The sequence below is a fragment of the Burkholderia sp. Bp8992 genome (assembly GCF_003853705.1).
Lineage (GTDB): Bacteria > Pseudomonadota > Gammaproteobacteria > Burkholderiales > Burkholderiaceae > Burkholderia.
In genome coordinates, this window is sequence record NZ_QTQI01000009.1 from 57,672 (window position 1) to 114,026 (window position 56,355).

The 56,355-nt window shown below is 69.4% G+C and carries 52 protein-coding genes, 1 pseudogene and 2 riboswitches (2 of these 55 running past the window's edge); of the genes and pseudogenes, 34 read left to right on the forward strand and 19 right to left on the reverse strand.

Going from position 1 to position 56,355, the window contains the following annotated elements; genetic code table 11:
- A protein-coding gene (locus tag DIE03_RS15310; RefSeq protein ID WP_124451674.1) for a TonB-dependent siderophore receptor crosses the window boundary here: on the reverse strand, window positions 1-920 show its start. 1,219 nt of this gene lie to the left of the window's left edge; the window shows 920 of its 2,139 coding nt (coding positions 1-920); its start codon is at window positions 918-920; its stop codon lies off the left edge, out of view.
- Window positions 921-1,071: 151 nt separating this feature from the next.
- A riboswitch (cobalamin riboswitch) is annotated at window positions 1,072-1,337 on the forward strand.
- Window positions 1,338-1,665: 328 nt separating this feature from the next.
- On the opposite strand from DIE03_RS15310, the gene cobW reads away from it, so the two are divergent.
- The 7 genes and pseudogenes from cobW to DIE03_RS15345 all read left to right on the forward strand — a co-directional run bounded on the left by cobW (window position 1,666) and on the right by DIE03_RS15345 (window position 9,855).
- The gene (cobW, locus tag DIE03_RS15315) at window positions 1,666-2,754 is read left to right on the forward strand and encodes a cobalamin biosynthesis protein CobW (RefSeq protein ID WP_124451676.1); all 1,089 of its coding nucleotides are present in this window, start codon (window positions 1,666-1,668) and stop codon (window positions 2,752-2,754) included.
- Between the two features lie 6 nt (window positions 2,755-2,760).
- Window positions 2,761-6,567 (forward strand): cobaltochelatase subunit CobN, encoded by a 3,807-nt coding sequence (gene cobN, locus DIE03_RS15320; RefSeq protein ID WP_124451678.1) that lies wholly within the window; start codon window positions 2,761-2,763, stop codon window positions 6,565-6,567.
- Complete coding sequence (locus tag DIE03_RS15325; protein WP_124451680.1) at window positions 6,564-7,640, forward strand: ATP-binding protein; 1,077 nt, start codon at window positions 6,564-6,566, stop codon at window positions 7,638-7,640. Before cobN ends, DIE03_RS15325 begins: the two co-directional genes overlap by 4 nt.
- Before the next feature lie 140 nt (window positions 7,641-7,780).
- On the forward strand, window positions 7,781-8,317 hold the full coding sequence (locus DIE03_RS15330; protein ID WP_124452004.1) for a VWA domain-containing protein: 537 nt from the start codon (window positions 7,781-7,783) through the stop codon (window positions 8,315-8,317).
- A gap of 62 nt (window positions 8,318-8,379) precedes the next feature.
- Window positions 8,380-8,832: a YaiI/YqxD family protein gene (locus tag DIE03_RS15335; protein WP_124451682.1), complete on the forward strand. Its 453-nt coding sequence runs from the start codon at window positions 8,380-8,382 to the stop codon at window positions 8,830-8,832.
- A gap of 94 nt (window positions 8,833-8,926) precedes the next feature.
- Window positions 8,927-9,499 carry a DUF1993 family protein gene (locus tag DIE03_RS15340; RefSeq protein WP_124451684.1) on the forward strand — a complete coding sequence of 191 codons (573 nt, stop codon included), beginning with the start codon at window positions 8,927-8,929 and terminating at the stop codon, window positions 9,497-9,499.
- A 31-nt stretch (window positions 9,500-9,530) separates the two neighbouring features.
- Window positions 9,531-9,855: pseudogene (locus tag DIE03_RS15345) on the forward strand (low molecular weight protein tyrosine phosphatase family protein).
- A 27-nt stretch (window positions 9,856-9,882) separates the two neighbouring features.
- Here DIE03_RS15345 and DIE03_RS15350 read toward each other — a convergent pair.
- Window positions 9,883-10,305 carry an NUDIX hydrolase gene (locus DIE03_RS15350; RefSeq protein ID WP_124451686.1) on the reverse strand — a complete coding sequence of 141 codons (423 nt, stop codon included), beginning with the start codon at window positions 10,303-10,305 and terminating at the stop codon, window positions 9,883-9,885.
- Window positions 10,306-10,455: 150 nt separating this feature from the next.
- Window positions 10,456-10,716 (reverse strand): hypothetical protein, encoded by a 261-nt coding sequence (locus DIE03_RS15355; RefSeq protein ID WP_124451688.1) that lies wholly within the window; start codon window positions 10,714-10,716, stop codon window positions 10,456-10,458.
- 277 nt (window positions 10,717-10,993) lie between these two features.
- On the opposite strand from DIE03_RS15355, the gene DIE03_RS15365 reads away from it, so the two are divergent.
- From DIE03_RS15365 to DIE03_RS15380, 4 genes are all read left to right on the forward strand, one after another.
- Entirely contained in the window at window positions 10,994-12,154 is a 1,161-nt protein-coding gene (locus tag DIE03_RS15365; protein WP_124451692.1) for a CaiB/BaiF CoA-transferase family protein, read from the forward strand.
- A gap of 102 nt (window positions 12,155-12,256) precedes the next feature.
- Window positions 12,257-13,558, forward strand: a complete 1,302-nt coding sequence (locus DIE03_RS15370) for a CitMHS family transporter (protein WP_124451694.1) — start codon at window positions 12,257-12,259, stop codon at window positions 13,556-13,558.
- A gap of 37 nt (window positions 13,559-13,595) precedes the next feature.
- Window positions 13,596-14,762, forward strand: a complete 1,167-nt coding sequence (locus tag DIE03_RS15375) for an acyl-CoA dehydrogenase family protein (protein WP_124451696.1) — start codon at window positions 13,596-13,598, stop codon at window positions 14,760-14,762.
- Window positions 14,763-14,822: 60 nt separating this feature from the next.
- A complete protein-coding gene (locus DIE03_RS15380; RefSeq protein WP_124451698.1) occupies window positions 14,823-15,566 on the forward strand; it encodes an IclR family transcriptional regulator in 744 nt (247 codons plus the stop codon).
- Window positions 15,567-15,642: 76 nt separating this feature from the next.
- Here DIE03_RS15380 and DIE03_RS15385 read toward each other — a convergent pair whose 3' ends face one another.
- Window positions 15,643-16,998 (reverse strand): chitinase, encoded by a 1,356-nt coding sequence (locus tag DIE03_RS15385; protein WP_124451700.1) that lies wholly within the window; start codon window positions 16,996-16,998, stop codon window positions 15,643-15,645.
- A 240-nt stretch (window positions 16,999-17,238) separates the two neighbouring features.
- A complete protein-coding gene (locus tag DIE03_RS15390; RefSeq protein ID WP_124451702.1) occupies window positions 17,239-18,141 on the reverse strand; it encodes a LysR substrate-binding domain-containing protein in 903 nt (300 codons plus the stop codon).
- A 94-nt stretch (window positions 18,142-18,235) separates the two neighbouring features.
- On the opposite strand from DIE03_RS15390, the gene DIE03_RS15395 reads away from it, so the two are divergent.
- Window positions 18,236-19,441, forward strand: coding sequence for an MFS transporter (locus tag DIE03_RS15395; RefSeq protein ID WP_124451704.1), 1,206 nt, complete (start codon window positions 18,236-18,238; stop codon window positions 19,439-19,441).
- 6 nt (window positions 19,442-19,447) lie between these two features.
- Here DIE03_RS15395 and cobJ read toward each other — a convergent pair whose 3' ends face one another.
- From cobJ to cobG, 4 genes are read right to left on the reverse strand one after another with little or no spacing between them, the layout of a single operon-like run.
- Window positions 19,448-21,157, reverse strand: a complete 1,710-nt coding sequence (gene cobJ / locus DIE03_RS15400; RefSeq protein WP_124451706.1) for a precorrin-3B C(17)-methyltransferase — start codon at window positions 21,155-21,157, stop codon at window positions 19,448-19,450.
- A complete protein-coding gene (locus DIE03_RS15405) occupies window positions 21,154-21,888 on the reverse strand; it encodes a precorrin-2 C(20)-methyltransferase (RefSeq protein ID WP_124451708.1) in 735 nt (244 codons plus the stop codon). Before DIE03_RS15405 ends, cobJ begins: the two co-directional genes overlap by 4 nt.
- Window positions 21,885-22,511: a precorrin-8X methylmutase gene (locus DIE03_RS15410; RefSeq protein ID WP_124451710.1), complete on the reverse strand. Its 627-nt coding sequence runs from the start codon at window positions 22,509-22,511 to the stop codon at window positions 21,885-21,887. The genes DIE03_RS15405 and DIE03_RS15410 overlap by 4 nt, the downstream gene beginning before the upstream one ends.
- Window positions 22,504-23,868, reverse strand: coding sequence for a precorrin-3B synthase (gene cobG / locus DIE03_RS15415; RefSeq protein ID WP_311767304.1), 1,365 nt, complete (start codon window positions 23,866-23,868; stop codon window positions 22,504-22,506). Before cobG ends, DIE03_RS15410 begins: the two co-directional genes overlap by 8 nt.
- A 106-nt stretch (window positions 23,869-23,974) precedes the next feature.
- Window positions 23,975-24,166, reverse strand: a riboswitch (cobalamin riboswitch).
- Window positions 24,167-24,368: 202 nt separating this feature from the next.
- Between cobG and cbiE the strand changes: the two genes are divergently transcribed.
- The 4 genes from cbiE to cobM are packed head-to-tail and all read left to right on the forward strand — an operon-like array spanning window position 24,369 to window position 28,237.
- Complete coding sequence (cbiE, locus tag DIE03_RS15420; RefSeq protein WP_124452006.1) at window positions 24,369-25,649, forward strand: precorrin-6y C5,15-methyltransferase (decarboxylating) subunit CbiE; 1,281 nt, start codon at window positions 24,369-24,371, stop codon at window positions 25,647-25,649.
- Window positions 25,649-26,737 (forward strand): cobalt-precorrin-5B (C(1))-methyltransferase, encoded by a 1,089-nt coding sequence (locus tag DIE03_RS15425; RefSeq protein WP_124451714.1) that lies wholly within the window; start codon window positions 25,649-25,651, stop codon window positions 26,735-26,737. Before cbiE ends, DIE03_RS15425 begins: the two co-directional genes overlap by 1 nt.
- Entirely contained in the window at window positions 26,734-27,465 is a 732-nt protein-coding gene (locus tag DIE03_RS15430) for a cobalt-precorrin-6A reductase (protein ID WP_124451716.1), read from the forward strand. The genes DIE03_RS15425 and DIE03_RS15430 overlap by 4 nt, the downstream gene beginning before the upstream one ends.
- A gap of 43 nt (window positions 27,466-27,508) precedes the next feature.
- On the forward strand, window positions 27,509-28,237 hold the full coding sequence (cobM, locus tag DIE03_RS15435) for a precorrin-4 C(11)-methyltransferase (RefSeq protein ID WP_124451718.1): 729 nt from the start codon (window positions 27,509-27,511) through the stop codon (window positions 28,235-28,237).
- On the opposite strand, the gene DIE03_RS15440 is transcribed toward cobM, so the two are convergent.
- A complete protein-coding gene (locus tag DIE03_RS15440) occupies window positions 28,238-29,158 on the reverse strand; it encodes a DMT family transporter (RefSeq protein ID WP_185658163.1) in 921 nt (306 codons plus the stop codon).
- A 117-nt stretch (window positions 29,159-29,275) separates the two neighbouring features.
- Here DIE03_RS15440 and DIE03_RS15445 point away from each other — a divergent pair, with 117 nt between their 5' ends.
- A complete protein-coding gene (locus DIE03_RS15445; RefSeq protein ID WP_185658164.1) occupies window positions 29,276-29,812 on the forward strand; it encodes a MarR family winged helix-turn-helix transcriptional regulator in 537 nt (178 codons plus the stop codon).
- Window positions 29,813-29,822: 10 nt separating this feature from the next.
- Here DIE03_RS15445 and DIE03_RS15450 read toward each other — a convergent pair whose 3' ends face one another.
- Window positions 29,823-31,001, reverse strand: coding sequence for an MFS transporter (locus DIE03_RS15450; protein ID WP_124451724.1), 1,179 nt, complete (start codon window positions 30,999-31,001; stop codon window positions 29,823-29,825).
- Window positions 31,002-31,129: 128 nt separating this feature from the next.
- Between DIE03_RS15450 and DIE03_RS15455 the strand changes: the two genes are divergently transcribed.
- Window positions 31,130-31,651: a MarR family winged helix-turn-helix transcriptional regulator gene (locus DIE03_RS15455; protein ID WP_124451726.1), complete on the forward strand. Its 522-nt coding sequence runs from the start codon at window positions 31,130-31,132 to the stop codon at window positions 31,649-31,651.
- Between the two features lie 192 nt (window positions 31,652-31,843).
- On the opposite strand, the gene DIE03_RS15460 is transcribed toward DIE03_RS15455, so the two are convergent.
- The 4 genes from DIE03_RS15460 to DIE03_RS15475 form a co-directional block, all read right to left on the reverse strand.
- Window positions 31,844-32,077: a hypothetical protein gene (locus tag DIE03_RS15460; RefSeq protein WP_124451731.1), complete on the reverse strand. Its 234-nt coding sequence runs from the start codon at window positions 32,075-32,077 to the stop codon at window positions 31,844-31,846.
- 317 nt (window positions 32,078-32,394) lie between these two features.
- Window positions 32,395-33,099, reverse strand: coding sequence for a glutathione binding-like protein (locus tag DIE03_RS15465; RefSeq protein ID WP_124451733.1), 705 nt, complete (start codon window positions 33,097-33,099; stop codon window positions 32,395-32,397).
- Between the two features lie 163 nt (window positions 33,100-33,262).
- Window positions 33,263-34,387 (reverse strand): porin, encoded by a 1,125-nt coding sequence (locus DIE03_RS15470; protein ID WP_124451735.1) that lies wholly within the window; start codon window positions 34,385-34,387, stop codon window positions 33,263-33,265.
- 230 nt (window positions 34,388-34,617) lie between these two features.
- Entirely contained in the window at window positions 34,618-37,311 is a 2,694-nt protein-coding gene (locus tag DIE03_RS15475) for a LuxR C-terminal-related transcriptional regulator (RefSeq protein ID WP_124451737.1), read from the reverse strand.
- A 243-nt stretch (window positions 37,312-37,554) separates the two neighbouring features.
- Here DIE03_RS15475 and DIE03_RS15480 point away from each other — a divergent pair, with 243 nt between their 5' ends.
- From DIE03_RS15480 to DIE03_RS15505, 6 genes are all read left to right on the forward strand, one after another.
- The gene (locus tag DIE03_RS15480) at window positions 37,555-38,487 is read left to right on the forward strand and encodes a universal stress protein (RefSeq protein WP_124451739.1); all 933 of its coding nucleotides are present in this window, start codon (window positions 37,555-37,557) and stop codon (window positions 38,485-38,487) included.
- An 18-nt stretch (window positions 38,488-38,505) separates the two neighbouring features.
- On the forward strand, window positions 38,506-39,486 hold the full coding sequence (locus DIE03_RS15485; protein ID WP_124451741.1) for a quinone oxidoreductase: 981 nt from the start codon (window positions 38,506-38,508) through the stop codon (window positions 39,484-39,486).
- 10 nt (window positions 39,487-39,496) lie between these two features.
- Entirely contained in the window at window positions 39,497-40,345 is an 849-nt protein-coding gene (locus DIE03_RS15490) for a TauD/TfdA family dioxygenase (protein ID WP_124451743.1), read from the forward strand.
- A 120-nt stretch (window positions 40,346-40,465) separates the two neighbouring features.
- On the forward strand, window positions 40,466-41,521 hold the full coding sequence (locus DIE03_RS15495) for a 3-keto-5-aminohexanoate cleavage protein (RefSeq protein WP_124451745.1): 1,056 nt from the start codon (window positions 40,466-40,468) through the stop codon (window positions 41,519-41,521).
- Between the two features lie 155 nt (window positions 41,522-41,676).
- Window positions 41,677-43,005, forward strand: a complete 1,329-nt coding sequence (locus tag DIE03_RS15500) for an MFS transporter (protein WP_124451747.1) — start codon at window positions 41,677-41,679, stop codon at window positions 43,003-43,005.
- A gap of 17 nt (window positions 43,006-43,022) precedes the next feature.
- The gene (locus DIE03_RS15505; RefSeq protein WP_124451749.1) at window positions 43,023-43,598 is read left to right on the forward strand and encodes an alpha/beta hydrolase; all 576 of its coding nucleotides are present in this window, start codon (window positions 43,023-43,025) and stop codon (window positions 43,596-43,598) included.
- A 117-nt stretch (window positions 43,599-43,715) separates the two neighbouring features.
- Here the strand turns inward: DIE03_RS15505 and DIE03_RS38285 are convergent, their stop codons facing one another.
- Complete coding sequence (locus DIE03_RS38285; protein ID WP_185658165.1) at window positions 43,716-43,859, reverse strand: hypothetical protein; 144 nt, start codon at window positions 43,857-43,859, stop codon at window positions 43,716-43,718.
- Window positions 43,860-43,906: 47 nt separating this feature from the next.
- Here DIE03_RS38285 and DIE03_RS15510 point away from each other — a divergent pair, with 47 nt between their 5' ends.
- From DIE03_RS15510 to DIE03_RS15535, 6 genes are all read left to right on the forward strand, one after another.
- A complete protein-coding gene (locus tag DIE03_RS15510) occupies window positions 43,907-45,073 on the forward strand; it encodes an ABC transporter substrate-binding protein (RefSeq protein ID WP_124451751.1) in 1,167 nt (388 codons plus the stop codon).
- Between the two features lie 49 nt (window positions 45,074-45,122).
- The gene (locus DIE03_RS15515; protein ID WP_124451753.1) at window positions 45,123-46,202 is read left to right on the forward strand and encodes an ABC transporter ATP-binding protein; all 1,080 of its coding nucleotides are present in this window, start codon (window positions 45,123-45,125) and stop codon (window positions 46,200-46,202) included.
- Entirely contained in the window at window positions 46,199-47,068 is an 870-nt protein-coding gene (locus tag DIE03_RS15520; protein WP_124451755.1) for an ABC transporter permease, read from the forward strand. The genes DIE03_RS15515 and DIE03_RS15520 overlap by 4 nt, the downstream gene beginning before the upstream one ends.
- Window positions 47,068-47,991: an ABC transporter permease gene (locus DIE03_RS15525; protein ID WP_124451757.1), complete on the forward strand. Its 924-nt coding sequence runs from the start codon at window positions 47,068-47,070 to the stop codon at window positions 47,989-47,991. The genes DIE03_RS15520 and DIE03_RS15525 overlap by 1 nt, the downstream gene beginning before the upstream one ends.
- A gap of 113 nt (window positions 47,992-48,104) precedes the next feature.
- Window positions 48,105-48,542 carry a hypothetical protein gene (locus tag DIE03_RS15530; protein ID WP_059234165.1) on the forward strand — a complete coding sequence of 146 codons (438 nt, stop codon included), beginning with the start codon at window positions 48,105-48,107 and terminating at the stop codon, window positions 48,540-48,542.
- Window positions 48,543-48,741: 199 nt separating this feature from the next.
- The gene (locus DIE03_RS15535; RefSeq protein WP_047900698.1) at window positions 48,742-48,954 is read left to right on the forward strand and encodes a hypothetical protein; all 213 of its coding nucleotides are present in this window, start codon (window positions 48,742-48,744) and stop codon (window positions 48,952-48,954) included.
- 247 nt (window positions 48,955-49,201) lie between these two features.
- On the opposite strand, the gene prfH is transcribed toward DIE03_RS15535, so the two are convergent.
- A complete protein-coding gene (prfH, locus tag DIE03_RS15540) occupies window positions 49,202-49,816 on the reverse strand; it encodes a peptide chain release factor H (RefSeq protein WP_124451759.1) in 615 nt (204 codons plus the stop codon).
- Window positions 49,810-50,958 (reverse strand): RNA ligase RtcB family protein, encoded by a 1,149-nt coding sequence (locus tag DIE03_RS15545; RefSeq protein WP_124451761.1) that lies wholly within the window; start codon window positions 50,956-50,958, stop codon window positions 49,810-49,812. The genes prfH and DIE03_RS15545 overlap by 7 nt, the downstream gene beginning before the upstream one ends.
- 733 nt (window positions 50,959-51,691) lie before the next feature.
- Here DIE03_RS15545 and DIE03_RS15555 point away from each other — a divergent pair.
- Together DIE03_RS15555 and DIE03_RS15560 are read left to right on the forward strand one after the other, a co-directional pair.
- Window positions 51,692-52,561, forward strand: coding sequence for an RNA ligase family protein (locus tag DIE03_RS15555; RefSeq protein WP_124451763.1), 870 nt, complete (start codon window positions 51,692-51,694; stop codon window positions 52,559-52,561).
- 41 nt (window positions 52,562-52,602) lie between these two features.
- Entirely contained in the window at window positions 52,603-53,736 is a 1,134-nt protein-coding gene (locus DIE03_RS15560) for an AAA family ATPase (protein ID WP_124451765.1), read from the forward strand.
- Window positions 53,737-53,873: 137 nt separating this feature from the next.
- Here DIE03_RS15560 and DIE03_RS15565 read toward each other — a convergent pair whose 3' ends face one another.
- Complete coding sequence (locus tag DIE03_RS15565; RefSeq protein WP_124451767.1) at window positions 53,874-54,512, reverse strand: 5-formyltetrahydrofolate cyclo-ligase; 639 nt, start codon at window positions 54,510-54,512, stop codon at window positions 53,874-53,876.
- A gap of 228 nt (window positions 54,513-54,740) precedes the next feature.
- Here DIE03_RS15565 and DIE03_RS15570 point away from each other — a divergent pair, with 228 nt between their 5' ends.
- Together DIE03_RS15570 and DIE03_RS15575 are read left to right on the forward strand one after the other, a co-directional pair.
- Window positions 54,741-55,667 (forward strand): LysR family transcriptional regulator, encoded by a 927-nt coding sequence (locus tag DIE03_RS15570; protein ID WP_124451769.1) that lies wholly within the window; start codon window positions 54,741-54,743, stop codon window positions 55,665-55,667.
- Between the two features lie 206 nt (window positions 55,668-55,873).
- On the forward strand, window positions 55,874-56,355 hold the 5' end (the start) of the coding sequence (locus DIE03_RS15575) for an MFS transporter (protein ID WP_124451771.1). Its footprint extends 775 nt past the window's final position; only the first 482 of its 1,257 coding nucleotides appear in the window; its start codon is at window positions 55,874-55,876; its stop codon lies beyond the right edge, outside the window.

Consider the following 56,355-nt stretch of genomic DNA (forward strand, 5'->3'; position numbering starts at 1 on the left):
AACGCGTGCGTGAAGACCGAGCGCCAGTTCATGTTCGCGTCGCGGATGGTGTCGCGGCCCGCCGCGCCGAAGAAGGTTGCGCGCCGCGCGGACGGCAGCGAGTACGCGACCGGCTTGCCGGCCGCGTCGAGCGCGGCGACCGGCGCCGGCATGCCGCGATCGGGCACGCGTCGGTACGCGTCGTATTCGAACTGCAGCAGCCAGCTGCGCCGCGCGCCCCGCCATTTGATCGACGGCGCGACGTACTGGCGCGTGCCGTCGACATGGTCGCGGAAGCTGCCCGCGTATTCGCGTCCGGCATTCAGCCGCACGCTCCATGCGCTCGACAGGGTCCGGTTGAGATCGACCGACGCACCGAGCCGCCCATAACTGCCGGTCGCCGCCGACAGATGTCCGAAGTTTTCCGGCAGCGGCTGCTTGGTGATCCGGTTGATGACGCCGCCGCCGCTGCCGCGCCCGTACAGCGCCGCCGCCGGCCCCTTCAGTACTTCGACGCGTTCGATGTTGCCGAGACTGCGCACGTATTGCGCGTCGTCGCGCATGCCGTCGAGCAGCAGGTCGCCCGCGGCGGAAAAGCCGCGAATGCGGAACGAATCGAAGCGCGTATCCGACGTATTGGACACACCCGGCACACCGGCCAGCGCGTCGGCCAGCGTGCGGCCGCCATAGGACAGCGTTTCCTCGACCGCGACGCTGTCGATCGTTTGCGGTACGTCGCGCGGATGGCTCGCGGTGCGGGTTGCCGTGCTCACGCTTTCGGCGCGCGGATCGTTTGGGTGACGGCGGCTGCGCACCTCGACCGCGGGCAGTTCGTCGTCGAATTCGGCCGCCGGGGCGGGGAAGGAGGCGACGCCGGCGATCGAGCACAGCGACAGGGCCAGCACAGGAAAGTGCCGCCCGGATATCTGTCGTTTCGACATGAAGATTTAAGGATGACTGAGTGATTGCCTCACATTGCCGTTGCGCAGTGGTTTCGTTGTTATCGGGTGAAGTTTATCTCGACTAGTTGAAAACGACAATCATTCGCGTTCGCCGCCGGCTGCTCGCCTTGACGCTCCCCGCACCGCCGCCTACACTCGCACGCGTTTTGGTGCTCGCGCGTGCCGCTCCGGCGCGCGCAGTTAAACGGGAAACAGGGAGCCTGCCTGCACCGCAGTCGAGCCAACCTGTGCTGCCCCCGCAACGGTAAGCGAACGTGTCGCGCGCAGCGCGATGCAGCGCCGCTTCGCCGCCTGCCGCGTGCAGGCGGACGACCGCCACTGGATGCCGCGCGCATCCGGGAAGGCGAAGCGGCGTGTTCGCCAGCCCGGATACCGGCCTAAACGTTGGGGTTCAGCGCCGCGGGGAGGCGGCGCATCGTCCACGGCCGCAGCAGGCCCGACGCCCGGTGTTTTCCGCTTCCTCCGCCGATCTGCCCCCGCGCGAACGCGCCCGGGCCGGCACGGCGAACGGCAGGCGGCGCGGGCAGGGCCGGCGGCAGCCGTGTTGGCATTCACGATGTCGACCGTTCGCAAGGAAGCGTCATGTCCGATTCGTTGTTCCGCCCGTCGTGCGGCTGTCCGCGCGGATCACGCGGCGATCTTCCTGCGCTTCGCCCCATGAATTGCCTCGCCGTCACCGACGCGACGATCCCGTCCTGATTCCTTCTTCGACACCAGACCTACCATGACCCTACGCAAGCTCCCCGTCACGATCGTCACGGGCTTTCTCGGCAGCGGCAAGACGACGCTGATGCGCCACATCCTGCAGCACGCCGAAGGCCGCCGCATCGCGGTGATCGTCAACGAATTCGGCGAACTCGGCATCGACGGCGAGCTCCTCAAGGGCTGCGGCATCGGCTGCGAGGATGCCGACGGCGCGCAGGGCGAAGCGGCGGGCCAGCTGTACGAACTCGCGAACGGCTGCCTGTGCTGCACCGTGCAGGAAGAGTTCTATCCGGTGATGGAAGCGCTCGTCGAGCGCCGTGCGGACATCGACCACGTGCTGATCGAGACGTCGGGTCTCGCGCTGCCGAAGCCGCTCGTGCAGGCGTTCAACTGGCCGACGATCCGCAACAGCTTCACGGTCGACGCGGTCGTGACCGTCGTCGACGGGCCGGCCGCCGCGAGCGGCCAGTTCGCGGAAAACCCGCAGGCCGTCGACGCGCAGCGCCGCGCCGATCCGAACCTCGACCACGAATCGCCGCTGCACGAACTGTTCGCCGACCAGCTGTCGTCCGCCGATCTCGTGATCGTGAACAAGGCCGATCTCGTCGGCGACGCGGAATTTGCGCAGATCGAAACCGCGATCCGCGACGAGATCCCGCCGCAGGTGAAGATCGTGCGCGCGACGCGCGGCGAACTCGATCTCGCGATGCTGCTGGGCCTCGAGTCGGCATCGGAAGAAACGATCCACCTGCGTCACGACCATCACGGCTCGGCCGACGACGGCGATCACGATCACCATCACGACGATTTCGACTCGGTGGTCGTGTCGGGCGACGCCGGCACGCGCGAAGCCACGATCGCCGCGCTGCAGCGGGTCGTCGAAGCGCACACGATCTACCGCGCGAAGGGCTTCGCCGCGCTGCCCGGCGCGCCGATGCGGCTCGTGATCCAGGGTGTCGGCCGCCGTTTCGACAGCTATTTCGACCGCCGCTGGCAGGACGGCGAAACGCGTGCGAGCCGCTTCGTGCTGATCGGCGAGGATCTCGACGCGGCCGCGCTGCAGCGCGCGTTCGACGCTGCGTGCACGGCCGAGCCGCAACAGGCGTAACGCACGATGCATCTGCTGCGCACCACGCCGGGCGGCTTCGTCGACGATACGCAGGGCGTCGTCCGGATCGACCAGCAGCCGGCCGACATCGTGATCCTGAGTTCGGCCGACACGACGCTGTCGCTGCTCGCGAGCGTCGTGCCGCAACTGCCGGCCGGTTTCCCGAGCGTGCGGCTCGCGAACGTCACGTTCCTGCGCCAGCCGGCGTCGGTCGATTTCTATGTCGACGACGTGCTGCGCCACGCGAAGACGGTCGTGATCGATCATCTCGGCGGCGAAGCGTACTGGCCGTACGGGATCGAGCAGGCCGTGTCGCTCGCGTCGAAACGCGGGCAGCGGCTCGCGATGTTCTCGGGCGACCTGCAGGAAGATCCGAACCTCGTCGCGAAGAGCACCGTCACGCCGGATCTGTGCCGGCTGTGGTGGCGCTATCTGCGCGAGGGCGGCGCGCACAACGCCGGCGCACTGTTGCGCAGCATTGCCTTCCACACGCTCGGGTTCGGCGACGAACCCGAGCCGCCGCGCCCGCTGCCGGCCGCCGCGCTGTATCACCCGGCGCACGACCGCGCGAGCGTCGACGACTGGCGGCCGCGCTGGACGCCCGGCGCGCCCGTCGTCGCGATCCTGTTCTATCGCGCGCACTGGCAGGCCGCGAACACGGCCGTGTTCGACGCGCTGGCCGACGCGCTGATCGACGCAGGGCTGAATCCGCTGCCGATCGCGGTGACGTCGCTGAAGGATGCGGTGAGCCGCGAGGTCATCACGCAGCTCTGCGACACGCACGGCGTCGCGCTCGTGCTGAACACGACCGCGTTCGCGGCCGGCGCCATCGACAGCCCCGAACATGACGTGCTTGCCGGCGACGCGCCGGTGCTGCAGGTGATCCTGTCCGGCGGCAATCGCGATGCGTGGGTGGCCGACAACCAGGGCCTGCATGCGCGCGATATCGCGATGCACATCGCGCTGCCCGAAGTCGACGGGCGCATCGTCACGCGCGCGGTGAGTTTCAAGGGGCTCGCGTATCGCTGCCCGCACACCGAGGTCGACGTCGTGCGCTACCAGCCGGACGCCGAGCGGATCGCGTTCGTCGCGGCGCTCGCGCGCGGCTGGTGCCGGCTGCGCACGCTCGACAACGCCGACAAGCGTGTCGCGCTGATTCTCGCGAACTATCCGCAAAGCGAAGGGCGGATCGGCAACGGCGTCGGGCTCGACACGCCGGCGTCGGCGTTGCGCGTGCTCGCGGCGCTGCGCGATGCGGGCTATACGGTGGCCGACCTGCCGCCCGACGGTGACGCGCTGATCGCGCAACTCACCGAAGGCGTGACCAACGACGCGGCCGTGCATGCGCTGCGCCCGGCGTTTCAGAGTTACGCGCTGGCCGACTACGTCGCGCGTTTCGCGCGGTTGCCGGCCGCCGTGCGCGACGCGCTGAACGAACGCTGGGGGCCGCCCGAAACCGACCCGACGCTGCGCCACGGACGCTTCACGATCGCCGGCTGGCGCGCGGGCAACGTATTCGTCGGCATCCAGCCGTCGCGCTCGCGCGGCGAGAACGACTACGCGAGCTACCACGACGCGGATCTCGTGCCGCCGCACGCGTATCTCGCGTTCTACTTCTGGCTGCGCGATGCCTATCGCGTCGACGCGGTCATCCATCTCGGCAAGCACGGCAATCTCGAATGGCTGCCGGGCAAGAGCGTCGCGCTGTCCGACGCATGCTGGCCCGACCTCACGCTCGGGCCGCTGCCGCACCTGTATCCGTTCATCGTCAACGATCCGGGCGAGGGCAGCCAGGCGAAGCGCCGCGCGCAGGCCGTGATCGTCGATCACCTGATGCCGCCGCTCACGCGCGCGGAAAACTACGGTCCGCTGCAGGACCTCGAGCGACAGGTCGACGAATACTACGAGGCGCTGATGGTCGATGCGCGGCGCGCGAAACTGCTGCGCAAGACGATCCTCGCGACGATCGCCGAGCATCGTCTGCATGACGAACTGAGCGTGTCGCCGCCGCGCGATGCGGGCGACGAGGATGCGCTGCTGACGCGCGTCGATGCATGGCTGTGCGAACTGAAGGAAGCGCAGATTCGCGACGGGCTGCACGTGTTCGGCCTGTCGCCGGCCGATCGCCAGCGCCGCGACACGCTGCTCGCGCTCGCGCGCTTTCCGGTCGGCGACGGCAAGGGCGCGCGGGCGGGGCTGATCGGCGCGCTGGCGCGCGATCTCGCGCTCGGCGACGACTTCGATCCGCTCGCGGCCGACTGGGCCGCGCCGTGGGGCGGCCCGCGCCCGGCGATCCTGCAGGCGCTCGATGCATCGCCATGGCGCCATGCGGGCGATACGCGCGAGCGGCTCGAACGGCTCGCGCAGCAATGGCTGGACGGGCTGTGCGCGCCCGACGGCAACACGGGCGCCGACGCGACGCCGCCCGGCGCATGGCCCCACACGCTCGCGGTGATCGGGCGCGTCCGCGCGACGCTGCTGCCGGCGCTCGACGCGTGCGGCGGCGAGGAAATGCGCCAGCTGCTGCGCGGGCTCGACGGCCGCTTCGTGCCGCCGGGGCCGAGCGGCTCGCCGTCGCGCGGCCGCCCCGACGTGCTGCCGACCGGCCGCAACTTCTACTCGGTCGATACACGTGCCGTGCCGACCCAGGCCGCATGGTCGCTCGGCCTGAAATCCGCGCAGCAACTGATCGAGCGCCATCTGCAAGATCACGGCGACTATCCGCGCGCGATCGGCCTGTCGGTATGGGGCACGGCGACGATGCGCACGGGCGGCGACGACATCGCGCAGGCATTCGCGCTGCTCGGCGTGCGGCCGAAATGGGCGCACGGCAGCCATCGCGTGACCGACTTCGAGATCCTGCCGATCGAGATCTTCGACCGGCCGCGCATCGACGTGACGCTGCGCGTGTCGGGCTTCTTCCGCGACGCGTTCCCGAACCTGATGCACCTGTTCGACGCGGCCGTGCAGGCCGTCGCCGCGCTCGACGAGCCCGAGGAACTGAACCCGATCCGTGCGCGCATCGAGCGCGAACGTGCGAAATGGGTCGCGCAGGGCGTGGCGCCCGACGAAGCGCGGCGCCGCGCCGGCTGGCGCGTGTTCGGCGCGCGGCCGGGCAGCTACGGCGCGGGCCTGCAGGACCTGATCGACCAGCGCCGCTGGCAGACCGACGCCGATCTGGCCGATGCCTACCGCCAATGGGGCGGCCATGCGTATGCGCAGAACAGCGCGGGCGACGCGGCGGCCGACGTATTCGGCGAGCGGCTCGCGACGATCGACGTCGTCGTGCAGAACCAGGACAGCCGCGAGCACGACATCCTCGATTCGAACGACTACTACCAGTTCCAGGGCGGGATGACGGCGGCCGTGCGGCACCTGTCCGGGCAGCAGCCGAGCATCTATCACGGCGACCATGCGAACCCGGTCGCGCCGAAGATGCGCACGCTGCGCGAGGAAATCGCACGCGTGATCCGCTCGCGCGTCGTCAACCCGAAATGGCTCGACGGCGTGAAGCGGCACGGCTACAAGGGCGCGGCCGAGATGGCGGCGACCGTCGACTACCTGTACGGCTATGACGCGACCGCGCGCGTGCTGTCCGACCACCAGTACGCGCTCGTCGCCGACGCGTACCTGTTCGACGACGCGACTCGCGCGTTCCTCGAACAGCACAACCCGAAGGCGCTGCACGGCATCTGCGAACGCTTCGTCGAGGCGATGCAGCGCGGCCTGTGGCAGCAGCCGGGCGACTATCGCGAGCGGATCGAGGCGGTCTGGCTCGCGAGCGAACAACTCCAGGAAGGGGGACGGCGATGACCGATCCGACGATGCACCGCGCCCGCGCGGTTTTTCCGTTTGCGGCGCTCGTCGCGCAGGACGCGCTGCAGCAGGCGCTGCTGCTCGCCGCGATCGACCCGTCGCTCGGCGGCGTGCTCGTGAGCGGGCCGCGCGGCACCGCGAAATCGACCGCCGCGCGCGGCCTGGCGGAACTGCTGCCTGAAGGGCAATTCGTCACGCTGCCGCTGTCGGCGAGCGACGAGCAGGTGACGGGCACGCTCGATCTCGCGCATGCGCTGGCCGAAAACGGCGTGCGCTTCCGGCCGGGCCTGCTCGCGCGTGCGCACCTCGGCGTGTTGTACGTCGACGAAGTGAACCTGCTCGCCGACGGCCTCGTCGATACGCTGCTGGACGTCGCCGCGAGTGGCGTGAATATCGTCGAGCGCGATGGCGTGTCGCACGCGCACGACGCGCGCTTCGTGCTCGTCGGCACGATGAATCCCGAGGAGGGCGAGTTGCGCCCGCAACTGCTCGACCGCTTCGGGCTGATGGTCGAACTGGAGAACTGTTTCGACGCCGCGCAGCGCGAGCGGATCGTGAAGGCACGGCTCGCGTTCGATCTCGACCCGGACGCATTTCGCGCGCGTCATGCTTCCGCGCAGCGTGAACTCGGCAACCGGATTCATGCCGCGCGTGCGCGGCTGGCGACGCTGGATTTCGACGATGCGGTTCATGCACGCGTCAGCGCGCTGTGCATCGCCGCGGCCGTCGACGGGCTGCGCGCCGATCTCGTGATACTGCGCGCCGCGCGCGCACTGGCTGCGCTCGAGCAGGCCGATGCGGTGACGGTGTCGCATGTCGAGCGCGTGGCGGAAGCGGTGCTGCGGCACCGGCGCCATGCCGGTACGCCGCCGTCGCACGGATCGTCGCAGCACGGTGGCGAGCGCGATGCTCATTCGCCGCCGGATGCACGCCGGCAGTCCGGCAACCGGCACGGCGAGACACAAGGCGATGCATCGGCATCCCAGGGCGACTGGGGCTACTTGCCGCCCGAGCCGGCCGGCCTGCGCGACGTCAAGAGCGTGGTGCCGCTGCCGCTAAAAAAACGCTGAGCCATCGAGCCGGCGCCGCCGCGAACGCCGTTCGCGGTCCTCGATGGCAGGCAGGCGCGGCCGCGCGCGTACCGGGTGCGGTACGCGCCGGCACGGCCGTCGCGTGGCCGGCGACGCTCGCCGCGAAACGTGTCGGCAAGCTGCATCACGATCATCTGCGCTTCCGGAAGCGCGCGGGCACGCCGCATGCGCTGCATTGCTTCGTGCTCGACTGTTCGGCGTCGATGCTGTCGCACGACCGGCTCGCGCTCGCGAAGGGGCTGATCGTCGCGTATTTCGACCAGGCCGCGCGCGACCGCGTCGAAACCGCGCTGATCTGCTTCGGCGGTCAGGGCGCCGCCCGGCGATTCGGCCCGGCCGTGCCGCGCTGGTGGAATGCGCGCTGGCTCGAACCCGTGGACGGCGGCGGCGGCACGCCGCTCGCTGACGGCATCGCGGCGGCCGCGCAACTGCTCGCGCGCGATGCGCGGCGCGCGCCCGGCAAGCAGCGCTGGCTGTGGGTGCTGTCCGACGGGCGCACCCGCGAGACGCCGGCCAAGCCCGCGGCGGCCGATCACGTCGTATTCGTCGACTTCGACGATGCGGCCGTGCGGATCGGGCAGGGCGCGCGGCTCGCCGCCGCATGGGGCGCGCAGTGGACAACGGCCGACGCGCTTCGCACGGATCTTGCGGGCTGATGGCCGGCCGGCGGTGCGTTATGATCGCCGCTTCTGCTTTCTGCCCACTGGAACAACCCGCCATGCAAGTACTGGTCGATGCCGACGCGTGTCCCGCCGTCATCAAGGACATGCTGTTTCGCGCCGCGCGTCGTGCCGAAATCTGCGTGACGCTGGTCGCGAACCAGTTCCTGCGCACGCCGCCGTCGCCGTTCATCAAGGCGATCCAGGTGCCGGCCGGCTTCGACGTGGCTGACGCACGCATCGTCGAACTGGCGGAAGCCGGCGACCTCGTGATCACGGCCGACATCCCGCTGGCCGCCGCCGTCCTCGACAAGGGCGCGCAGGCGCTCGACCCGCGCGGCAACTGGTTCAGCCGCGAGAACATCGAGGAACGCCTGTCGACGCGCGCGATGATGGACCAGTTGCGCAGCGCGGGCATCGACACGGGCGGGCCGGCGCCGTTCAGCGCGCGCGACGGCAAGGCGTTTGCGTCGCAACTCGACCGGTTCCTGGCGCGGCACGGCAAGCCGTAATCGACGGCGCGTTTGGGCGGCCAGGCCGAACCGGGGTGCGGTTTTCTGCCGACGCTGATATCGTGGCACGAACCCCCAACACAGGAGCGTACGCGTGTCACCGACCCAACTTCTCGTTCCCACCTATACGCAGATGCTGCGCGCGCAATCCGCATGGCTCGACAAGGCCGTCGCGCACCGGCAGGCCACGGGCGCCGAGCCCGACGCGGTGATGACGCTGAAGCTCGCGCCCGACATGTATCCGCTCGCCGCCCAGGTGCGGTTCTCGTGCTTCCAGGCGATGGAGCCCGTCTACCGGCTGCGCGGCGAAGCGCTGCCGGCGGCGCTGCTGGCATTGCGCGAGGCAGGATGGAACGCGGATGCGCAGCCCGGCTCGCCGGACGACGCGCAGGCGATCATCGCCGGCACGCTGGCCTTTCTCGGCGAACTCGCACCGGATGCGCTCGACGGCGGCACCGCGCGGCCGATCGCGCTCGAACTGCCGAACGGGATCGCGTTCGACATGACGGGTGAACAGTACGCACGCGACTGGGCACTGCCGCAGTTCTACTTCCACGCGATCGCCGCGTACGCGATCCTGCGCCATCACGGCGTCGAGCTCGGCAAGGCCGACTACGTGCCGCACATGCTCGCGTACGTGCGGCCCGGTACGATTCCGCAAGGTTGAGCGGGCCGTCATCGGGGCACCGCGACGCGATATGACACGGGCACTGTTCATCTGCAGCTGCAACCGGCTGCGCAGCCCGACGGCGGAAGCCGTGTTCGCCTCGTGGCCCGGCATCGAAACCGACTCCGCGGGCCTCGCGCCCGACGCGGATGCGCGGCTTTCCACCGAGCAGCTCGACTGGGCGGACATCGTGTTCGTGATGGAGCGCGCACCAGGCACGGCTGTCGACGCTGTTCGGTGCGCACCTGAAAGGCAAGAAGATCGTCTGCCTCGACATTCCCGACTGCTACGCGTTCATGCAGCCCGAACTCGTCGCGTTGCTCGAACGCAAGGCCGGCCCGTTCCTGCGCGAGTGACCGGCACCGGCTTGGGCGGCACCGCCGTCAACGAAGCGGGTCGTTCACGATCGCCGAAAAACAGTCGAGACGCAGCAGTTCGATGATCTTGCGCGTCGGCACGCTCGCATGGAGCGTATCGAGCCGGTCGACGGTGAACCACTTGCAGCGTGCGATCTCGTTGCTCGCGCGCGGCGTCAGGTGCGCGGGCACCTCCGCCACGAACACGTGATGGAGTTTGGTCAGTCCGCCGAACTGCACCGCATAGTCGAGCACGAGCCCCTCCAGCCGCGTTTCCTCGGCCAACTCCCGCTGCGCGGCTTCGAGCGGCGTCTCGCCGCGCCGGATCGTGCCGCCCGGCAGCGACCAGCGCGATGCCGTGCGGGCGACCAGCAGCACGCTGCGGCGCTGGCGGCACACGATCGTGGCGCGCTCCTTGGTGACGGCGAGGGTATCCGGCCCGGTGCTCATGTTCGGCAAAACAGGTGCTGAATCGTGGAGAAGGTGCACGCCGGCGGCCGGTGGTCCGGCAGCGGGCCGCGGCGGCGTATAGGCCGCCGCACGGATGTTACCGGCCGTTCATGACAGTTCCGTGCACGGCGCAGCGCGCCGGGTGCCGCATCACGCGTGTGTGTAGATCCCGCTGCGCACCGGCTTCGCGTGGCGCGAATGGCGACGCGTGTGAACGGCGCGCCGATGATGCGGCGATGGCGCCGTCGCGTGCCGGCGCGCAGGCGCCGGCCGGGCGGTGGGTGCACCGGCCTGCGGTGCGACGCCCGGCATCCCGGTTTGTCCCTCGCCAAAGTGAAAAGTCTGATTTTGCGCGTGCGCGACGCCGAGCGTCGACGCCAGCACGAAGGCCGCCAGCCACATCCGTTTCATGAAAATTCCGCCTTGCTTTTGTCAGTTGAACGTCGTTCGCCAGCTTAGCGAAGGGCGGGGCGCCACCGCAACCGGCCCGCGTTCGGTGTCGTCTCCACTTGCGATCGGCGACGTTATCCGCCCGGCAGTCGGGTGCATCCGGGCTTGACAATGTAATTCCTGGGTGTGAATATAAATTCACATACAAGAATTATTCATCGAGTCCGGAGGGTTACGCGCCAGGAGCGCCGACCGCCGGAACCGACAGTCCGATCAACCGGAACCAGGAGCGGGACGCATGGCGGAACACGAGCAACAGGGCGCGCTGGCGGGATTGCGCATCATCGACCTGTCGCGGGTGCTGGGCGGCCCGTACGCGACGCAGATCCTCGCCGACCACGGCGCTGAGGTGATCAAGGTCGAACCGCCGTCCGGCGACGAGACGCGTACCTGGGGGCCGCCGTTCGACGGCGACACCGCGTCGTATTTCCTCGGCGTGAACCGCAACAAGCTCGGTATCGCGCTCGACCTGACGCAACCGGCCGACCGCGAGCGGCTGCTCGGCCTGCTCGAGCACGCGGACGCCATCGTCGAGAACTTCAAGATCGGCACGATGGAGCGCTGGGGGCTCGGTTTCGATGCGCTGCATGCGCGGTTTCCGCGCCTCGTCCATTGCCGCGTGTCGGGTTTCGGCGCGGACGGCCCGCTCGGCGGGCTGCCCGGCTACGACGCGGCCGTGCAGGCGCTCGCGGGGTTGATGAGTGTCAATGGCGAAGCGGGCGGCGCACCGCTGCGCGTCGGCGTGCCGATCGTCGATCTCGTCACGGGGCTGAACGCGGCGCTCGGCGTGCTGATGGCGCTGCGCGAGCGCGATGCGAGCGGCCGCGGCCAGTTCGTCGAATCGACGCTGTTCGACTGCGCGCTGTCGATCCTGCATCCGCATACGCCGAACTTCTTCCATTCGGGCAACGCGCCCGTGCGCACCGGCAACGCGCATCCGAACATCACGCCGTACGACAGCTTCCCGACGGCGGGCGTCGACATCTTCCTGGCGGTCGGCAACAACGGGCAGTTCGCGGCGCTGTGCGACGTGCTCGGCACGCGCGGCTGGCTCGACGATCCGCGTTTCGTCGACAACCGCGCGCGCAGCGCGAACCGCGCCGCACTGCGTGCACTGCTCGAAGCGGCACTGGCCGCCCACGACGGTGCAGCGCTCGCCGAGCAGCTGATGCGCCGCGGCGTGCCGTGCGCGCCGGTACTCGGGCTCGATGCGGCACTCGATCATCCGCATGTCGCGCATCGGGAGATGAAGGTCGAGCTGGGCCGACATCGCGGCATCGCGTCGCCGATCAAGCTCGGCCGTACGCCGGCGACGTACCGCCGGCCGCCGCCCGCGCTGAACGAACACGCGGCGCAGGTGTTTGCGGACGACGACAACCACAACGACCACCGGGACTGACCGGCATCGCGGCCGCCGGCCGCGCGGACCGGCACGCCATCATTCGGACATCCCGCCGGCTCGCGCACGAACGACGCATGCCGGCTGAAGAGGAGACGCATCATGCTCGCATGGATCGGCGCGATCGCCATCGTCGCGCTGTTCGGCCTGATCATCACGAAGCGGCTGTCGCCGCTCGTCGCGCTGATCGTCGTGCCGGTGGCCGCGTCGCTCGCGGCCGGCTTCGGATTGGCGACCGGCAAGTTCATCGTGCACGGCGTACAGAACATCGGCCCGATCGCCGGAATGTTCGTTTTTGCGATTCTATTTTTCGGAATCCTCACTGATGCAGGGATGCTCGACCCGATCATCGCGGGCGTATTGCGCGTGATCGGCTGCCATCCGCCGCGCATCGTGATGGGCTCGGCGCTGCTCGCGCTGCTGATCCACCTCGACGGCTCGGGCGCCGTCACGTTTCTCGTCACGCTGCCGGCGATGATGCCGCTCTACACGCGGCTCGGGATGGACCGGCGGATTCTCGCCTGCGTCGCGTCGATGGCGGCCGGCGTCAACTTCCTCCCATGGGTCGGGCCGATGCTGCGCGCATCGGCGGCGCTGCACATTCCCGGCTCGGCGATCTTCACGCCGATGATTCCGGTACAGATCGTCGGGCTCGTGTTCGTGTTCGGCACCGCATACGTGCTCGGCGTGCGCGAGGCAAAGCGGCTCGGGCTCGACCGTGCCGGCGCGGCGTCGCTGGCGATCGCGCCGCGCGAGCTGACCGACGCCGAACGCGCATTGCGCCGGCCGGATCGCTTCGGGATCAACGTCGCGCTGACGCTCGTCGTGCTCGTCACGCTGGTGTCGGGCATCGTCGACCCGATGGTGATGTTCATGCTCGGCACGGTCGCCGCGCTCGTGATCAACTACCCGGACGTGCAGGCGCAGCGCGAGCGGATCGACGCGCATGCGAAGGCCGCGCTGATGATGGCGAGCGTGCTGCTCGCGGCCGGCGCGTTCACCGGCATCATGTCCGGCACGGGGATGCTGAAGGCGATGGCGGAAGTCGTCGTCGCGCACGTACCGGTCGAGCATGCGCGCCACATGCCGTTCGTGCTCGGGCTGCTGTCGATGCCGCTCAGCCTGCTGTTCGACCCCGATTCGTTCTACTTCGGCGTGCTGCCGGTGCTCGCGGAGAGCGGCAAGCTGCTCGGCGTGCCGCCGATCCAGATGGCGCAGGCCGCGCTGCTCGGCCAGATGACGACGGGCTTTCCGGTGAGCCCGCTGACGCCCGCGACGTTCCTGATCGTCGGCCTGACCGGCGTCGAGCTCGCCGAGCATCAGAAATTCACGATTCCGTTCCTGTTCGCCGCCACCGTGCTGATGGTGTTCGCCGCGGTCGCGACGGGCGTGTTTCCGCTATGAACGGCCGAGCCGTTCACGTTCCCCGGGAGAGCAGTCCATGCAGTTCGACCTGACCGACGACCAGCGCGCGATCGAAAGCGCGATCGAGAAAATCTGCGAGCGCTTCGGCGACGACTACTGGCTCGAACGCGATCGCGCGGGCGGGTTTCCGGCCGATTTCCACGCGGCGCTCGCCGAAGCCGGCTGGCTCGGCATCGCGATGGACCCGGCTCACGGCGGCGCCGGGCTCGGCATGACCGAGGCCGCGCTGATGATGCGCACGATCAGTGCATCGGGCGCCGGCCTGTCCGGCGCGTCGGCCGTGCACATGAACATCTTCGGGCTGAACCCGGTGCAGGTGTTCGGCAACGACGCGCAGAAGGCACGCTTCCTGCCGCCGCTGATCGCCGGGCGCGACAAGGCGTGCTTCGCGGTGACGGAACCCGACGCAGGCCTCGACACCACGCACCTGAGCACGCAGGCGCGCCGCGACGGTGACGACTACGCGCTGAGCGGGCGCAAGATCTGGATCTCGACCGCCCAGGTCGCGAACAAGATGCTGATCATCGCGCGCACGACGCCGCTCGACCAGGTCTCGAAGCCGACCGACGGGCTGAGCCTGTTCTATACCGACCTCGATCGTTCGCGCGTCGAGGTGCGTGAAATCGAGAAGATGGGCCGCAAGGCGGTCGACTCGAACATGCTGTTCATCGACAACCTGCGCGTGTCGCGCGACGACCTGATCGGCAACGAAGGCGACGGCTTCCGCTACCTGCTGCACGGGCTGAATCCCGAGCGGATCCTGATCGCAGCGGAGGCGATCGGGCTCGGGCAGGCCGCGCTGCGCCGCGCGACGCAGTATGCATGCGAGCGCGTCGTGTTCGGCCGGCCAATCGGGCAGAACCAGTCGATCCAGCATCCGCTCGCACAGGCGTGGATGCAGCTCGAGGCCGCGTGGCTGATGGTGATGAAGGCCGCGACGCGCTACGACGCAGGGCAGTCGTGCGGCGCGGAGGCGAACGCGGCGAAATACCTCGGCGCGGAAGCCGCGTTCCAGGCGTGCCAGACGGCCGTCGCGACGCTCGGCGGCATGGGCTACGCGAAGGAATACCATGTCGAGCGCTACCTGCGCGAGTGTATGATTCCGAGGCTCGCGCCCGTGAGCCCGCAACTGATCCTGTGCTACATCGCGGAGAAGGTGCTCGGGCTGCCGAAGTCGTACTGACCGGACCGACCCGGCGGCCGGCCCGGCGCGCGGTTTCCCGTTCCGATTCAAATGCTCGCCATGGACGTCAAACTCGTTGCCCGCACGCTCGACCTGTTCGAGCTGTTCGCCGCCGAACGGCGGCCGCTGCCGCTCACCGAACTCGCGCGCCTGCTCGATGTGCCGCCGTCGAGCTGCCTCGCGATGGCGCGCACGCTCGTGAGTCGCGGCTATCTGTACGAAGTGCGCAAGCGCGGCGGTTACTATCCGACGCGGCGCCTGCAGACGATCGCCGCCGCGATCGACGCGACCGATCCCGTCGTCGACATCGTGCATCCGCACCTCGTCGCGCTGCGCGACGCGAGCCGCGAGACGGCCGTGCTCGGCAAGATCCACGGCGTGTCGGTCACGTACCTCGACGTCGTCGAGTCGGAGCAGGCGATCCGCTATACGCGCCAGCCGGGCGAGCTGCGTCCGCTGCACGCGAACTCGATCGGCAAGGCGATTTTCGCGGAACTCGCCGGCGACGCGCAGCAGGCGCTCGGCGCGCAACTGCCGTTCGAACGCTTCACCGACGCGACGGTGCCCGACCTGCCGGCGCTCGTCGCGCAAACCGCGCGGTTTCGCGAACTCGGCTGGGCCGAGAACTTCGGCGAGAGCGCGCCCGAGCTGTCGGCGATCGCGGTCGCGCTGACGCTCGACGGCGACTGGTACGGGCTGTCGGTCGTCGGGCCGACCGAGCGGATCCGCCAGCATCGCGACACGCACGCGGCGCTGCTCGTCGACGCGAAGGCGCGGCTGCTGGCCGAGCACGCGCGCGGGTAGGGCGGGCCGTCCGCCGGCGCGATCCTGCCGCACCGGAAGCGACCCGCCGCGCGTCACACGCGAGCGCGTCGCGACATCACGATTTCACCCACACGCCGCCCGCGCTCGGGTTGTCGCCCTGCGTCCACCATTTCGCGCAGTACTTCGCGCCCTGGTACATCACGCAGGTGCCGCCCTGGTAGGCGGTCGTCGCCGACCACACCGGCGAGCCGCCGCCGACCGGCTTCCATACGGCCGCCTGGCCGGGCACGTCGCCCTGTGTCCACCATTGCGCCTGGTAGGTCGTGCCCTGGTAGGTGACCGTCGCGCCGGCCGTGTAGACCTGGCCGGCCGCCCACGGTGCGCCCGGCTGCGGCGTGCCGCCGCCCGAGCCGCCGCCGTAGTTCGGATCCTGCGTGACGCCTGCGCCCCATTTGCCGTCGAGCTGCTTGAAGATCGTCGCGAACGCGTACGGCTGCTGCGCGACGCCCGAGCAGGTCGGCGACGCATACGTGCCGCCGGACGGGCACGCCTGGTCGCGGCCGACCGACCAGTTGCCGAAGAAGCCGTAGCCGTTGCTGACCGCAGCGTTCAACACGCTTTGCGCATTCGCGAGCGTGAAGGTTTCGCCCTGCACGTCGTTCACGCCGATCATCGGCGTGACGCCGACCATCTGCCACAGCTGCGCATTCGTCTTCGGCCGGCCGGCCGACTTGAACGCCGTGTCGAGCTGCGAATACAGCGCCTGCGCGGCGCTGATCGCGGCGGCGCCCATGTCGATGTTCGCGGGGCCGTAGTCCATCGCCATCACGTTCACCGCATCGAACGCGGCCTGGTTGGAAATCGCCGCATTGACGACGTTCAGGCCGTCCTGCGTGAGCCCGGTCGGCATCGTCGGCAGCGTCAGCGTGACGTGCAGCGGCTTGCCCTTCGCCGCATAGTCGGACTGCAACTGCGCGACGGCCTGGAAGTTGCGCGCGACCGCGGCCGTGTCCTGCTGCGACGCGCCCTCGATGTCGAAATCGATATGCGTGAGGCCGTACGTATCGATCACGGTCTGGTACGCAGTTTTCAGCGCGGGGACCGTCGAGCATGCCTGCATCAGCGGCGTGCCGTTCGCGCCGCCGAACGACACCGCGACTTCGCCGCCCTTCGCACGGTAGCTCGCGATCGACGTCGACAGCGCGGTCAACAGGCCGCCGCTCGCGCCGTTGCCGATCGGCTGCACGCCGCCCCACGACGGCACGCAGCCGTTGCCCGCGACCACGAACGCGAGCGTGAATTGCTGGATGCCTTGCCGGACGCCGATCTGGTCGACGAGCGGTGTCGGATAGAGCGTCACGTCGACGAAGGGCGCATAGACGCCGGCGCCCTGGGACACGCTCGCCACTGCAAGCAGACAGCCCGCGGCAACGGCACGCGGGATGAAACGCGGCAACACATTGTTGTTCATTGTGTTCTCCAAGTGGAAGAGGGATACGCTGGCCTGCGTATCGCCGCCGGTCGGGCGACCGGGCATGCCCGGCCGGCGGCGTGCCCATCTTGGAGGATTCGCGTCGAATAGTGAATGCTTAGGTGTTCTTTTTGTTATTTGATTTCCGATACGTAACGATCTTGCCGATTCGACACAGTTGCGCAACGCGGGAGGCGGGTGAATTTCCCGATCGGCACGCTGCAGCGCGGTACGCGCCGCTTACGTCGATGCAGGCAGCGCCTGCGAGCGAGCCAACGCAACGAAACGCTCGACGCAGGCCGACGAATACGGCTCGTTCCACGATACGATCTGCTCGACCGCGCGCGTGCCGGCGAGCGGCACGTAGACGACGCCCGGGCGCTGCAGTGTCGCCGTGAAGCCCGGCACGATCGCGATCCCGCGTTCGGCGGCGACCAGCGACACGAGCGTCGCGATCTGCGCGGCAGTGGCCCCGATCCGCGGCGCGAATCCGGCCTGCGCGCACAGGTCGTCCAGCGCGGCGGTCAATGCCGAACCGTAACCGGGCGGAAAGGTCACGAAGGTTTCGCCGGCCAGTTCCGCGACGTCGAGGCTCGCACGGCCCGCGAGCGGATTGCCGGCCGGCACGGCCGCGACGAGCGGTTCGCGCGACACGACGAGCGATGCGACGGGCGTACCCGGCGCGCCGTCCCACGCCCAGCCGAAGCCGACGTCCATCGCGCCATCGGCGATCTGCTGGCGCTGGCTGGCGGTCGCCGCCTCGCGGAACGCGAGTTCGACGTCGGGCATCGTGCGGCTCGCGGCGCGGATCACGTCGGGGAACGTATCGGACATCGGAATCGAACTCGCGTAGCCGATTACGATGCGCCCGGCGATGCCCTGCGCGATCTTGCGCGCACTTGCCTCGGCTTCGGCGGCTGCGCTGACGACGTGGCGCGCATGGTCGAGGAACAGTTCGCCTTCCGGCGTGAGCCGCACCGCGCGCGTCGAACGCTCGAACAGTCGCACGCCGAGCTCGCTTTCCAGCGCGGCGATATGGCGCGTCAGCGGCGGCTGCGCGACGCGCAGGCGCAAGGCCGCGCGGCCGAAGTGCAGTTCGTCGGCGACGACCACGAAATAGCGGAGGCGGCGCAGGTCGAGCATTGTTGTCGTTCCGGTATCAATGACGATGAAAACGGTATTGGCGTGCCCGCGGCGCGCTCGTCAGACTGTCGTCATCGACGATCAGGCATTTCCGATGAACGACAGGACCACGCGCATCGCGTTCTTTCTCTGCGGCTTCGCCGCGTTTCTCAATCTCTATTCGACGCAGGGCATCCTGCACGAACTCGCGGCGGCCTTCGGCGTCAGCGCGGAGCGCGCAGGGCAGGGCGTGAGCGCGACCACGGCGGCCGTCGCCATTATCGCGCCGTTCGTCGGCGTGCTGGCTGGCCGCATCGAGCGGCGCGTTGCGATCTCGCTGGCGGCGGTGGCCGTCGCGCTGCCGGTCGTGTGGTCCGCGCATGCGGCGGGTTTCGCGTCGTTTCTCGGCGCGCGCTTTGCGGCCGGGCTGGTGATGCCGTTCATCTTCGCGCTGTCGATCGCGACGATCGGCGAACGCTTCGATCGCGGCACGTCGGCCGAGATCGGCGCGCTGTTCGTCGCCGGCACGACGCTCGGCGGTTTCGCCGGCCGTTTCGTCACGAACCTGCTGACGTCGATGTGGGGCTGGCGGCATGCGCTCGACGTCGTCGCGGCGCTGTGTCTCGTCACGGGCGTCGCGATTTACGCGAGCCTGCCGGCATCTGGCGCGGTCGCCCGGCCAGCGCCCGGCAACGATGCGCATGCGGGGCCGTCGTGGCGCATCGTCACGCGCGGCCCGCTGCTCGCGTCGTTCGCGATCGGTGCCTGCGTGCTCGCATCGCAGGTCGCGACGTTCACGTTCGTCGGCCTGCGGCTCGCGCGTGCGCCGTTCGGCTTCGGCACGGTCGAGATCGGCGCAATCTATGCGGTGTTTCTGGTCGCCGTGATCGTGACGCCGCTGGCCGGGCGCGTCGCGCGGCATCGCGGCCCGCGCGCGCCGGGGCTCGCCGCCGCCGCGCTCGCGATCGGCGGCGCATTGCTGACGCTGTCGGACAGCGTGCCGGTGATCCTGGCCGGCCTCGCGCTCGGCTCGAGCGCCGTGTTCGTCGAACAGGCGTCGGCCAATACGTTCATCTCGCACGCGGCGGCGAACGCGCGCTCGACGGCGATCGGCATCTACCTGTCCTGCTACTACTTCGGCGGCAGTCTCGGCTCGATCCTGCCGGTGCCCGGCTGGCATCGCTGGGGATGGGCCGGCTGCGTCGCCTTCGTGGTCGTCGCGCAGGCCGTCGTCGGCATACTCGTGTGCCGGTTCTGGCGCACCGGCAGCACGGCAGGCGTCGCGCATGCCGGCGCGTGCGACGGCACGCTCACGCGCTAGCCGCGATCAGCGATACCAGCGCGGCGTGTAGACCCATTCGCGCGCGTTGCCGATCGCGAAGCGCCGCGTCGTCGACGACCCGACGATCACCATCGTCCGCATGTCGACCTGGTCGCTGCGCAGTGCGCCGAGCGTCGTTGTCGTCAGCGTTGCGCCCGGCCGGCCGATGTCACGACCGAGCACGACCACCGTCTCGGCCGCGCGATGCGCGCGCACGACGTCGAGCGCACGGTCGAGCTGCCACGGTCGCGCACGCGAGATCGGGTTGTAGAACGCCATCACGAGATCGGCTTGCGCCGCATGCCGCAGGCGCGTCTCGATCACGTCCCACGGCTTCAGGTTGTCCGACAGCGAAATCGCGCAGAAATCGTGACCGAGCGGCGCGCCGGCTTGCGCGGCCGTCGCAAGCGACGCCGAGATACCGGGCTCCACGCGCAGGTCGACTGCGGCCCATTGCGGGTCGCGCGCTTCGTCGAGCGCTTCGAGCACGGCTGCGGCCATCGCGAACACGCCGGGGTCGCCGGACGACACGACCGCGACGCGCCGGCCTTCGGCCGCGAGTTCGAACGCATGGCGTGCGCGCTGCATTTCCTCGCGATTGTCGGTGCCGTGCACGCGCTGGTCGCTGCGGAACGGGCCGGCCATGTTCACGTAGGTCGTGTAGCCGAGGATGTCGGTCGCTTGCGCGAGCGCGGCGCGGGCGGCCGGCGTGAGCCATGCGGCACCGCCCGGGCCGAGGCCGAGCACGGTCAGGCGCCCGCGCGCGCGGCCGAGCGTGGCGGGATCGACAGGATGCGACGCCACCGCGCACGCAAGGCCGTTCGATGCCGGACGCAGCGTATGCGCGACACGCAACGTGCGGCCGAGCAGCGTGGCCGCATCGGCAGGCGCGTCGCTGTCAGCATCGACGAAACGCAGCGGCACGTCGAGTGCTCGCGCGGCTTCCTCCAGCGCGGATTCGCCGATCGCCGATGCCGGCGCGACGAGGGCGGCGAGTGCGAGCCGCGCGAGACCTTGCCCGGCGAGCATGGCGTCGATGCGCACGGCGAGCGCTTCGCCGGCGTGCACGGCATCGGCGGCGACGCCAACGACCACGCTGCGCGGATGGATCACGAGTTCGTCGCGTGTGCCGCGCCATGCGTCGGGCGTCACGCGGATCGCATGCGCGGCCGCATCGTCGCGCGGCAGCGCGACCTCGTCGAGCCACGCCGCTGCGCCGTCGACGCGCGTCGATGCACCGGCAAGCAGGTCGGACACGAAGCGCTTGCCCTGCGCGAGATCGGCCAGCGCATAGCCTGCGGGCGGATTGAGCACGCAGGCGCCGAAGCGCAATTCACCGCTGGTCGTGATGGCCGGCGCGACGCCGACGCATTCGGCGATTTCGCGCGCGATCACGTTGACGCCCGTCAGCCCGCCGAGCAGCGGCACGACGGCCGAGCCATCCTCCGCAACCGCGAGCACGGGCGGTTCGACGCCCTTGTCGGCGAGCGCGGGCGCGAGGCAGCGGATCACGATGCCGGCCGCGCACAGCGCGACGATCGGCAAGCCGCGCGCATAGAGTTCGCGCAGGTGTGCGCCGAGTTCGTCGAACGGCACGTCGGCATCGACGCGCGACGCGAGGCCGTGCACGCTTGCGCCCGGATAGCGTGCCTGGATGCGGCGCGCGGTGTCCAGCGCGCCCGCGCCGAGAATCACGATCGCGGGCGGGGTCGTCATCCTTGCCATTTTTCCCCCGGCACGACGAGCAGCGAGAAATACGGCGATGCCATCGGGTCGACTTCGTCGAGCGGCACGATGCGCTGGTTCGCCATCGTCGCGCGCTCGACGTACAGCGCGCGTTTCGCGAGCCCGAGTTCGTCGAGCACGCGCCGCACCTTGTCGAAATTGCGGCCGAGCTTCATCACGACGGCCGCGTCGGCCCGTGCGAGCCGCTCGCGCAGCTCGGGTTCGGGCAGCACGCCGGACAGCACCGACAGGCTCTGGTTGCGATAGACGAGCGGCTGGCCGAGCACGGCCGTGCCGCCGAGCATCGCGCACACGCCCGGGATCACCTCGGTGTCGTAGCGCGGCGCGAGGCGGTCGTGCAGGTACATGTACGAGCCGTAGAAGAACGGGTCGCCTTCGCAGATCACCGCGACGTCGCGGCCTGCATCGAGATGCGCCGCGACGATTTCGGCGGCCGTATCGTAGAAGTCGGCGATCACCGTCTCGTAGCAGAGCGGCGGCGGCAGCGCCTCGGTCGTCACCGGATAGACGAGCGGCAGTTGTGTCTGCCCGTCGAGCAGGTGCGCTTCGACGATGCCGTACGCATTGCCTTTCTTGCCCTTCGCGACGAAATACGCGACCACCGGCGCCGCCTGCAGCACGCGCAACGCCTTGATCGTCATCAGTTCAGGATCGCCGGGGCCGACGCCGACCCCGAACAGCCGTCCGCGCGCGGTCGTCATTCGACCTCCGTCGCGAGTGCATTGACCGCGGCGGCGGCCATCGCGCTGCCGCCGCGCCGGCCGAGCAGCGCGACGTACGGCACGCCGCGGCTGTCGGCATCGAGCATCGCCTTCGATTCGGCCGCACCGATGAAGCCCACCGGAAAACCGAGGATCAGCGCGGGGTGCGGCGCGCCGGCATCGATCATGTCGAGCAGGTGGAACAGCGCGGTCGGCGCATTGCCGATCACGACGACGCTGCCCGCGAGATGGGGGCGCCACAGCTCGAGCGCGGCGGCCGAGCGCGTGTTGCCGAGATGGCGCGCGAGATCGGGCACCTCGGGCTCGCCGAGCGTGCAGATCACGCGGTTGGCCGCAGGCAGCCGTGCGCGCGTGATGCCTTCGGCGACCATCCGCGCATCGCACAGGATCGGCGCGCCGGCCGCGAGCGCCGTACGGCCCGCCGTGCCCGCGCCGGCCGAGAAGCGCAGGTCGTAGACGACATCGACCATCCCGCACGCATGGATCACGCGCACCGCGAGTTTCTCGAGGTCGGGCGGAACCTGCGACAGGTCGGCCTCGGCGCGGATCGTCGCGAACGACTGGCGGTAGATTTCCTGCCCGTCGCGAATGTAGTCAAGCATCGGTGGTGTCCTGGCTGTGCCGCGCGCCCGTCAAACGGGCCGCGGCCTGGTCAATCGTCAGATGGCGCGCGAGCGGGGCGCCGAGGCCCTCGGCCGCGTCGCGCCGGTAAAGGTCGTAATGCGCGGGCGCTACTGCAACGAGCGTGTGCGTCGCGGGATGCGGCAGCGCGCAGTGGCGTTCGCACCCGGTCAGGTGCACGTCGACCGGCTGGCCGATGCGCGCGGCGAGTGCGAGCGCGTCGCGTTTCGTGTCGGCGCGCGCTTTCGCGCAGCCTGCGCTGCCGGTGCAGGCGACGAGCGTCGCGAGCGGGTCCGTCGGCCGGCACACGAGGCCGATCGACGCGAGCGCGTCGAGCGTGGCCGCTGCGCGTTCGTTCGGCACGCCATGGAGAAACACGCCTTGCCACGGCGTCATCGACAGCGTGCCGTCGCCGCCGGCTTCGGCCAGCGCGGCAAGCTGTTCCAGCTGCGTCGCGTCGAGCCGCCCGAGTATGCATTGCGCGCCGACGTTGCAGCGGGCCGGATCAAGCGACGGGCGTACGCCGAAACGCAGCTTCGGGTCGGCACTCGTGCGCCGCCAGCCGGCGAGCGCGGGATCGGCCGTGAGCGGGAAGGGCAGGTCGTGCTGCGCGCGGTCTAACAACGCACGTTCGCCGGCTGTCGCGAGCACGGCGCGCATCCGCGTGACATCGGCCGGCGCGAGATCGAGGAACGCGAGCAGCAGCGCGCGGACCAGCGCGACGGCCTGATCGGGCGACACATCGACCGACGCGGGCCGGTCGCCCTCCGCGACGGGCGGGCAACCGGCCAGCCCGGCCGCCATGCGTACCGCGCCGTCCGCGCGGCGCCACGCGGCGAGCCAGATGTCGTGCGGATGATCGAGCGCCGCGACCGATTCGCCGCCATCGAGCAGGATCGAGAATTTCGGCGACAGCTCGCCGCGGCGCGGCTCGCCGGCCAGCATGTCGAGCAGCGGAATGGCGAACGCGCGGCTGTCGACGAGTGCGGCGGGATCGTGCCCGGCGAGCGGGCTGAGCAGGAGGTTGCGGACGTCGTCGCTCGCGGCGAGCGCGGCCGTATCGGCGCTCGAGTCTGCCGTCGCATCGACGCGCGGGCCGAGCCCCGCGTCGAGCAGGGCGCGCGTCAGCGCATCGGCGGCGCCGTCGCGAATGCCGCGCAACTGGAGATTCGCGCGATTGGTCGCGTCGATCGCGCCGGAGCCGTATTGGCGTGCTGCATCGGCAATCGCGCGCGCCTGGCGCGCATCGAGCCGGCCGCCCGGCAGCTTGATCCGGCACAGCCCGCCGTCGGCGGCCGCGACCACGCGCACGAGCCCCGGGCAAGCCGACGGGCGCACGACGGGCGACGCAGGAATCGAATCGGGGGCGGAACTCAACGGGATACCGGGACAGTGTCGCGCCGCGGCCAACGCATCGGTACACCCCGCCCGACGCCGACTGGCACGCACGCACTTTCTGGCCGGCAGGTCTCCTGGCTGACAGGTCGGCGCCGGCTCCCGGCCTTCCCGGTGAAACCAGTGGCATGAGGGGGAGATCGGCTCGCTGTCTACAGTTGCGGGGGCAGCCACAGCGGCGCGCGGCGCGCCCTGTGTTCCCTCTTCGGCCCCGAAGGGCACCGGCGAACGAACGGCCGTAGGATACCCGATTTCGACCGCGATTCGCGACCGGATGGCCGTTTGCGGCGGGCGAAACGGGCAGCGGCCGTGCGCCGGCGGGCCGGCAGATGAAACGCGGGAGGGAACACGGTACCATGCCGTTCTTTGCAATGCGGACGGCGGCGCCGGCGCTTTCGCGGCCGGGCGGCGACACGATGGAATCGAACGATGGGGAAGAGTGCATGACGGCGTGGCTGACGGTAGTGGGCATCGGCGACGACGGTTACGCGGGGCTCGGCCGCAGCGCACGGCGCGCGCTGCTCGACGCGACGCTCGTGGTCGGCGCGAAGCGGCATCTCGACATGCTGCCCGCGCGGCTGCCGGCCGCGCGCGAAGCGTGGCCGTCGCCGTTCAACCTGGCGGGCGTGCTCGCACGGCGCCCGTCGCCCGTGTGCGTGCTCGCGAGCGGCGACCCGATGCTGTTCGGCGTCGGCGCGACGCTCGCGCGCCAGCTTTCCCCCGACGAATGGCGCGCGCTGCCCGCACCGTCGTCGCTGTCGCTCGCGGCCGCGCGCCTCGGCTGGGCGCTGCAGGACGTCGGCGCGGTCTCGCTCGTCGGCCGTCCGCTCGCGACGCTCGCGCGGCATCTGCTGCCGGGCCGGCGCCTGTTCGTGCTGAGCGCCGACGGCCGCACGCCGGCCGCCGTCGCGGCTGAACTCGCCGCGCGCGGTTTCGGGCCGACGCGCATCAGCGTGTTCGAACATCTGGGCGGCCCGCTCGAGCGGCGTCTCGACGGCCTCGCGCAGGACTGGACCGTCGCCGAAACGGCCGCGCTCAACCTGATCGCGCTCGACTGCCAGGCCGGCCCCGACGCGCCGCGCCGCGCGCTTACGCCCGGTCTGCCGGACGACGCCTATCGTCACGACGGCCAGCTCACCAAGCGCGACCTGCGCGCGATGACGCTCGGCCGCCTCGCGCCCGCGCCCGGCGAGCTGCTGTGGGACGTCGGCGCGGGCAGCGGCTCGATCGGCATCGAATGGATGCGCGCGCATCCGTCCTGCCAGGCGATCGCGATCGAAGCGCATGCGGAACGGCAGCGCTTCATCGAGCACAACCGCGACACGCTCGGCGTGCCGGGCCTGCAGCTCGTCGCGGGTCGTGCGCCCGATGCGCTTGCCGGGCTTGCCACGCCCGACGCGATCTTCATCGGCGGCGGAGCAACGGCGCCCGGCGTGCTCGACACGTGCTGGGCGTCGCTGAAACCCGGCGGCCGGCTGGTCGCGAACGCGGTCACGCTGCAGGGCGAGCTGGCGCTCGCCGCGTGGCGCGACGCGCACGGCGGCACGCTCACGCGCGTGTCGCTCGCGCATGCCGAACCGCTCGGCCGCTTCGACACGTGGCGCCAGCCGCTGCCCGTCACACTGTACGACGTGCGCAAGCCCGACGCGGCCGAGCTGGCCGATGCGATCGACGCGGCCGGGTCACTGAGCCCGGCGAGCCCGGCAAACGCCACGGACGCGTGATGCGCGACGAAACCCCCGAACAGCCCGCGCCGCTACGGTTCGGCTATACGACCGGCAGCTGCGCGACCGCGACGTCGCTCGCGGCGGCCCGGCTGCTGCTCGCGGGCCACGCGGACGACGCGGTCGAGATCGTGCTGCCGAAAGGGCAGCGCGTGATGATGCGGCTCGCGTTCTGCCGGACCACGGCCGACGGCGCCGAAGCCGGCACGATCAAGGACGCCGGCGACGATCCGGACGTCACGCACGGTGCGCTGATCTTCGCGCGCGTCGCGCTCGCGGCCGCGCCGGGCGTGCGTTTTCACGCGGGGCCCGGCGTCGGCACGGTCACGCGCGCGGGGCTGACGCTGCCGGTCGGCGAACCGGCGATCAATCCGGTGCCGCGCCAGATGATGACGACGCACCTGGAAGCGCTGGCGGCCGAACAAGGCTACGCAGGCGGCTTCGACGTGACGATCGGCGTCGAAGGCGGCGAGGCGCTCGCGCTGAAGACGATGAACCCGCGCCTGGGGATCGTCGGCGGGCTGTCGATCCTCGGCACGACCGGCATCGTGCGGCCGTTCTCGTGTTCGGCCTATATCGCGTCGATCCACCAGGGTATCGATGTCGCCCGCGCAAACGGCATCGCGCATATCGCCGCGTGCACGGGCAACGCGAGTGAAGACGCGATGCGCGCGCACTACCACCTGCCAGACATGGCGCTGATCGAGATGGGCGATTTCGCGGGCGCGGTACTCAAGCACCTGCGGCGCGCACCGGTCGCGCGGCTGTCGATGTGCGGCGGCTTCGGCAAGCTCAGCAAGCTCGCGGCCGGCCACCTCGACCTGCACAGCCGCCATTCGAGCATCGACCTGCCGCTGCTCGCGCAATGGGCGGCCGAAGCCGGCGCGAGCGATGCGCTGCAGGCCGCGATGCGCGCCGCGAACACGAGCCAGGAAGCGCTGAAGCTTGCACGGGCCGACGGCGTGCCGCTCGGCGATCTCGTCTGCGCGCAGGCGCTGCGCGTCGCACGCGACATCGTGCCGCCGTCGGTCGCCGTCGAAATGTTCGCGATCGACCGCCAGGGCCGCTTCGTCGGGGAAGCGCGATGAGCGCGCGCATCCTGCTGCTCGGCGGCACCGGCGATGCGCTGAAGATTGCACGCGCGCTCGGCCCGCATCACGTGTACAGCCTGGCCGGACTCGGCAAGGTGCCCGACGACCTGCGCTGCGACGTACGCGTCGGCGGCTTCGGCGGCGCCGCCGGGCTGGTCGCCTATCTGCGCGATGCCGGCATCGGCCTCGTGATCAACGCAACGCATCCGTATGCCGCGCAAATCAGCGCGAACGCCGCTGCCGCGACCCGCGATGCGGGCGTGCCGCTCTGGGCGCTGCGCCGCGCGCCCTGGACGCCGCAACCGGGCGACGACTGGCGGATGGTCGACGACTGGGCCGGCATCGAAGCCGCGCTGGCGCCGTTCAGGCGGCCGCTGTTCACGCTCGGCCGCGCACCGCTCGCGCACCTCGACACGATCCCGCCGCACCAGTTCTGGCTCGTGCGCTGCCTCGACGCGCACCCCGGCAACGCGCAGGCGCAGATCATCGCCACGCGCGGGCCGTTCACGCTCGACAGCGAGCGTGCGCTGTTCGCGCTGACGGGCATCGACGTCGTCGTCAGCAAGGACAGCGGCGGTGCGGCCACCGAGGCCAAGCTCGATGTCGCACGCGAACGCAGGCTGCCGGTCGTGATGCTGCGGCGGCCGCCGCTGCCCGATGCCGACCGCGCATTCGACTCGGTCGCGGCACTGCTCGACGCACTCGATCCGGCCGCGCGCGCATGACGCGGCGCGGCGGATCGTCCAACGAATTGACGGAGAATTTTCGATGACGGTGTATTTCATCGGCGCGGGCCCCGGCGACCCGGAGCTGATCACGGTGAAGGGCCAGCGCCTCGTGCGCACGTGCCCGGTGATCCTGTATGCGGGCTCGCTGGTGCCGCCGGCCGTGCTCGACGGTCATCGCGCGGAGCAGGTCGTCAATACGGCCGAGCTCGACCTCGACGCGATCGTCGCGCTGCTCGCGGCCGCGCATGCGAAAGGGCAGGACGTCGCACGCGTGCATTCGGGCGACCCGTCGCTGTACGGTGCGATCGGCGAGCAGATCCGCCGGCTGAAGGCACTCGGGATTCCCTACGAAATCGTGCCGGGCGTGACAGCCACGGCTGCGTGCGCGGCGACGCTCGGCGTCGAGCTGACGCTGCCCGGCGTCGCGCAGACGGTGATCCTCACGCGCTTCGCGGGCAAGACGACGATGCCGGAAGGCGAAACACTCGGCTCGCTCGCCGCGCACCGCGCGACGCTCGCGATCCATCTCGGCGTGCGCCATCTCGCGCGCATCGTCGACGAGGTGCTGCCGCATTACGGCGCGGACTGCCCGGTCGCGGTGATCTATCGCGCAAGCTGGCCGGACGAGGAGCGCGTGACGGGTACGCTCGCGGACATCGCCGGCAAGGTGCAGGGCACGCAGATCGAGCGCACCGCGCTGATCCTGATCGGACGCGTGCTCGACGCCGAAGGGTTCGCGGATTCGACGCTGTACGCGAGCGCCGGCTGATCACGCGCGCGCTGGCCCGGGCGCGGCGTGCCGTTCGCGCAAGTGTGTGTAGAGCGCCGCGCCGATCGTGATCGCGCCGCCGACGAAATAGACCGGCGATGCCGATTCGCCGAGGATCAGGATCGAAGCGGCGATACCGACGACGGGAATCAGGTTGAGCACGACCACGCTCCAGTACGACGGGTTGTCGCGTGCGCCGTGAAAATAGAACAGGAACGCGAGCGTGAACTGCAGCACGCCGATCGCGAGCGCGGGCCACACGGCCGACCATGGCGGCAGGCGGTGCAGCCCATGGCTGCCGTCCGCGTCGACGCCCAGCAGTACGAGCGCGAGCACCAACGAACCAACCTGCTGGATCAGCAGCATCGCCGTCGCGGAAGGGATCGTCACGGCCTGCGTCGACAGCGACACGTACAGCGCGGCCACCATCACGCCGGCGAATACGAACGCGTCGCCGCGCAGCGATGCACGGCCGTCCGCCGATGCATCGCCGAGCGTGATGACGACCACGCCCATCAACGCGACGACACCGGCGACCAGCAACCGCCGGTCGATCCGGAACCGGAACAGCACGATGTTGAATGCGAGGATACCGAGCGGCTCGAGCGCAAAGATCACTGCCGTATGCAGCGCGGACGTCGATTGCATGCCGACGAACCCGAGGTAGTACGCCCCGCACGGTTCGAGCATGCCGATTAGCGCGACGATGGCAACCTGCGCCGGAGCAAAGCCAAGGCCGGCCAGGCTGACACGTTGTGCCGCGGCGAGACACGCGAGCACCGCGACGCTGGCGGCGACCTGCAGCACGATCAGCCACGCGGGCGACAGTGCAGGCAGCGCCATCTTGCTGAACGGAATCGCGACGCCCCAGCACAGCGTCGCCATGATCAGGCATCCGGTCTTGCGCGCGCTGTCGTTCATGCATGGACTCCACGGGGCAGATCGCATCGGCACGTAGAATGCGGACGTGCGGCTGACATCGTCGAAACGATGATTTAAATTATATGCGTGACGCACACATATACTAGGAGCACATCCGTGAAAAGGCAACGGCTGAACAATCTGCTGGGCGCGCTCGCGCTTGCGCTGAACGACCGGGTAGAGGACGCGATCGCCCGCGAAACCGGGCTGCACGGGTCGAGCGCGGATGCGCTCGTGCTGTTGTCGCAGGCCCATGCGCTGACGATCGACTCGCTGGCGCGGCAATTGATGCTCGTGCATTCGTCGGCCGTGCGGCTCGCCGAGCGGATGGCGCAGGAGGGGCTCGTCGAGCGCGAGCCCGGCGAGGACAAGCGGACGGTCGTGCTGACGCTGACCGAGGCCGGGCACGCTGCGGTACAGCAGATCCTGGCCGCACGCGGATCGGCGATCGCGGATGTCACGCGCACGCTGACGCCCGAGCAATGCGCGCAACTGATGCCGATCTGCGAGCAACTGGTCGGCACCTTGGCCGACGACATGCACAATGCGATCCGCGTGTGCCGGCAGTGCGACGAGGATGCGTGCGACTTGCGGCGCTGTCCGTCGGAGCGGGCTTACCGGCGGTTCGCCGCGGAACGGGACGCGGGCGGCTGACGCGGGAGCCCTAGGCGCGCGCCACCTGCCGCGCCAGCCGCGGCGCAAACCCGGCCGCCAGCGCGAACAGCACGACACACAGGCACGCCATCGCGATCCACGCGGGCGTCAAATCGGCGAGATGCTGGCGCACGATGCCTGCCGCGAACGGGAACAACCCGGCGATCAGATAACCGATACCCTGCACGAACCCCGTCAGCGATGCGGCATCGGCCGGCGTCGCCGCATGATCGACGGTAACGATCAGCGACAGCGGAAACAGCGCACCGATCCCCGCGCCGAGCAGCAGTGCAGCCGGCAGCGCGAGCGCGTCGGGCGCAGCCAGCATCACCAGCAATCCGACGAACAGCGACGCGATCGCCGCATGCAGCGCGGGCCGGCGATCGGGCAGGCGGTCGATCGTCGCCGAGATCGTCAGCCCCGCGACGACTTCCGCGAGCGTCACGCCGCCGAGCAGGCTGCCGGCCGCCGTCGGCGACCAGCCGAGCCGCATGTAGTACGGCGGCAGCCACGCGAGCACGAGCGTGTAGGCGCCCGTCGCGATGCCGAAGAACAGCGCGAGCCGCCACGCGCGCGGCGAACGCGACGGCCGCGCCTGCGACGTCGAGGCCGGCCCGGCCGCGAACCCGTCGCCGCCGCGGCTGGCCAGCGGCCAGGCCAGCGCGGCAACCGCCGCCGGCACCGCCCAGCCCGCGAGCGCGGCGAGCCAGCCCCAGCGTGCTGCCGCGAACGGCGCGACGACGCTCGCGAGCACCGCGCCACCCATGATCGACGTCGAATAGACGCCCATCGCGCCGCCGATGCGCGTCGCGAAATGCGCCTTCACGAAGCCGGGCAGCAGCGCCTGCACCATCGCGATCCCGACGCCCGCGCAGCAGGCGCTCGCGAGCAGCAGCCACGCGTGCTGCGCGCCGATGCGTGACACGCAGGCCAGCCCGATCAGCGCGACACCGAGCCAGACGCCGCCCGCGATGCCGGTCACGCGCTGCAGGCGCCGTGCGCTCAGCGCGCCGAGCCCCATCAGCAGGATCGGGATCGTCGTCAGCAGGCTGGCCGCACCGTCGCCGATGCCGGTCGTGCGCTGGATCATGTCGAGCAGCGGGCCGACCGCGGCGAGCGCGGGCCGCAGGTTCAGCCCGACGAGCACGATGGCGGCAAGCCGCCATCCGGGGGAAGTGAAGCGATTCATGCAAGGCCCTCGATATCGATGCGCGGTCGCCGACGGGGCGCCGCACGTTTTCAGGTAAAGTATCTCGACATCAAGATAAATGCTGATTTATCTCGACGTCAAGATAACTGGTGAGCCGAGGAGGGTTAATGGATCGAGCCGCGCACGCGCTCGCGCAATGGCGCGCGGAACGTCCGGATCTCGACGCAACGTCGATGGTGGTGATGGGGCGGCTGCAGGAAGCCGCGCTCGTGATCGCTCGCGACCGTCTCAATCCGCTGTTTGCGCGCTACGGGATGCAGCCGGGCGAATTCGATGTGCTCGCGACGCTGAGGCGCAGCGGGGCGCCGTTCGCGCTGACGCCGACCGCGCTGTACGACGCGTTGATGATGTCGTCGGGCGGGATGACCGCGCGCATCGACCGACTGCAGAAGGCCGGCTGGGTCGAGCGCCGGCCGAACCCGGCCGACGGACGCGGCACGCTCGTCGCGCTGACGGATGCAGGGCGAGCGCTGATCGACGAAGCAGTTGTCGCGCATATCAACAATCAGCGCGCGTTGCTGGCTGTGTTGTCGGCGGCAGAACAGGTGCAGTTGTCGGAACTGCTGGGGAAGTTGCTGGCGGGGCTGGAAGGTGGGGCGCCGGAAGGGGAGGAAGGGACGTCGCGTTGAAGAATGCGTGATGGAAGCGTGCGCGGCGGGCAGAAAAATTCTTCGTGAATTTTCGTGGACGTCGCTTGCCGACCCTGAACGGCCGCTACCACCTGCGGAAAGTTGACATTCGCTGCATAAGTCACACTCGCATTGTTGACAGTTTCGAAACAACGCTGCTGCTCGATGTCGGCAACAACATCGCGAACAGCATTAGTCTCCGTATTCTGCAATCAGCGCGTAGGCTAGATCTTCAAACCCTTCGACACTTTCATCGCCGCGAAAGCAGGAAACATCCATTCGCCCGTCGTCAAAAACGTCGACCTCAACGCGCATTCCGACAAGCGTCACCGACACCAGTATCGTGTCGCTACGGTGTCGCGAAAGGGAGTAGTACAGTCTCTTTTCGTCTAATTTTTTGAGTAGTTTGTACAGAGGGTGGTCCATGATTTTCTCGAGCTCCTAAATTTCGCCGTTTCGATGCCACTCTGAAACGCCTCTTTTCGGCCCGGTCGGTACCACTCCGGCTCGGCATCGGCCAGCGTTCGCCCTGTAAGTACCTCATACGTCTCCCTGAGGGTCGTTACCAAGGCATGCACGCCAATTGTCATCCATCAATACGCTGACGTCGACCGACCGTTGATGGCCGAACACCGACATTCCTCCCCGGAAATTTGCGATGAACAAAAAAATACCCGCCGCGCAATGCGGCGGGCCTGAGCGGACAGCGGGCCGCACACGGCGGCCCCGTACGGCCGCGCGCGTCAGCCCCGTGCCGGAATGTTGAGCCCGCGCGCGACGGCCGGACGCGCAACAAACGCGTCGAGCACCCGCTTGACGTGCCGGAATTCGCTGAAACCGACCAGGTCGCCCGCTTCGTAGAAGCCGACCAAGTTGCGCACCCACGGGAAGATCGCGATGTCGGCGATCGTGTAGGTATCGCCCATCACCCACTGGCGGTTCGCGAGACGCGCGTCGAGCACGCCGAGCAGGCGCTTCGACTCGTCGACGTAGCGGTCGCGCGGACGCTTGTCCTCGAAGTCGCGGCCCGCGAACTTGTGGAAGAACCCGACCTGGCCGAACATCGGCCCGATGCCGCCCATCTGGAACATCACCCACTGGATCGTCTCGTAGCGGCCCGCAAGATCCTTCGGGATCAGCTGGCCGGTCTTGTCCGCGAGATAGATCAGGATCGCGCCCGATTCGAACAGCGGCAGCGGCTTGCCGTCGGGGCCGTTCGGGTCGATGATCGCCGGGATCTTGTTGTTCGGGTTCAGCGACAGGAATTCGGGCGACAGCTGGTCGTTCGTGTCGAAACGCACGAGGTGCGGCTCGTACGGCAGGCCGGTTTCCTCGAGCATGATCGACACCTTGACGCCGTTCGGCGTCGGCAGCGAGTAGAGCTGGAGACGGTCGGGATGCTGGGCCGGCCACTTGTGCGTGATCGGGAAGGCGGACAGGTCGGGCATGAAAGTTCGCTCGTCGAAGTGGAGGATCCGCGCTCCGTCCGAGCCGCCGCGCTCGCGCGCGATCCACGGCGCGGCGGCGGGCCGGAGCGCGCCGAAAACGCCCACTGTAGCCGATCCCCGGAATCGATGCAGGCGTCGGGCGCCGCCACCCCGCGCGAACCCTTCAGAAGTTGTGCCGCAGCCCGATCATCGCGGCCGTCGTGCCGACGCCGGGCGCGACCGGCTGCCCGTACACGAGCATCTGGTCCATCGTGCCGCGGTTGTTCACGCGGCCGACCTGCGCATAGACCATCGACCGCTTCGACAGGCTGTAGTCGGCCGTGAGCACGACGGCCGTCGAACGGTTCTCCGAGCGGTTGCGGTCCTTCAGGTAGTACACGGCCGACGTCACCTGCAACGCGGGCGTGAACCGATAGCCGACGCCCGCCGACAGCATGTCGAGGTTCACCTTGTCCGCATGCGACGGATTCCTGCCGTTGCCGTACGACGCCGACACCGAAAAGTCGCGGATCGTGTATTTCGCGCCGACGTAGACGAAGCGGTTGTTGTCGACGCCGGTCGGCGCGACGCCCGGCGCCGGGCTCGTGTCGTGGCCGTTGTAGTAGACGGCCGATGCGTTCAGCCCGTAGTTCGCATACCTGAGCACGACGGATTCGCGCGTGCCGCCCTGGAGCTGCCCGGCCACGCCACCGGGCGCGTATTCGAGCGCGATCGACGCGCCTGCGAACGTCGGCGACTGGTAGACGAGCGCATTGCTGTCGTACAGCGCGCCGATCGCAGCGTTGGTGCTCGTCCCCGACCAGCCGGCCGCCGTGTTCAGGCCGAGCCACGCGATCAGCACGCTGCCGAAGAACTGCGCGTTGCGCACGTCGGTGTCGGCCATCGCGTAGATCATCGGCACGATCTGGCGGCCGGCGGTGAACGTGCCGAACGGGCCCGACACGCCGAGCGACGCAACCTGGTTGAAGATCGCGACGGCGCCCGGCGTGTCGCTCAGCTGCATCCTGCCGGTGCCGCTGTCGAACGAACCCTGCAGCTTGAAGTTGATCTTGTAGCCGCCGCCGATGTCCTCGCTGCCCTTGATGCCCCAGAAGCTCGAATAGATGCCGCCGTCCTTCATGCGGAACACCTTGCCGGTATTCGGCGCGCTCGGGCTGAACGACGCGGCCGACGTGCTCTGGTACAGCAGGCCCGAGTCGATCACGCCGTAAAGCATGACGGAGGATTGCGCGTGCGCGAATGCAGAACAGCCGGCAAGCGCCGCGAGCGCGGCCAGTTTCGTCTTCATGAAGTCTCCAGGGTCGTATTGAACCGGACGGGATCGAGCCCGTCCGGGCGAAGCGGGGAAGCATCGGGGCGGGCCGGCCGGCGCGACAGGCGACGCCGGTGCGGGCCGTGCGCAAAGATTACGCAACGGCGCACGGCCGCTCCCCCCCATGCGCGGGGGGCAGGGTTACGGAGAATCGGAAGGGGGGGACGGACAGCCGGGCCGCCACGGACAGCCGGCCCGGACGGGTGTCAGGGTGCGCTTTCGAGCAGCCCCAGCACCAGCGCGCGGCGCACGGCATGCTTGCGCGAGCTCGCGTCGAGCTTGCCGAACAGGTTCTTCAAGTGCCATTTCACGGTTTCCTCGCCGACGGCGAGGGCAACCGCGATCTCCTTGTTCGACAGGTTGCGTGCGAGCAGTTCGAGGATCGCGCGCTCCTTCGGCGTCAGCACGACGCTCGGCACCGCGCGCGGGCTCGCCGCACCGCGCGGCGCGGGCGGCACGATGCGCGGCTGCGGCAGCGCGTGCCGTGCGGGGCCGTCGCCGGCAGCCGCTTCGTCGCCGACGCGACGCGCCCAGTCGGCGACGGCCGGATGCGCGTCGGCAAGCGTGCGCGTCAGCCCGAACATGTCGGCGAGATTCATCGCCTCGTCGAGCAGCGCGCGGCCGCCGCGTCCCGACTGTTCGAGCGCGAACGCGCTGAGCGCCATGATCTCGATGCGCTCGCGCCCCATGCTCATTTCACGCGCGAGCACGGCTGCTTCGTCGAGCGCCGCGCTCGCATCGTCCCAGCGTCGCGCGGCCAGCGCCGCACCCGCGTGCGCGGTCGCCTGCAGCAGCACGACGGGGCGCCGCCACAACGGCCCGTGAGACGGAAATTCCGTCGCGGCGATCGCGTCGATCCGCTCGACGAGCGCATGGCAGGTCGCCTCGCGATAGCGCGCCGCGTGAATGCGCACCTGTTCGGCCAGGCTCGCGACCGACAGGCGCGGCAGCCGGCGCGCGACACCCATCGCGTCGAGCGCTTCGAGCAGGTCGATCGCGCGATGTTCGACACCGCGCAGCAACGCGATGCGTGCGGCCGTGAGATAGCCGAGCAGCACGGTGTCGGGCGTGCCCGCATGCTCGAGCACGTCGAGCCGGTTTGCCAGCAGCGCGGCGGCCTGGTCGACGCGGTCGGCCTCGTACGCGATGGCCGCGCACATCGCCGCGAGCATGCAGGTCAGCGGATGGCGGCGCCCGAGGTCGGCCTCCGCGCGCGCCAGCGCCGGCGACAGTACGTCGTCCGCGAGCCGGATCTGGCCTTCGCGCAGATAGCTCAGGCCCGTGATCAGCTCGCCCCAGCGCGCGACATAGCCGAACCCGGCCGCCGTTTCGCCGCGCGGCGCGGCCTGCTGGAAGCGGCGCGCCTGCGCCGGTTCGCCGACGATGATCGCGCGCGCCGACAGCCGGTTCGCGTGCATCTGCGCGAGCCACGTCGCCGCCGGCGGCGCGAAGTCGGCCCACGGCTCGAACAGCTCGACGAAACGGTCGATCTCGTCGGCGTAGTACGCAGCCGCGCTGAGGATCAGCGCGCATTCGTAGCGCATCGCGGCCGGCGTGCGGCTATCCGCGAGGATGCCCGCGATCTGGCGCTGCGCCTCGACATGACGCTCGCCGAGCGCCAGCGCCCATGCGACCGCGATCCGCAGCGTCGGGCGCTTGTCGAGCTCCGCGTCGGGCAGCAGCGCGAGCCAGTCGAGCACGTCGTTGATGCGGCCCTGCTTGATCGCATCCTCGAGGCAGCGCTGCGCAAGCGCATACGCCGTCTCGAACTGGCCGGCCGCGTACGCGTGGCGCGCGGCTTCCTCGGTCATCCCGTGTGCATCGTGCCATGCCGCCGCGCGTGCGTGCAGCGTGCTGCGCTCGGCGTCGGCCCGCGTGGCGAGGCGGTCGCGCAGCGTGTCGCGCACGAGCGGATGCAGCCGGCACCAGTCCGACTCGTCCGATGCGATGAACAGCGGCGTGTCGCGCGCGAGGCGTGCGAGTCGGTCGGGCGCCTGCGCATCGTCGAGCAGCGCGGCGCACAGCGACGGATGCAGGCGATCGGCGACGCTCGTGCGCGTCAGGAACGCGGTGTCGTCCGCCGACTGGTTCGCGAGCAGCAGTTCGACGAGCCGGTCGCGCGTACCGTCCATGCGTGCGGCGAGCGCATCGACGGCCTGGCGCGGATCGGCCGAGCGCGCCATCGCGGCCATCGCGAGCTGCAGCCCGAGCGGCCAGCCGTCGACGCGTTCGAACAGACGCGCGCACGCGTCGGCGTCCACCCGTTGCGCGAAGCGCGCGCCGACCAGCGCGATCGTCTCGTCGAGCGTGAAGCGCAGCCAGTCGGCGCCCGCGAGCGTGCATTGCCCGCCGGCCAGCAGATCGCCGGCCGCGTGATCGAGCCCGCGTCGTGCGGCGACGACGACATGCAGGTTCTGCGGCGCGTTGTGCAGCACGTAGGTCAGCGCGTCCAGGCCGGTGGCCGGCAGCCGCTCGGCATCGTCGACGATCAGCAGCGCGTCGATCGACAATTGCGCGACTTCGGCGAGCCACGCGGTCAGGCCGTCCAGCGCGCGCGCCGCACCGCCCGGAACCAGCCGCCCGAAGCCGGGCCGCGCGCAACCGGTGCGCACCGCCTGCACGAGCCCCTGCAGCAGCCGCTGTGCATCGTCGCGCTCGTCGGCCGACAGCCACACGACCGCGCGGCCGAGCGCGAGGGCCTCGCGGCGCCATTGCGCGAGCAGCGACGTCTTGCCGTAACCGGCCGGCGCCTGCACCAGCGTAACCGGCCGGCCGTCGAACGCCGGTGCGGCGAGACTCAGCCGCGCGCGGGCGAGCAACTGCGCCGGCACGCGCGGCGCGGTCGTCTTCAAGACCAGTTCGGTGGGGGGCGCGTCGGCGCGATCGGGTGGGTGGGCCATCGGGGCAGCAGTCGGAGTCCGGCGATGCCGTGCGGGCCAGCGTCCGGGGTGGGCGTGGGGGGAAGGATCGGCCGAACCGCGTTCGCCCGTCAATCCCCCCCGCGACGAGTGGGGCCGCACCGGCGCCGCGTCGATAGCATGGGTTCCGATGCATGACGAACGCCGCGAGGAGGGCACCCATGATGATCGTATCGACCGGCACGCGGCGCAGCGCGCCGAGCGCCGGATAAGCGGAGCGGCGCGATGTACCGCCATCTGCTCGTGATGGTCGACGGCGTGCCCGGCGGCATCGACGCGATCGGCCATGCGCTCGAACTGGCGCGAGCGGTCGGCGCGCGGGTCACGTTCGTGCTGTCCGGCACTGCGCCGGACTCGTGTTTATCCGGAGCGCGGCTGCCGGAACACGGTGCGAAAGTGGAAGCCGCCGCCCGGGCGCAGGGCCTGTCTCATGCGATCGCGGGGGCCGGCCATCCGGGGGCCGGCCATCCGACAAGCGATGACGCCTCGCCCGGCGCGCTGGCCGGCGAGCTCGGCTGCGACCTGATCGGCGTCGCGGCGCTCCCGCCGGATGCCGATGCGGCGAAACGCGCGCTGCGGCAGCACCTGCTCGCGACGAGCGCCGTGCCGGTACTGGTGTGCTCGTCGCACCGGACGCCCGCCGAAGCGCGCGTGATGGCGCGTTGTCTCGATGTGCATCGCATGGTCGGCGTGCTGCTGCAGGCGCTGATGGCGTGCGGTACAGACGCGAACGAACCGCTGCGGCTGGCGATCGACGCCAGGCGTGCACTGGCCTCGCTCGCCGCGCTGCAGCACGCGCGTTTCGGCACGGCCACCGAAGCGCGGCTCTTCGCGGCATTGCGGGTCCGCGCGGAGTGCGTCGCGGCCGAACTGGACGAACTCGACCGCCAGCGGCAGCGCGACGCGCAAGCGCTCGGCGCGCTCGCCCGGATCGCCGCAGACGGGCTGCCGTCGGCCGCGTTCGACACGGCGCTGGCCCGCTATGCGCACGGCGCGTTCGAGCAGATGGGGCGGATCGAAGGCGTGATTTTCCCGGCCGCGCGGCGCTACCTGGGCGACGCCGACTGGAACGAACTGGACGAACCGCTGGCGGACCGCGCTACTGCGACGCCGCCGGGCATGAATGAACCTGACGATGCGCGACGCGCATCGGACTGAGACCCTACGGAGAACACGATGGCACATGCAGTGCGATTCCACGAAACCGGCGGCCCCGACGTGCTGCGCTGGGAGACAGTCGACGTCGGCGATCCCGGCGCCGGCCAGGTGCGGCTGCGGCACGAGGCCGTCGGCCTGAATTTCGCCGACACGTACTTCCGCAGCGGCCTGTATCCGGTGCCGCTGCCGGCCGGCATCGGCGTCGAGGCGGCCGGCGTGGTCGAGGCCGTCGGCCCGGGCGTGACGAACGTCGCCGTCGGCGATCGCGTGACCTACACCGGCTTCCTGAACACGCTCGGCGCGTACAGCACCGAACGGCTGATCCCGGCCGCGCCGCTCGTCCGGCTGCCGGCCGGCATCTCGTGCGAAACGGCCGCCGCGATGACGATGCGCGGGCTCACGTCGGCCTACCTGCTGCGCCGCATCCATGCGTTCGCGCCGGGCGACGCGATCCTGCTGCATGCGGCCGCCGGCGGCGTCGGGCTGATCGTGTCGCAATGGGCGAAGCTGCTCGGGCTCACGGTGATCGGCACCGTGTCGAGCGAGCACAAGGCCGCGATCGCCCGCGCACACGGCTGCGACCATACGATCGACTACAGCCGCGAGGATGTCGCGAAGCGCGTGCGCGAACTGACGGACGGCGCGGGCGTCGACGTCGTGTTCGACAGCGTCGGCAAGGACACCTTCGAAGGCTCGCTCGATTCGCTGAAGCGGCGCGGGCTGATGGTCTGCGTCGGCACCGCGTCGGGACCGATCCCGCCGTTCGATCCGCAGCGCCTCGCGATGAAGGGCTCGCTGTACCTGACGCGCCCGGCGCTGGCCGACTACATCGCCGATCCGGCCGAGAAGAACGACCTGGCCGGCGAACTGTTCGCGCACGTCGCGGCCGGCCGCATCAGGATCGAGATCAACCAGCGCTATGCGCTGCAGGACGCCGCGCAGGCACACCGTGATCTCGAATCGCGCAAGACGACCGGTTCGTCGGTGTTCATCGTCTGAGGAGACGCGCATGCGAGTCGAACCCCTGACCTGCGCGATCGGCGCGGAACTGCTGGATGTGAGCCTCGCCGACGCCGTGCACGACGACGGCCTGTTCGCCGAGATCCGCGCGCAGCTGCTGCGGCATCGCGTGCTGTTCCTGCGTGACCAGGACATCACGCGCGCCGAGCATGTCGCGTTCGCGCGGCGCTTCGGCGAGCTCGAGGATCATCCGGTCGCCGGCAGCGATCCCGAGCACCCGGGGCTCGTGCGGATCTACAAGTCGCCCGACCAGCCGAACGACCGCTACGAGAATGCGTGGCACAGCGATGCGAGCTGGCGCGTGGCGCCGCCGTTCGGCTGCGTGCTGCGCTGCATCGAGGGTCCGCAGGTTGGCGGCGACACGATGTGGGCGAACATGGTGCTCGCGTACGAGAACCTGCCGGATCACGTGAAGCAGCAGATCGCCGACTTGCGCGCGCGCCACAGCATCGAGGCGAGCTTCGGCGCGGCGATGCCGATCGACAAGCGGCTCGCACTGAAGGCGCAGTACCCGGACGCCGAGCATCCGGTCGTGCGCACGCATCCCGAAACCGGCGAGAAGGTGCTGTACGTGAACGCGTTCGCGACGCATTTCACGAACTTCCACACGCCCGGCCGCGTGCGCGTCGGCCAGGACGCGAATCCTGGCGCCGGCCAGTTGCTGCACTACCTGATCAGCCAGGCATTTATCCCCGAATACCAGGTGCGCTGGCGCTGGAAGAAGAACAGCGTCGCGATCTGGGACAACCGCAGCACGCAGCATTACGCGGTGATGGACTACCCGCCGTGCGTGCGCAGGATGGAACGCGCGGGCATCGTCGGCGACGTGCCGTTCTGAGCGCGAGCGCCCCTTAACCGATCCGCAACGCTGCACACGACGCGCCGGGCCCGCCGCCCGGCACGGCGGGATACGCACGCCCGTACGCCCGCAACACAACGATTTCCACTGGAGGACGACATGCAATTTCTCGACGATTCGCTGCACCCGGAAAACCAGGACAAGGTGGTCATCACGGTCGCGCCGTACGGCCCCGAATGGATGCCGGCCGATTTTCCGGAAGACATTCCGGTGACGATGGACGAGCACGTGCAGAAGGCCGTCGACTGCTACAACGCAGGCGCGACCGTGCTGCACCTGCATGTGCGCGAGCTCGACGGCAAGGGCAGCAAGCGGCTGTCGAAATTCAACGAGCTGCTCGGCCGGCTGCGCGAAGCGGTACCCGACATGATCCTGCAGGTCGGCGGCTCGATCTCGTTCGCGCCGGAAGGCGACGGCGCCGAAGCGAAATGGCTGTCCGACGACACGCGCCACATGCTCGCGGAATTGACGCCGAAGCCCGACCAGGTGACGGTCGCGATCAACACCGTGCAGATGAACATCACCGAGCTGATGAACCGCAACGACATCGCCGGCACGTCGCTGAACGAAGCCGCGCTGTGGGACGCGTACCGCGAGATGACGGTGCCGGCCGGCCCCGGCTGGGTCGACGAGCACTTGCGCCGCCTGCAGGCGGCCGGCATCCAGCCGCATTTCCAGCTCACCGGCATGCATGCACTCGAAACGCTCGAGCGGATCATCCGGCGCGGCGTCTATCGCGGCCCGCTGAACGTCACGTGGGTCGGCATCGGCGGCGGCTTCGACGGCCCGAATCCGTACAACTTCATGGAATTCGTCCGGCGCTGCCCGGACGGCGCGTGCATCACGCTCGAATCGCTGATGAAGAACGTGCTGCCGATCAACACCGTCGCGATGGCGCTGGGCCTGCATCCGCGCTGCGGGATCGAGGACACGCTCATCGACCAGAAGGGCAACCGGATGACGTCGGTGCAGCAGGTCGAGCAGTGCGTGCGGATCGCGCGCGAACTCGGCCGCGACATCGCGACCGGCAAGGAAGCGAAGGCGATCTACCGGATCGGCGTGCAGTACGACGGCGTCGACGAAACGCTCGCGCAGCTCGGGATGGCACCGAACCGCCGGCCGGGCCAGCTGAGCGTGCCGCTGCGCGCGGCCTGACGCGCCGCGCAGCCGGGCGGCCCGCGAGCGCCGCCCGCCGATCGATGTGGTGCGGCACCCATCCTCGCGCGGCGCGCGAGGCAAGCTCCGCCGGACGGAGCGGGGCCGCGCAAGCCGCGCCGGCGCATGGCCGCCCGGTGCCGGAGGAGACACGCATGTTGATTCATCACGTCGAGCCGTCGCTGCAGGACCTGACGGCCACCGAGCGGCGCGCGCCTGCGTATGCGTGGCTCGTGTTCGGGCTGACCGTCGGGCTGCTGCTGTCGGACTACATGTCGCGGCAGGTGCTCAATGCGGTGTTTCCGCTGCTCAAGCACGCGTGGGCGCTGTCGGACACGCAGCTCGGCTCGCTCTCCGGCGTCGTCGCGCTGCTGGTCGGCCTGCTGACGTTTCCGCTGTCGGTGCTCGCCGACCGCTTCGGGCGCGTGCGCAGCATCGTGCTGATGGCCGCGCTGTGGAGCGTCGCGACGCTCGGCTGCGCGCTGTCGACCAATTACGCGGAAATGCTCGTCGCGCGCGGCCTCGTCGGGCTCGGCGAAGCCGCGTACGGCAGCGTCGGCGTCGCGCTGATCCTCAGCATCTTTCCGGCCCGGCTGCGTGCGACGCTGACGGGCGCGTTCATGGCCGGCGGCGCGTTCGGCTCGGTGTTCGGGATGGCGCTCGGCGGGCTGGTCGGCGCGCATCTCGGCTGGCGCTGGTCGTTCGGCGTGATGGCCGCGCTCGGCATCGTGCTGCTCGTCGCGTATCGCTGCGTCGTGACCGAGCGGCGGCTCGCCGCATGCCGTATCGAACCGTGCCGGCGCGATGCCGACGCGCCGCGCGGCCTGCGCGGCAGCGTGCGCGCGCTGATGTCGGGGCTGTTCGCGTCGCGCTCGGTGATCTGTGCGTATCTCGGCAGCGGATTGCACCTGTTCGTGCCGGGCGCGCTGTTCGCGTGGCTGCCGAGCTACCTGAACCGCTACTACGCGATGGCGCCCGACCGCGCGGCCGTGCTCGCGGCCGGCTTCGTGCTGATCGCGGGCGTCGGGATGGTCGGCTGCGGCATCGTCACCGACCGCGTCGGGCGTGCCGACGGCTCGCGCAAATGGCTGACCGCGATCGCCTACTGCGTGCTCACCGGCGTTTGCCTCGCACTCGCGTTCCGGCTGCCGCCGGGGCCGCTGCAGCTCGCGCTGATCTGCGCGGGCATGCTGGTCGGCGCGGGCGCGTCCGGCGCATCGGGCGCGATGGTCGCGAACCTGACGCCGGCCGCGATCCACGCGTCGGCGTTCGCGACGCTCACGCTCGCGAACAACCTGCTCGGCATGGCGCCGGGCCCGCTGCTGACGGGGTGGGTCGCCGATCGCGCCGGCCTCGTCGGCGCACTGCAATGGATTCCCGTCGTGCCGCTCGCGGCCGCCGTGCTGTTCGCGATCGGACGCGCAAGTTACGCGGCCGATCTCGCACGCGCCGAACGCGAACGGCGCGCATCCCGACTTTCCTGAACCCTCCCGGAGGCTGCATGACCCTGGCGACCACGCCCACCATCCTGATCGTGCCCGGCTTGCGCGACCACGTCGAAGACCACTGGCAGACGCATCTCGAACGGCGCCTGCCGAACGCACGTTCCGTCGCGCCGCTCGAAGCCGACAAGCTGAGCCGCGCCGCACGCGTCGCGGCACTCGATGCGGCGCTAGCCGCGATCGACGGCCCCGTGATTCTCGTCGCGCACAGCGCGGGCGTGATGATCACCGTGCACTGGGCGCGGCAGGCTACGCGTGCGATCCACGGCGCGCTGCTGGCAGCACCGGCCGACCTCGACATGCCGATGCCCGCCGGCTATCCGCCGCCCGACGCGATCGACGCGCATGGCTGGACGCCCGTGCCGACGCAGCGGCTCCCGTTCCCGAGCATCGTCGCCGCGAGCCGCAACGATCCGCTCGCGCGCTTCGAGCGTGCCGAGGCGTTCGCGGCAGGGTGGGGCAGCAAGCTCGTCGATCTCGGCGAGGTCGGGCATCTGAACCCGGCCTCCGGATATGGCGAGTGGCATGACGCCGAACGGCTGATCGGCGAAGTGGCGGCGCTCGGCGCGGCCTGACTGAATATCGCTCCACCACGCGCCGGCCCGGCCGAGTTCCGGCGCGCCTCCCGTCGCCATCGGCCGTGATGCGGACGCGAACCGATGCCATCTCGTCACTCATCGAGATATGACGTCCTAACACGCGGTCCATTCGGCGCCGCGACGCTCCACCATGCCGGTCAGGACGCCAATCGTCATCAAACGGAAGGTTTTTGTCAGGGAAAGTCCCGCCCCGCGCGCCGTGGTTTTTTGTTGACCGACATCGTATAACGCCGTCATGATTTCCTGAAAAGAAAGGTCCCATCCACCGACCGAAGTGAGGAGACATGAACACCACCACGATCGCTCGCCGTGTCCGCCGGATCGCACTCGCACTGGGTTTCACGCTGTCGGCCGCGGCGGCCGTTGCCGCTCCCGTGTCACTGAACATCGTCGACGTCGCGGGCAACCTGCAGCTCACGCAGAAGGCCATCGAGGCGTTCCGGGACAAGAACCCGACCCTCGTGTCGAACGTCACGTTCACCAATGCGCCGGCACCGCAGCTGCCGGGCAAGATCAAGGCGATGCAGGCGGCGGGGCGCTCCGACATCGACCTCGTGCTGACCGGCACCGACGCGCTGGCCGCCGGCATCGAACAGAACCTGTGGCAGAAGCTGCTGCCCGACAACGCGGCCGCGTTACCCGGCGTGCTCGACAAGTACGCGCCCGGCCCGCGCAAGATGCAGGATCTCGCGCAGGGCTTCGGCCTCGAGGTCACCTACATGCCGGCCGGCCCGCTGCTCGAATACAACCCGGCGAAGGTCAGCGACCCGCCGAAGACGCCCGATCAGCTGCTCGCCTGGTGCAAGGCGCACCCGAACAAGCTGATCTATGCGCGTCCGGCGAATTCGGGCCCCGGCCGCACGTTCCTGATGGGGCTGCCGTACGTGCTCGGCGACAAGAATCCGCAGGACCCGATCAACGGCTGGGACAAGACCTGGGCGTTCCTGAAGGCGCTGAACGATTGCGTGCCGTACTACCCGGGCGGCACGTCGGCGGTGATGAAGGAGCTCGGCGAAGGCACGCGCGACATGACCGTGACCGTCACGGGCTGGGACCTCAACCCGCGCGCGCTCGGCATCGTCCCGGCCGAGTTCAAAGTCCAGGCGTTCGACAACATGACGTGGGTCAACGACGCCCACTACATGGTGATCCCGAAGGGCGTGCCGAAGGAAAAGCTCGACGTGCTGTTCAAGCTGATGAACTTCCTGCTCGAACCGGCGCAACAGGCGATGACCTACGACGACGGCTACTTCTATCCGGGCCCGGCGGTCAAGGGCGTGACGCTCGAGATGGCGCCCGCGCACAGCCAGGAGGTCGTGCGCAAGTTCGGCCGCCCCGAATACGCGAAGCTGCTCGCCGATCGCCCGCACGTGCAGCCGCTCAACGCGCAGGCAATGGTCGCCGCGTTCCAGAAGTGGGATCGCGAGATCGGCTCGCAAAAGTCGAAGTGACGCCTGAACCGGCGGGCGCCGCGGCGCCCGCGTCGATGGAGTTCGCGCAATGAAGCACAGTTTCGAACGGTTGCGGCTCGACGGCGTGTGCCGCAGTTTCACCAATGCGGAAGGCGCGCAGGTTGCCGCGCTGAACGGGCTCGACCTCGAGATCCGGCGCGGCGAATTCATCGCGCTGCTCGGCCCGTCGGGCTGCGGCAAATCCACCGCGCTGAACTGCATCGCGGGGCTGCAGCCGCTGACGAGCGGCGGCATCTGGCTCGACGACACGCGCATCGACGTGCTGCCGCCCGAGCGCCGCGGCTTCGGGATGGTGTTCCAGAACTACGCGCTGTTTCCGCACATGTCGGTGCTCGACAACGTCGGCTTCGGCCTCAAGATGCGCGGCGTGCCGAAGCAGGAAACGCGGCGGCGCGCGCAGCAGGCGCTCGACCTCGTGCAGCTCGTCGGCCACGAGGGCAAGCTGCCGGGGCAACTGTCGGGCGGGCAGCAGCAGCGCGTCGCGATTGCGCGCGCGATCGTGATCGAGCCGCCGCTCGTGCTGATGGACGAGCCGCTGTCGAACCTCGACACGAAGCTGCGCATCGAGATGCGCGCCGAGATCCGCCGCATCCACACGCAGCTCGAACGCGCGACGATCTACGTGACGCACGACCAGGACGAGGCGCTGTCGATGGCCGACCGCATCGTCGTGATGAAGGAGGGCGTCGTGCAGCAGGTCGCGTCGCCGAAGGACGTCTACACGCGCCCGCACAACCTGCACGTCGCACGCTTCATGGGCTACCGCAACGTGCTGCCGTTCACGCTCGAGGGGATGGCCGGCGATGACGTTCGGGTCGCGGCGGGCGGCGTACGGCTCACGGGCGTGCCGATGGCCGGCTTCGACGCGAAGGACGTCGTGGTCGCGCTGCGCCCCGACGACATCGAGCGCGCGGACGAGGGCGGCGACAACGCATTCGACGCGACCGTCGAAACGGTCGAATACGGCGGCCGCGACTCGCTGATCCGGGCCGTCACGCCGTTCGGCGCGATCTGGGCGCGCGTCGCCGGCGAATTCGCGGAAGGCGAGCGGTTGCGGCTGCGCGTCGCGCCTTCGCGCACGCTCGTCTACGCAGCGGAGCCCGCGTGAGCACGCTCGCGTCCGGCGCGCCGCGCGACGCGAAGGCCTGGCTCGTCACGCCCGCGCTCGCGTTCATCGCCGCGCTGTTCATCTACCCGTTCGCGTACGGCCTCGTGCTGTCGTTCCAGCCGATGAACGGCGGCGGCGCGCTCGCGAACTACGTGCAGTTCTTCACCGATACCGCGATGTGGCCGACCGTGCTCGTCACGCTGAAGCTCGCGGTACCGGCGACGCTGCTCAACGTCGGCATCGCGATACCCGTCGCATTCGCGCTGCGCCGCAACTCGCCGTACCAGAAGTTCGTCACGACGCTGCTCGTGATTCCCGTCACGCTCGGCACGGTGCTCGTCGCCGACGGGATGCTCACGTATTTCGGGCCGAACGGCTGGTTTCCGCAGGCACTGCAGGGGCTGCACCTGTACACCGACGAAGTGCGCCTCACGCACAACTACTGGGGCGTGCTGCTGTCGCTGATCGTGTCGGGCTTTCCGTTCGCGTTCCTGCTGATGCTGTCGTACATCAGCGGCATCGACCCGACGCTCGCACGCGCGGCCGCGACGCTCGGCGCGAACCCGTGGCAGCAGTTCCGGCAGATCTACCTGCCGCTGCTCGTGCCGGGGCTCACGATGGCCGCGTGCCTGTCGTTCGTGCAGGCGTTCTCGGTGTTCCCGTCGGCCGTGCTGCTCGGCGCGCCGGCCGGCCCGACGCGCGTGATCTCGATCGCCGCGGCCGAAGCCGCGTTCGAGAGCTACGACTACGCGCTCGCATCGGCGATCGCGATCGTGATGGGCTTCGTCCAGCTGCTGGTGGTCGCGTCGATGCTCGGCGCACGCCGCTTCTTCTATACGGGCGCGGTCACGGGAGGCAAGGGCTGATGGCGACCGACAATCATGCCGCGCGCACCTGGCCGCCGAAACACGACGCGCCTGACGTACGGCCTGTCGATGCAAGGAAACCGCACCGGATGAAAAGCAATCTCGCCGGCCGTGCCTGGAAGGCGCTCGTCTGGGGGCTGATGGCGTTCTTCCTGCTGAACGTGATGCTGCTGATCGCGACCGTCGCGGTGAACTCGGTCGCGACGCGCTGGTTCGGCACGCCGCTGCCGCAGGGCTTCACGCTGCACTGGTACGCGAAGGCGTGGGAGGACTTCCAGCTCGCGAGCGTGCTGTGGGTGACCGTCGAAGTCGTCGGTGCGGTCGTGCTGCTGTCGATCGCGCTCGGCGTGCCGGCCGCCTATGCGCTCGCGCGCGTGCAGTTTCGCGGCAAGCGCTTCGCGCTGCTGGTGTTCCTGCTGCCGCTGATGGTGCCGCCCGTCACGTACGGGATCCCGATGGCGACCGTGATGTACAAGATCGGGCTCGCGGGCACGCTGCCGGGCGTGATCCTCGCGAACCTCGTGCCGGCGCTGCCGTTCGTGATCCTCGTGATGACGCCGTTCATCGAGCAGATCGACCCGAACCTCGAATCCGCCGCGCGCATCTTCGGCGCGAACACGTGGCGCTATTTCCGCTACGTGCTGCTGCCGCTGCTGGTGCCCGGCATGCTTGCGGCCGGGCTGCTCGTGCTGGTGCGCACGATCGGGATGTTCGAGCTGACGTTCTTCACCGCGGGACCGAGCACGCAGACGCTCGTCGTCGCGCTGTATTACGCGGTGTTCTCGACCGGCGTGCGCGCGCCGCAGTCGATCGACGCAATGGCGATGATCTACATGGCCATCACGCTCGTCTGGGTCGTGATCGCGCTGCAGTTCGTGAGCCCGACGCAGCTGGTCAGCCGCGTGAAGCAGGAGCGGCAGTAGGCCAGCGCGTCACGCGGCCGCGCCGGACGTCCGTGCAATTGGTTACAAATGGATACCGCGCCCGGCACGCGGACGTTGCAGACTACGCGCGTTCACCCGATCGACGGATATCCATGAAGTTTCAAACGCTGCTGACACTCGCCGGCGCCTCGACGCTGCTGGCCGCCTGCAACCTGCTCCACGACGGTCCCGGATCGAGCGACGTCGACGCTGCCGTGCGCCGCGCGCTCGAAGCGGAAAACCACGGCGGCCTGAACGCGCTGTTCGGCCAGCCGCTGCCCGTGTCGGCCGATGTCGTGTCGGCCAAGCCCGACGGCGACTGCAAGAAGCTCGGCGATCGCACGTACTCGTGCGACGTCGTCGTCACGTGGCGCAACGCCGATTACTCGCCGTCGCGCGCGAACCTGACCTTCGTGAAGGCCGCCGACGGCTCGTGGCAGACGTCGGGCGTCGATGCGGCGCTCGTGACGGGCACCGCGAAATCGCTGATCGACCATATCGGCAAGGCGTGGCCGGGCAATGCGGCAAGCGGCGCGTCGGCGCCGCAGTGACGCGCCGGCGGCCAGCCTTCTTTTCCTTCTCCCGGTGGGCGGCCTCGTTCCGGCAGGCCGCGCCTTCCCGCTCCTTTGCCTGAAAAGGGCACGATCATCTGGCCCGATCTCGCTTGAATGCATCCTCGGTATGCGGGCCGACTTATAGGGAAAACCCTTATTTCGAGATATAATTACGGCCTAAGAGAAAGGTCGAACCATGCCTGAACGTTTCCAAACCCTTGAAAAATTTGTGTTTTCCCTCGTCGTGATGTCCGCCGTGATGTGCTCGGCATTCCTCGCGTACGAGCGTCACCCCGAGATCAAGATCGCGCTGCACGAAGGCGAAGCGCTGATGCGCGAGAGCGCCAAGTACTCGGTGATCTGCTCGCCGTCCAAGGTCGATCCTTGCGTCGAGATGTCCGCTTACTAAACGGCTTTGTCGGACTTGTCCGGTGTCTTCGATGATCTGAATGCCTTGAAGTAGCGCTCTTGGGAAGTTCAGCAACCGGCCGCAAGATAGGGCGGATGCGCGAACCCGTTACGCGCCGAGTCGCTGGCGTAAGCAGCCCCCGAATTCAGTCGGCCCCGCTTCGAGCAATCGAGCGGGGCCGTTGCGCTTTTGCGCGTGGCGTGACACGGCATGCGGCGGCTCGCCGCCGACAGCCGTGCGGCCATGCTCAATCGGCCGGCACGAACGCCGTCCCATGAAACACGCGCACGGGGTTCCCGCGCGCCAGCGCAAAGTGCTGCATCCGCCGCTGCCGGCGCGCGTCCGACGCATGACGCTCGGCTTCCTGCTGCAAGCGCACCTGCAGCAACTGCAGCGCCAGACGCTTGTTCGCATGCTGGCTGCGCTCGCTTTCCACGCGTACCGACAGGCCGGTCGCGACATGCGTCGCGCGGATGGCCGAGCTCGTCTTGTTCACGTGCTGGCCGCCCGGCCCGCGTGCGCGCATCGCTTCGAACCGCACGTCGCCGTCCGGCAGCGGCTGCGCCTCCGCACAGCGCGTGACGCCGATGAACCAGTTCTTGCGCGGATGGCGCAACCGGTACGGGCTCGTGCAAATCCACTGCAGTGTGCCCGTCCACCGGTCGGCGAGTGCCGGTGCCGCATCGCCGTCGAGATCGAGCAGCACCGAACGCAGCGTGCCGGGCCGTTCGCCCGGCTGCGCATCGAGGACCGTCACGACGACGTGCCGCGCATCGGCTTCCGCCTGCAGACGCCACAATGCGTGCGCCGCGGCGAGCTGGCATTCGAGCGGACCGTGCGCCGAGGAAATCTGCATCAGCATCGGCAGCCCTCCCCGGAGGTCTTGTAGGTCAGCACCGGCGCGAGCCGTGCCAGCCTGCGCAACAGGCCGGCCGCCTCGAGCGCGTCGACCACGCTGTCGATCGGCTTGTACGCCTGCGGCGCTTCCTCGTACAGCAGTTCGCGGTCTTCGCAGACGACGTGGCTGCCGAGCGGCGTGCGCGTGAGCTGCGACGGCGTGAAGCGCCGCTCGAGGCGGCCCTTGCAATCGCCGCGCGCCCATTTGCGGCCCGCGCCGTGCGCGAGTGATGCGAGGCTCGCCGCATCGTCGGGCCGCACCGGCGCGACGAGGTAGCTGTAGTCGCCGCGCGAGCCCGGAATGACGACGGGCCCCGCGTCGGCCGGCGTCGCGCCTTTGCGATGCAGCCAGCCCGGCTCGCCGTCGATGTTCGCGCGGCTCACCAGGTTGTGGTTCACGTCGAGCACGCAGCGGCCGTCGCTGCGCCAGCGCGCCAGCATGCGCCGCGCGATCAGGTCGCGATTCGCGATCGCATAACGCAACGCCGCGTCGTGCCGTGCAAGGTACACCGCACACGCGGCATCCGGCTCGTCGAGGCCGTTGTAGCCGTGCTCGCGCATGTGCTGCTCGAGAATCGACTGGCCGAAGCCGCGCGACCCGCTGTGCACGAGCAGCAGCAGGCGCTCTCGATCGAGACCGAGCGCCGCGACCGCGTCGGCGTCGTACACCGTCTCGATCCGCTGCGCCTCCGCAAAGTGATTGCCGCTGCCGATCGTGCCGAGCGACGCGGCGAACGCGTGACCGGCGAATCCGGCGGCCGCGATCAGCGGCTGCCAACTTGCATCGGGCGTGGCGTCGATCGAGCCGAGCCGGCTCGCGAGCTTCGACGCGCTGGCGCGCCGCGCATCGAGCGCGGTTTGCCACAGCGCCATCCCGCAGCCGATGTCGCCGCCGATCAGCGCCGGATACAGCCGGCCCGCCGAAAAGAACGCCGCGCCGACCGGGTAGCCGCGTCCGGGGTGAAGATCGGGCATGCCGGCGACGCGCCGCATGCCGGGGAGGGTGGCAGCCAGTTCGAGCTGCCGGATGGCCTCACCTTCGATCCAGGTGGTCGGGCTGGCGCACAGCGTGATGCGTTCGCCCAGGTATTGCATGGAATTGCCCATGGAGGTTTCCGTTCGATGAAAAGGAAGAACGGCGGGCCATGGCGCGGGCAGCGCACGCATGCGCGGCCCGACATCGGAAGTCGGGAGGGAAGCGGCACGACCGGATCGGGACGACCCGGCTCATCGCCATGACGACGATGCGTCGTGCTGCGTTGCGTGAACGATGAAACGGACGGACGCGAAAAACCCGAACTACGACCCGCGACGGGAGGAGCGCTGGCGTGACGTCATGATGTTCTTCTCCTTGCGAGTGAGGGGTTGATCGGAATGGCGGCGACTCTAGCATGTACGCAACGGACGCAGCAAGCGAGTGATCCGGCCTTGCCGATGGAATTTCGATTCGATGTGGCGAAAAACATACATATAGGATTCCGGATCATTTGCGCGGCGATGGCGTGCGCGGCGCGCCCGAGCAGGCATACGACGCATGCGGACAACCGCAACCGATACACATGACGGCGCTTGACAGCACAAAAGCCGTTTCGTAGCATCCGCCTGCTTCATCCCTGAACCCTCATCGAACCGGTGATCCAAGTGCCCGCAAACATTCGTCCCTTCGCCTGATACGCCGACGACTGCCGTCCCGGCCGCGTGTCGTCCTGCCCGTTTCCGTCTGCGTCGCCGCGCCGGAACAGTGATCGCAGGGCCGCGCCCGGACCCGCACTGACACCGCAACGCACCCCCATCCGTTCGTTCACGTCGTCGGCTTTTTCCCTGTTTCCGGAGAAAGACCATGACGCTGGATTTTCGCGCCTACGCGCAATCGCTCGACCTCGCCCGCTACCCGCGCACGCCGCATCTTGAAGGCTCGCGCCTGCAGGACGGAGACGAAGGTCACGACCACATTCCGTATCGCACGCTCGCCGGCGCGCACATCGTCGTCGAGGAAAAGCTCGACGGCGCGAACACCGGCATCAGCTTCAGCCCCGCCGGCGAACTGCTGCTGCAGTCGCGCGGCCACTATCTGGCCGGCGGCGGCCGCGAGCGGCAGTTCGGTTTCGTGAAGACCTGGGCCGCGGCCCATGCCGGCTGGCTGCTCGACCGCCTCGGCGATCGCTACGTGATGTACGGCGAGACGATGAGCAAGAAGCACGCGGTGTTCTACGACGCGCTGCCGCACCACTTCTTCGAGTTCGACGTGTTCGACCGCACGACGGGCCGTTTCCTGTCGACGCCCGCGCGTCGCGCGCTGCTCGCCGACGGGCCCGTGCTGTCGGTGCCCGTGCTGTACGAAGGCGTCGCGCCGGCGCGGCTGGCCGACCTCAAGGCGCTGCTCGGCCCGTCGCTCGCGAAGACGCCGGGCTGGCGCCGCGCGTTCGAGGACACCGTGCGGCGGCAGGGGCTCGACCTCGCACGGGCATGGCAGCAATGCGACAAGTCGGAGCGCTCCGAAGGGCTCTACGTGAAGGTCGAGACGGACGACACGACGACCGGGCGCCTGAAGTGGGTGCGCCACGACTTCGTGCAGGCGATTCTCGATTCGGCACGCCATCACTCGGAGCAGCCGTTCATCCCGAACCTGCTCGCACCCGACGTCGACCTGTATGCGCCGCACCCGACCGTGACATGGCAATCGGTCGCGGCCGCGCATCCGAAAAAATGAACACGGAACAGCCGATCGCCGTTTCGGAAGGAGTATTGATCATGAAGTACGAACAGTTACAGGCACTCGTGCCTGCGCCCGGCCGGCAGCCGGACTATCACGCGTGCCTCGCGGCGTTTCCCGCGCTCGAACAGGCGAAGACGACACCGCAAGAGCCCGCCCATCACGGCGAAGGCGACGTGTGGACACATACGATGATGGTGATCGATGCGCTGCTGGCGCTGCCCGGTTATCAGGCTGCTTCGCGCGCCGACCAGGAAATCGTGTTCCTGGCCGCGCTGCTGCACGATATCGCCAAATCGAGCACCACCGTCGTCGATCCCGTCACCGGCGCGATCGGCCATCCCGGCCACTCGCGCAAGGGCGCGATCGATGCGCGCATCGCGCTGTGGGATGCCGGGATGCCGTTCGCGGCGCGCGAGGCGGTCTGCCGGATGATCGCCGTGCACCAGGTGCCGTTCTTCGCGATGAGCGGGGCGCGCCACGGCACGCCCGAGTTCATCGCGCGCGAGCTGTCGTGGCAGGTCAGCATTCCGCTGCTGTGCCTGCTCGCCGAAGCCGATATCCGCGGGCGCATCTGCAACGATACGCAGCGCGTGCTCGACAACATCGAGCTGCTGCGCGAACTCGCGCGGGAAGAGGGCTGCTACGGCCAGCCGCGCGCGTTCGCCGACGCGCACACGGCGCTCAGCTACTTCCGCGGCGCGGACGTGCACCCAGACTATCCGCTGTTCCGCACGCCGGGCTCGCAGGTCGTCGTGATGTCGGGGCTGCCGGCATCGGGCAAGAACACGTGGGTCGCGCGGCATCATCCGGATCTGCCGGTCGTGTCGTTCGACGATGCGCGCGATGCGTTGGGGCTGCGTCACGGCCAGAACGAGGGCGCGGTGGCGCACCATGCGGTCGACGCCGCGAAGGCGCTATTGCGCGAGCGGCGCCCGTTCGTGTGGAACGCGACGAACCTGTCGCCGCTGATGCGCAAGAAGACGCTCGACCTGCTGTATGCGTACGGCGCCGACGTGACGCTCGTCTATCTCGAACAGCCGCGCGCGGAGTTGCTGCGCCGCAACGCAAGGCGCGACACGTCGCTGACGAACCGCGCGCTCGAGGCGATGCTGTTGCGCTGGGATCTGCCGCTGCCCACCGAGGCACATGCGGTGCGGTACGAGGTCTGATGCGGCAATGTCGTCGCACGTGCCGGTAAGCCGGTTGTCACCGGCGGCGTACCGGCACGCGCATCATGCCAGGCACACGGCCGCGCAGCCGATCCGGAACAGGTTCCCGGCAGGGGATTTCATCGTGGATTCCAGCTTCAATGCGCGACGATGATGAATGCCGTGAGCGCGATCGGGAGCAGCGCCACGCCAAGCAGGCCCACTGCGCCGTCGGCCGCTATCGTGAGCGGCGACAGCGCGAGCTTCGCGCCCCGGCCGAGCAGCGACGGCCGCTCGATGACCTCGACGTTGTAAGGATGATTGAACGCCTGCGGAATCGACGACGGCGTGACGTCGTTCGGCTGGTAACGCGTGCCGCTGATCGTGCCGCGCTCGGTCAGCCGGTAGCGCTCGTCCTTGAAACCGTCGGCGACCGCGCGCGCACGCAGATCGGAGCCGGGCGGGGCATCCTCGCTCGAAAGCTCCAGGATGTAACGCCCGGAGATCTTGTCGCCGTGCGTCTCGAAATCGTCGAAATCGGTATGAAGCCTGGGGCGATAGGGCGCCGTGAGGTTGACGGCGAGGGCAGGCGGCACATCGAAGATGTAGTGGTACTGCTTGCCGATCACGACGAGTTTCTTCCCGTCGGGGCTGATCAGGAACGCCGACAGCGTTTCCCGGTATTCCGGATCCTTCATCATGCGATCGGTGATCGGCCCGATCTTGACGTCGGAGCAACCGGCGAGCATGCCGGACGCCGCCACGGCGGGCAGCGCGAGAAATGTTCTTCTTTTCATGTGTGCTGTGCTTATGTTGTTGGTTATTCAGCGGAACCGCTTGAATGTCGGACCCCGCGTTCAATGAACGCGGCACCCTGACGGCCGTTCGTGCGGTTTCTCGTCTGCGCATTGTAGGGCCAAATCCACGCGCGCGGCATCCCCGCAAGGCGGCTGGCCCACGTGCGGTAGACTGCACGCTCGCTTGCCCGCCACCCACGAGACGACCGCCCGCGCACCACACAGACCATGGATCGAATCGATGCGATGAAGGTGTTCGTCGCCACGCTGGACGAGGGCAGCCTCGCGGGCGCGGGTCGACGGCTCGGCCGGTCGCCGGCGGCAGTCAGCCGCGCGATCGCGTTCCTCGAGGAACACACGGGCACCGCGCTGCTGTATCGCACCACGCGGACGATTCGGCTCAGCGAGGCCGGCGAACGCTACGCGGCCGCGTGCCGCCGCATCCTGTCCGACCTGGAAGAAGCCGACATGCTGGTCGCCGACGAACGCTCGGCGCCGCGCGGCATGCTGACGGTCACCGCGCCCGTCGCCGCGGGTGAAGACGTGCTGCGCGCGCTGCTCGACGCATTCATCGAACGCCATCCGGCCGTGTCGATCCGCCTGCAACTGCTCGACCGTCCCGTCAGCCTGATCGACGAAGGGATGGACGTCGCGCTGCGCATCGCGCACCTGTCCGATTCCACGCTCGTCGCGATTCCGGTCGGCTCCGTGCGGCGAGTCGTCGTTGCGTCGCCCGACTACCTGGCGGCGCATCCGGCGATCGACGCACCGGCCGATCTCGCGCAGCACCGGATCATCTCGATGACGCACTTCGGACTCGACTCGTGGAGTTTCCCGCCGTCGGGGCCGTCGGCAGTGCCGCAGGTCGTCCAGTTCGCCCCGCGCTTCATCATCAACACGATCCGCGGCGCGGTCGCGTCGGCCGTCGCCGGTCACGGCGTCACGCGACTCTTTTCCTATCACGTCGCCGAACAGGTACGCGACGGCGCGCTGCGGATCGTGCTGCGCGACAGCGAACATGCGCCGCTGCCGATCCATCTCGTCACGCCTCACGGGCGGCTGGCGGTGCCGAAGGTACGCGCGTTCGTCGATTTTGCCGCGCCGCGCCTGCGCGAGCATTTCGCGCGGCTGGCGGCCATCACCGACGACAATTGAACCGACATGCGGAAGAATGACTTTCGCAGGACGGAGATTCTCCCGATATTCGACTCAATCTAGACTTTCTTCAACCGACGGACACGCAGGGCGTCCGTCCAGCGAAAGGAGGTCGACATGCATCAAGCACTTCTGGATCAACTGCACGCACGGGCAGTCAATGCTTCGTCCGGCACGCTGCGCCCGATTCCCGCGAGGAGCGCGCGATGAGCACGACCGTCCACGCGCCAGCCGCCACGCCCGCCGATCGACCCGCCGCGAGGTATGCCGAACGCAACGCGCACTACTGGCGGCGCAATCTCGCCGTGTGCGTCTTCGGGTCGTTCACGACGCTCGTCAGCCTGAGCATGCTGCTGCCGTTCCTGCCGCTGTACGTGCGGCAGCTCGGCGTCGACTCGCAGTCGGCCGTGATCCAGTGGTCGGGCATCGCATTCGGTGCGACGTTTCTCGGCACGGCCGTCACGGCGCCGCTGTGGGGCCGCCTCGCGGACCGCTTCGGCCGCAAGCCGATGCTCGTGCGCGCGGCGATCGGGATGGCGATCGTGATGTCGCTGATCGGCGTCGCGCACAACGTGGTCGAACTGGTCGCGCTGCGGCTGATCGCGGGGCTCGTCGGCGGCTATGCGTCGGCGTCGACCGTGATGGTCGGCACGCAGGCGCCGCGCGAGCGCGCGGGCTGGGCGCTCGG

Excerpts from the sequence above, each read along its gene's own strand:
- DIE03_RS15390 (WP_124451702.1), bottom strand. The coding sequence starts at position 18,141 with ATGCTCGACCTGCGCCGCCTCCGCTATTTCGTGGTCGTCGCCGACGAA.
- DIE03_RS15475 (WP_124451737.1), bottom strand. The coding sequence starts at position 37,311 with ATGGCCCACCCACCCGATCGCGCCGACGCGCCCCCCACCGAACTGGTC.
- DIE03_RS15455 (WP_124451726.1), top strand. The coding sequence starts at position 31,130 with ATGGATCGAGCCGCGCACGCGCTCGCGCAATGGCGCGCGGAACGTCCG.
- DIE03_RS15380 (WP_124451698.1), top strand. The coding sequence starts at position 14,823 with ATGGACGTCAAACTCGTTGCCCGCACGCTCGACCTGTTCGAGCTGTTC.
- cobM (WP_124451718.1), top strand. The coding sequence starts at position 27,509 with ATGACGGTGTATTTCATCGGCGCGGGCCCCGGCGACCCGGAGCTGATC.
- DIE03_RS15525 (WP_124451757.1), top strand. The coding sequence starts at position 47,068 with ATGGCGACCGACAATCATGCCGCGCGCACCTGGCCGCCGAAACACGAC.
- DIE03_RS15495 (WP_124451745.1), top strand. The coding sequence starts at position 40,466 with ATGCAATTTCTCGACGATTCGCTGCACCCGGAAAACCAGGACAAGGTG.
- DIE03_RS15375 (WP_124451696.1), top strand. The coding sequence starts at position 13,596 with ATGCAGTTCGACCTGACCGACGACCAGCGCGCGATCGAAAGCGCGATC.
- DIE03_RS15335 (WP_124451682.1), top strand. The coding sequence starts at position 8,380 with ATGCAAGTACTGGTCGATGCCGACGCGTGTCCCGCCGTCATCAAGGAC.
- DIE03_RS15395 (WP_124451704.1), top strand. The coding sequence starts at position 18,236 with ATGAACGACAGGACCACGCGCATCGCGTTCTTTCTCTGCGGCTTCGCC.
- prfH (WP_124451759.1), bottom strand. The coding sequence starts at position 49,816 with ATGCTGATGCAGATTTCCTCGGCGCACGGTCCGCTCGAATGCCAGCTC.
- DIE03_RS15535 (WP_047900698.1), top strand. The coding sequence starts at position 48,742 with ATGCCTGAACGTTTCCAAACCCTTGAAAAATTTGTGTTTTCCCTCGTC.
- DIE03_RS15470 (WP_124451735.1), bottom strand. The coding sequence starts at position 34,387 with ATGAAGACGAAACTGGCCGCGCTCGCGGCGCTTGCCGGCTGTTCTGCA.
- DIE03_RS15510 (WP_124451751.1), top strand. The coding sequence starts at position 43,907 with ATGAACACCACCACGATCGCTCGCCGTGTCCGCCGGATCGCACTCGCA.
- cbiE (WP_124452006.1), top strand. The coding sequence starts at position 24,369 with ATGACGGCGTGGCTGACGGTAGTGGGCATCGGCGACGACGGTTACGCG.
- DIE03_RS15410 (WP_124451710.1), bottom strand. The coding sequence starts at position 22,511 with ATGCTTGACTACATTCGCGACGGGCAGGAAATCTACCGCCAGTCGTTC.
- DIE03_RS15490 (WP_124451743.1), top strand. The coding sequence starts at position 39,497 with ATGCGAGTCGAACCCCTGACCTGCGCGATCGGCGCGGAACTGCTGGAT.
- DIE03_RS15485 (WP_124451741.1), top strand. The coding sequence starts at position 38,506 with ATGGCACATGCAGTGCGATTCCACGAAACCGGCGGCCCCGACGTGCTG.
- DIE03_RS15385 (WP_124451700.1), bottom strand. The coding sequence starts at position 16,998 with ATGAACAACAATGTGTTGCCGCGTTTCATCCCGCGTGCCGTTGCCGCG.
- DIE03_RS15465 (WP_124451733.1), bottom strand. The coding sequence starts at position 33,099 with ATGCCCGACCTGTCCGCCTTCCCGATCACGCACAAGTGGCCGGCCCAG.
- DIE03_RS15505 (WP_124451749.1), top strand. The coding sequence starts at position 43,023 with ATGACCCTGGCGACCACGCCCACCATCCTGATCGTGCCCGGCTTGCGC.
- DIE03_RS15480 (WP_124451739.1), top strand. The coding sequence starts at position 37,555 with ATGTACCGCCATCTGCTCGTGATGGTCGACGGCGTGCCCGGCGGCATC.
- DIE03_RS15570 (WP_124451769.1), top strand. The coding sequence starts at position 54,741 with ATGGATCGAATCGATGCGATGAAGGTGTTCGTCGCCACGCTGGACGAG.
- DIE03_RS15370 (WP_124451694.1), top strand. The coding sequence starts at position 12,257 with ATGCTCGCATGGATCGGCGCGATCGCCATCGTCGCGCTGTTCGGCCTG.
- DIE03_RS38285 (WP_185658165.1), bottom strand. The coding sequence starts at position 43,859 with ATGACGGCGTTATACGATGTCGGTCAACAAAAAACCACGGCGCGCGGG.
- DIE03_RS15350 (WP_124451686.1), bottom strand. The coding sequence starts at position 10,305 with ATGAGCACCGGGCCGGATACCCTCGCCGTCACCAAGGAGCGCGCCACG.
- DIE03_RS15555 (WP_124451763.1), top strand. The coding sequence starts at position 51,692 with ATGACGCTGGATTTTCGCGCCTACGCGCAATCGCTCGACCTCGCCCGC.
- cobJ (WP_124451706.1), bottom strand. The coding sequence starts at position 21,157 with ATGACGACCCCGCCCGCGATCGTGATTCTCGGCGCGGGCGCGCTGGAC.
- DIE03_RS15530 (WP_059234165.1), top strand. The coding sequence starts at position 48,105 with ATGAAGTTTCAAACGCTGCTGACACTCGCCGGCGCCTCGACGCTGCTG.
- DIE03_RS15355 (WP_124451688.1), bottom strand. The coding sequence starts at position 10,716 with ATGAAACGGATGTGGCTGGCGGCCTTCGTGCTGGCGTCGACGCTCGGC.
- cobN (WP_124451678.1), top strand. The coding sequence starts at position 2,761 with ATGCATCTGCTGCGCACCACGCCGGGCGGCTTCGTCGACGATACGCAG.
- DIE03_RS15425 (WP_124451714.1), top strand. The coding sequence starts at position 25,649 with ATGCGCGACGAAACCCCCGAACAGCCCGCGCCGCTACGGTTCGGCTAT.
- DIE03_RS15500 (WP_124451747.1), top strand. The coding sequence starts at position 41,677 with ATGTTGATTCATCACGTCGAGCCGTCGCTGCAGGACCTGACGGCCACC.
- DIE03_RS15560 (WP_124451765.1), top strand. The coding sequence starts at position 52,603 with ATGAAGTACGAACAGTTACAGGCACTCGTGCCTGCGCCCGGCCGGCAG.
- DIE03_RS15440 (WP_185658163.1), bottom strand. The coding sequence starts at position 29,158 with ATGAACGACAGCGCGCGCAAGACCGGATGCCTGATCATGGCGACGCTG.
- cobW (WP_124451676.1), top strand. The coding sequence starts at position 1,666 with ATGACCCTACGCAAGCTCCCCGTCACGATCGTCACGGGCTTTCTCGGC.
- DIE03_RS15565 (WP_124451767.1), bottom strand. The coding sequence starts at position 54,512 with ATGAAAAGAAGAACATTTCTCGCGCTGCCCGCCGTGGCGGCGTCCGGC.
- DIE03_RS15545 (WP_124451761.1), bottom strand. The coding sequence starts at position 50,958 with ATGGGCAATTCCATGCAATACCTGGGCGAACGCATCACGCTGTGCGCC.
- DIE03_RS15430 (WP_124451716.1), top strand. The coding sequence starts at position 26,734 with ATGAGCGCGCGCATCCTGCTGCTCGGCGGCACCGGCGATGCGCTGAAG.
- DIE03_RS15515 (WP_124451753.1), top strand. The coding sequence starts at position 45,123 with ATGAAGCACAGTTTCGAACGGTTGCGGCTCGACGGCGTGTGCCGCAGT.
- DIE03_RS15365 (WP_124451692.1), top strand. The coding sequence starts at position 10,994 with ATGGCGGAACACGAGCAACAGGGCGCGCTGGCGGGATTGCGCATCATC.
- DIE03_RS15405 (WP_124451708.1), bottom strand. The coding sequence starts at position 21,888 with ATGACGACCGCGCGCGGACGGCTGTTCGGGGTCGGCGTCGGCCCCGGC.
- DIE03_RS15325 (WP_124451680.1), top strand. The coding sequence starts at position 6,564 with ATGACCGATCCGACGATGCACCGCGCCCGCGCGGTTTTTCCGTTTGCG.
- DIE03_RS15450 (WP_124451724.1), bottom strand. The coding sequence starts at position 31,001 with ATGAATCGCTTCACTTCCCCCGGATGGCGGCTTGCCGCCATCGTGCTC.
- DIE03_RS15460 (WP_124451731.1), bottom strand. The coding sequence starts at position 32,077 with ATGGACCACCCTCTGTACAAACTACTCAAAAAATTAGACGAAAAGAGA.